Source organism: Parabacteroides sp. AF19-14 (assembly GCF_003635485.1).
GTDB lineage: Bacteria > Bacteroidota > Bacteroidia > Bacteroidales > Tannerellaceae > Parabacteroides > Parabacteroides distasonis.
Genome location: NZ_QTMJ01000001.1, coordinates 173,015 through 230,685, shown reverse-complemented (window position 1 = coordinate 230,685; position 57,671 = coordinate 173,015). Strand labels below are relative to the sequence as shown.

The 57,671-nt window shown below is 46.8% G+C and carries 40 protein-coding genes, 1 pseudogene and 1 CRISPR repeat array (2 of these 42 running past the window's edge); of the genes and pseudogenes, 19 read left to right on the top strand and 22 right to left on the bottom strand.

Annotated elements, in window-relative coordinates:
* A protein-coding gene (locus DWX33_RS00970) for a PD-(D/E)XK nuclease family protein (protein ID WP_122379690.1) crosses the window boundary here: on the top strand, nucleotides 1–1,363 show its 3' end. It extends 1,517 nt beyond the left edge of the window; the window shows 1,363 of its 2,880 coding nt (coding positions 1,518–2,880); its start codon lies off the left edge, out of view; the stop codon is at nucleotides 1,361–1,363.
* A 151-nt stretch (nucleotides 1,364–1,514) separates the two neighbouring features.
* Here the strand turns inward: DWX33_RS00970 and DWX33_RS00965 are convergent, their stop codons facing one another.
* The 8 genes from DWX33_RS00965 to cas3 all read right to left on the bottom strand — a co-directional run bounded on the left by DWX33_RS00965 (nucleotide 1,515) and on the right by cas3 (nucleotide 11,834).
* Nucleotides 1,515–1,991, bottom strand: coding sequence for a GAF domain-containing protein (locus DWX33_RS00965; protein WP_005862159.1), 477 nt, complete (start codon nucleotides 1,989–1,991; stop codon nucleotides 1,515–1,517).
* Between the two features lie 225 nt (nucleotides 1,992–2,216).
* Nucleotides 2,217–4,135: direct repeats of the CRISPR family, unit length 32 nt; unit sequence GTTTCAATCCACGCACCCACACGGGGTGCGAC.
* Between the two features lie 170 nt (nucleotides 4,136–4,305).
* Nucleotides 4,306–4,596, bottom strand: a complete 291-nt coding sequence (gene cas2, locus DWX33_RS00960) for a CRISPR-associated endonuclease Cas2 (RefSeq protein WP_005856765.1) — start codon at nucleotides 4,594–4,596, stop codon at nucleotides 4,306–4,308.
* Nucleotides 4,597–4,605: 9 nt separating this feature from the next.
* Nucleotides 4,606–5,628, bottom strand: coding sequence for a type I-C CRISPR-associated endonuclease Cas1c (gene cas1c, locus DWX33_RS00955; protein WP_005856767.1), 1,023 nt, complete (start codon nucleotides 5,626–5,628; stop codon nucleotides 4,606–4,608).
* A complete protein-coding gene (gene cas4 / locus DWX33_RS00950; protein ID WP_011966346.1) occupies nucleotides 5,625–6,290 on the bottom strand; it encodes a CRISPR-associated protein Cas4 in 666 nt (221 codons plus the stop codon). Before cas4 ends, cas1c begins: the two co-directional genes overlap by 4 nt.
* An 11-nt stretch (nucleotides 6,291–6,301) precedes the next feature.
* Nucleotides 6,302–7,180 carry a type I-C CRISPR-associated protein Cas7/Csd2 gene (cas7c, locus tag DWX33_RS00945; RefSeq protein WP_122145536.1) on the bottom strand — a complete coding sequence of 293 codons (879 nt, stop codon included), beginning with the start codon at nucleotides 7,178–7,180 and terminating at the stop codon, nucleotides 6,302–6,304.
* A gap of 26 nt (nucleotides 7,181–7,206) precedes the next feature.
* Entirely contained in the window at nucleotides 7,207–8,916 is a 1,710-nt protein-coding gene (gene cas8c, locus DWX33_RS00940; RefSeq protein WP_122379689.1) for a type I-C CRISPR-associated protein Cas8c/Csd1, read from the bottom strand.
* Complete coding sequence (cas5c, locus tag DWX33_RS00935) at nucleotides 8,913–9,593, bottom strand: type I-C CRISPR-associated protein Cas5c (protein WP_011966343.1); 681 nt, start codon at nucleotides 9,591–9,593, stop codon at nucleotides 8,913–8,915. The genes cas8c and cas5c overlap by 4 nt, the downstream gene beginning before the upstream one ends.
* Before the next feature lie 15 nt (nucleotides 9,594–9,608).
* Nucleotides 9,609–11,834 (bottom strand): CRISPR-associated helicase Cas3', encoded by a 2,226-nt coding sequence (cas3, locus tag DWX33_RS00930; protein ID WP_122379688.1) that lies wholly within the window; start codon nucleotides 11,832–11,834, stop codon nucleotides 9,609–9,611.
* Nucleotides 11,835–11,901: 67 nt separating this feature from the next.
* On the opposite strand from cas3, the gene DWX33_RS00925 reads away from it, so the two are divergent.
* The 5 genes from DWX33_RS00925 to DWX33_RS00905 are packed head-to-tail and all read left to right on the top strand — an operon-like array spanning nucleotide 11,902 to nucleotide 16,769.
* Nucleotides 11,902–13,251, top strand: a complete 1,350-nt coding sequence (locus tag DWX33_RS00925) for an MATE family efflux transporter (RefSeq protein ID WP_122379687.1) — start codon at nucleotides 11,902–11,904, stop codon at nucleotides 13,249–13,251.
* Nucleotides 13,241–14,269 carry an agmatine deiminase family protein gene (locus tag DWX33_RS00920; RefSeq protein ID WP_122379686.1) on the top strand — a complete coding sequence of 343 codons (1,029 nt, stop codon included), beginning with the start codon at nucleotides 13,241–13,243 and terminating at the stop codon, nucleotides 14,267–14,269. Before DWX33_RS00925 ends, DWX33_RS00920 begins: the two co-directional genes overlap by 11 nt.
* A gap of 19 nt (nucleotides 14,270–14,288) precedes the next feature.
* A complete protein-coding gene (locus DWX33_RS00915) occupies nucleotides 14,289–15,164 on the top strand; it encodes a carbon-nitrogen hydrolase (protein ID WP_005862165.1) in 876 nt (291 codons plus the stop codon).
* The gene (locus tag DWX33_RS00910) at nucleotides 15,164–16,171 is read left to right on the top strand and encodes an aminodeoxychorismate synthase component I (protein WP_005862167.1); all 1,008 of its coding nucleotides are present in this window, start codon (nucleotides 15,164–15,166) and stop codon (nucleotides 16,169–16,171) included. The genes DWX33_RS00915 and DWX33_RS00910 overlap by 1 nt, the downstream gene beginning before the upstream one ends.
* A complete protein-coding gene (locus tag DWX33_RS00905) occupies nucleotides 16,155–16,769 on the top strand; it encodes an aminotransferase class IV family protein (RefSeq protein ID WP_005862170.1) in 615 nt (204 codons plus the stop codon). The genes DWX33_RS00910 and DWX33_RS00905 overlap by 17 nt, the downstream gene beginning before the upstream one ends.
* Nucleotides 16,770–16,870: 101 nt before the next feature.
* Here DWX33_RS00905 and DWX33_RS00900 read toward each other — a convergent pair whose 3' ends face one another.
* From DWX33_RS00900 to recQ, 11 genes are all read right to left on the bottom strand, one after another.
* A complete protein-coding gene (locus DWX33_RS00900) occupies nucleotides 16,871–18,712 on the bottom strand; it encodes a hypothetical protein (protein WP_057326276.1) in 1,842 nt (613 codons plus the stop codon).
* Between the two features lie 18 nt (nucleotides 18,713–18,730).
* Nucleotides 18,731–20,866, bottom strand: coding sequence for a DUF5686 family protein (locus tag DWX33_RS00895; protein ID WP_122379685.1), 2,136 nt, complete (start codon nucleotides 20,864–20,866; stop codon nucleotides 18,731–18,733).
* A 4-nt stretch (nucleotides 20,867–20,870) separates the two neighbouring features.
* On the bottom strand, nucleotides 20,871–22,364 hold the full coding sequence (gene preA, locus DWX33_RS00890) for an NAD-dependent dihydropyrimidine dehydrogenase subunit PreA (protein WP_122379684.1): 1,494 nt from the start codon (nucleotides 22,362–22,364) through the stop codon (nucleotides 20,871–20,873).
* 13 nt (nucleotides 22,365–22,377) lie between these two features.
* Nucleotides 22,378–24,894: a hypothetical protein gene (locus tag DWX33_RS00885; protein WP_122379683.1), complete on the bottom strand. Its 2,517-nt coding sequence runs from the start codon at nucleotides 24,892–24,894 to the stop codon at nucleotides 22,378–22,380.
* Nucleotides 24,895–24,915: 21 nt separating this feature from the next.
* Nucleotides 24,916–25,770 (bottom strand): hypothetical protein, encoded by an 855-nt coding sequence (locus DWX33_RS00880; RefSeq protein WP_122379682.1) that lies wholly within the window; start codon nucleotides 25,768–25,770, stop codon nucleotides 24,916–24,918.
* Between the two features lie 8 nt (nucleotides 25,771–25,778).
* Entirely contained in the window at nucleotides 25,779–26,168 is a 390-nt protein-coding gene (locus tag DWX33_RS00875; protein WP_005862182.1) for a helix-turn-helix domain-containing protein, read from the bottom strand.
* Between the two features lie 180 nt (nucleotides 26,169–26,348).
* Nucleotides 26,349–27,953, bottom strand: coding sequence for a helix-turn-helix domain-containing protein (locus DWX33_RS00870; protein WP_122379681.1), 1,605 nt, complete (start codon nucleotides 27,951–27,953; stop codon nucleotides 26,349–26,351).
* A gap of 4 nt (nucleotides 27,954–27,957) precedes the next feature.
* A complete protein-coding gene (locus DWX33_RS00865) occupies nucleotides 27,958–30,447 on the bottom strand; it encodes a TonB-dependent receptor (RefSeq protein WP_122379680.1) in 2,490 nt (829 codons plus the stop codon).
* Nucleotides 30,448–30,461: 14 nt separating this feature from the next.
* Nucleotides 30,462–31,979 (bottom strand): DUF6850 family outer membrane beta-barrel protein, encoded by a 1,518-nt coding sequence (locus DWX33_RS00860; protein WP_122379679.1) that lies wholly within the window; start codon nucleotides 31,977–31,979, stop codon nucleotides 30,462–30,464.
* A gap of 6 nt (nucleotides 31,980–31,985) precedes the next feature.
* A complete protein-coding gene (locus DWX33_RS00855; RefSeq protein WP_005862191.1) occupies nucleotides 31,986–33,164 on the bottom strand; it encodes a DUF4876 domain-containing protein in 1,179 nt (392 codons plus the stop codon).
* A 94-nt stretch (nucleotides 33,165–33,258) separates the two neighbouring features.
* Nucleotides 33,259–35,094: a DNA helicase RecQ gene (gene recQ, locus DWX33_RS00850; RefSeq protein WP_121961038.1), complete on the bottom strand. Its 1,836-nt coding sequence runs from the start codon at nucleotides 35,092–35,094 to the stop codon at nucleotides 33,259–33,261.
* A gap of 108 nt (nucleotides 35,095–35,202) precedes the next feature.
* On the opposite strand from recQ, the gene DWX33_RS00845 reads away from it, so the two are divergent.
* From DWX33_RS00845 to DWX33_RS00800, 10 genes and pseudogenes are all read left to right on the top strand, one after another.
* Entirely contained in the window at nucleotides 35,203–36,468 is a 1,266-nt protein-coding gene (locus tag DWX33_RS00845; RefSeq protein ID WP_121961039.1) for a DEAD/DEAH box helicase, read from the top strand.
* 273 nt (nucleotides 36,469–36,741) lie between these two features.
* Nucleotides 36,742–37,344: an RNA polymerase sigma-70 factor gene (locus tag DWX33_RS00840; protein WP_122379678.1), complete on the top strand. Its 603-nt coding sequence runs from the start codon at nucleotides 36,742–36,744 to the stop codon at nucleotides 37,342–37,344.
* 81 nt (nucleotides 37,345–37,425) lie between these two features.
* Complete coding sequence (locus DWX33_RS00835) at nucleotides 37,426–38,448, top strand: FecR family protein (protein WP_008778340.1); 1,023 nt, start codon at nucleotides 37,426–37,428, stop codon at nucleotides 38,446–38,448.
* A 77-nt stretch (nucleotides 38,449–38,525) separates the two neighbouring features.
* Nucleotides 38,526–41,828, top strand: a complete 3,303-nt coding sequence (locus tag DWX33_RS00830) for a SusC/RagA family TonB-linked outer membrane protein (protein ID WP_122379677.1) — start codon at nucleotides 38,526–38,528, stop codon at nucleotides 41,826–41,828.
* Nucleotides 41,829–41,842: 14 nt separating this feature from the next.
* On the top strand, nucleotides 41,843–43,534 hold the full coding sequence (locus DWX33_RS00825) for a RagB/SusD family nutrient uptake outer membrane protein (RefSeq protein WP_122379676.1): 1,692 nt from the start codon (nucleotides 41,843–41,845) through the stop codon (nucleotides 43,532–43,534).
* A 6-nt stretch (nucleotides 43,535–43,540) separates the two neighbouring features.
* Nucleotides 43,541–45,067, top strand: a pseudogene (locus tag DWX33_RS00820) (arylsulfatase).
* 100 nt (nucleotides 45,068–45,167) lie between these two features.
* Nucleotides 45,168–46,568, top strand: a complete 1,401-nt coding sequence (locus tag DWX33_RS00815; protein ID WP_122369440.1) for a Gfo/Idh/MocA family protein — start codon at nucleotides 45,168–45,170, stop codon at nucleotides 46,566–46,568.
* A gap of 145 nt (nucleotides 46,569–46,713) precedes the next feature.
* Entirely contained in the window at nucleotides 46,714–47,970 is a 1,257-nt protein-coding gene (locus tag DWX33_RS00810) for a Gfo/Idh/MocA family oxidoreductase (protein ID WP_005856828.1), read from the top strand.
* A 12-nt stretch (nucleotides 47,971–47,982) separates the two neighbouring features.
* Nucleotides 47,983–51,450, top strand: coding sequence for a DUF1080 domain-containing protein (locus DWX33_RS00805; protein ID WP_122379675.1), 3,468 nt, complete (start codon nucleotides 47,983–47,985; stop codon nucleotides 51,448–51,450).
* 138 nt (nucleotides 51,451–51,588) lie between these two features.
* Complete coding sequence (locus DWX33_RS00800) at nucleotides 51,589–53,487, top strand: PAS domain-containing sensor histidine kinase (RefSeq protein WP_022192157.1); 1,899 nt, start codon at nucleotides 51,589–51,591, stop codon at nucleotides 53,485–53,487.
* On the opposite strand, the gene upp is transcribed toward DWX33_RS00800, so the two are convergent.
* From upp to DWX33_RS00785, 3 genes are all read right to left on the bottom strand, one after another.
* Complete coding sequence (upp, locus tag DWX33_RS00795; RefSeq protein ID WP_022192158.1) at nucleotides 53,430–54,083, bottom strand: uracil phosphoribosyltransferase; 654 nt, start codon at nucleotides 54,081–54,083, stop codon at nucleotides 53,430–53,432. The genes DWX33_RS00800 and upp overlap by 58 nt on opposite strands.
* Nucleotides 54,084–54,236: 153 nt before the next feature.
* Nucleotides 54,237–54,521, bottom strand: coding sequence for an HU family DNA-binding protein (locus DWX33_RS00790; protein WP_005856836.1), 285 nt, complete (start codon nucleotides 54,519–54,521; stop codon nucleotides 54,237–54,239).
* Between the two features lie 182 nt (nucleotides 54,522–54,703).
* Nucleotides 54,704–55,540, bottom strand: coding sequence for a hypothetical protein (locus DWX33_RS00785; RefSeq protein WP_022192159.1), 837 nt, complete (start codon nucleotides 55,538–55,540; stop codon nucleotides 54,704–54,706).
* 100 nt (nucleotides 55,541–55,640) lie between these two features.
* Here DWX33_RS00785 and murB point away from each other — a divergent pair, with 100 nt between their 5' ends.
* The 3 genes from murB to DWX33_RS00770 all read left to right on the top strand — a co-directional run.
* Nucleotides 55,641–56,654, top strand: a complete 1,014-nt coding sequence (gene murB, locus DWX33_RS00780; RefSeq protein ID WP_022192160.1) for a UDP-N-acetylmuramate dehydrogenase — start codon at nucleotides 55,641–55,643, stop codon at nucleotides 56,652–56,654.
* The gene (locus DWX33_RS00775) at nucleotides 56,654–57,409 is read left to right on the top strand and encodes an MBL fold metallo-hydrolase (RefSeq protein WP_005862219.1); all 756 of its coding nucleotides are present in this window, start codon (nucleotides 56,654–56,656) and stop codon (nucleotides 57,407–57,409) included. The genes murB and DWX33_RS00775 overlap by 1 nt, the downstream gene beginning before the upstream one ends.
* 117 nt (nucleotides 57,410–57,526) lie before the next feature.
* On the top strand, nucleotides 57,527–57,671 hold the start of the coding sequence (locus DWX33_RS00770) for an SLBB domain-containing protein (protein ID WP_048927322.1). It continues 2,234 nt past the right edge of the window; the window shows 145 of its 2,379 coding nt (coding positions 1–145); it begins with the start codon at nucleotides 57,527–57,529; the stop codon falls past the right edge of the window.

Sequence of the window (57,671 nt, the reverse complement as noted above, 5' to 3'; positions counted from 1 at the left end):
CCTATTGAAGCGGGTAACCGATACGATCACGATCCCTTTCCACGGCGAGCCGCTTTCCGGTCTCCAGATTATGGGTGTGCTCGAGACCCGTGCCTTGGATTTCGACCGTCTGATTATCTTATCCATGAACGAGGGTATTTTCCCGCAGCGGAAAGCGGCGAACTCCTTTATCCCTTATAACCTACGCAGGGGTTTCGGGTTGCCTACCTACGAGCATCAAGATAGCGTATGGGCCTACCATTTCTATCGTTTGATAGAGCGTGCCAGCCACGTGAGCCTTTTATACGATACCCGCAGCAACGGATTGCAGACGGGAGAGGTAAGTCGCTTTGTCCACCAGCTGCATTATCATTATGAGGTGCCGATGCGAGATAAATTGGTGGTCTATAACGTATCTTCCTCCAAAACCCCGCCATTGGCCGTGCCGAAAAGGGAGGATGTCATGCGCCGTTTAGACGCTTACCGGAAAGGGGGGAGCAAGGCGATCTCGGCGAGCGCTATCAATACGTATCTGGATTGCCCGTTGAAATTCTATTTTTCCGTCGTGGAAGGCATTCGAGAGGAAGAGGAGGTGAGCGAGACGATCGAGAGCGATGTATTTGGAAGTATCTTGCATAAGGTGATGGAGGAACTTTACAAGCCGTTCCAAGGGAAGATGGTTACCGTGGATTTGCTGAAAGCGATCCGTAAGGATACGGCCTTGCTTACCGGAGCTATCGCCCGGGCTTTCGCCAGCGAGTTTTTCAAGACAGAGGTGGTTCGCTCCCTTACCGGACAAAACTACCTGATCGGCGAGATGATCCGCAAATACGTGGAGAAGATCTTGGAGCGTGACGGCAAGCTGACCCCTTTCGTTTACATCGAGTCCGAGCGTAAGATAAACGGCTTGATCAGCCTTTCCGACCATTCCGAGATCCGGTTGAAAGGCTTTATCGATCGTGTGGACGAGGTTCGCGACGCTATCCGTATCATCGATTACAAGAGCGGTAGCGGAACTACGACTTTCAGTAGTATCGAGAGCCTATTCAACAAGGAGGAGAAAGATCGTGCGAAAGCCGTGATGCAGGTATTCATGTATTGCTGGATGTACGCTCATCTCACCGAGAACAAGGGAAAGACGATACAACCGGGCATTTATTACGTCCGTTCCCTCTTCTCCGATCCGTTCGACCCATCTGTCTACCATCGTATCGAACGGGGGAAGTCGGAGAAGGTAGAGGATTTCTCCGGTTATGCCCAAGCGTTCGAGGAGGGGTTGCGGGGCTGCTTGGACGAGATCTTCAATCCAGAAATTCCCTTTACGCAAACCCCTACGGGGAAGGCTTGCTCTTATTGTCCGTTCAAGGGTATTTGCGGTAAGTAGCATTTGTCCCGGTACTTCTGGGAGAGTACCGGAGTACTCCTTGTAAAGTACTGTGGTATTTCTCCGGATAGTACTGGAGTACTCCTTACAAAGTACTGCGGTACCTCTTAGGCAGTACTACAGTACTTCTTGCGAAGTACTGAGGCGAGGCTTACTGATGAGGAAGCAATTCCACTATCTTTTCCAAAAAGATCTGATCAGTCTCATCGAAACTATCCGGTTGATCACTGTCTATATCAAGGACAGCGATTACCTTATCCGCCCATATCACGGGAACTACGATCTCAGAGCGTGACGCCGAGCTACAAGCGATATGTCCCGGGAAAGCGTCTACGTCCGGTACGATGATCGTACGGGTCTCCTTCCAGGCCGTGCCGCAGACCCCTTTTCCGTATTTGATTCGTGTACAGGCGATAGGGCCTTGAAAAGGCGCTAATACCAACTGATTGTCTATGACCCGGTAGAAACCTACCCAAAAGAAACCGAAAGTCTGCTTGAGTGCTGCGGCGATGTTCGCCATGTTAGCGATTAGGTCGGTCTCGTTACCTACCAATGAGGCGATTTGCGGGAGCAATGTCTCATACATCTCCTGTTTATCACCGTTTTTAATCCGTAGTTCCTCTGCCATATTTAAACTATTATAAGGTTGCGAATATACGAAACTTGTTTACATATGAATGATTTTTGCAGAAATAACTAAGCGAAATTATATGTCAGAGTCAGTGACTTTAAAAAGTTATTTTTACGAAGTACTAATCCCTTCGTCGCAGAAGAACACTTCAAGTCCCATAGAAGATATACTTCATCACGTAAGTAAGTATATCTTTTATGAAAAAGCTTGCGCTTTACAAATGTTTCAATCCACGCACCCACACGGGGTGCGACCGGCAACAACGGGGCTAACGGATTACCGGCTCAATTGTTTCAATCCACGCACCCACACGGGGTGCGACCCGCTTATCAAGACTTGATCATACCCGACTCTGAGTTTCAATCCACGCACCCACACGGGGTGCGACAATCCGGAACGTGTCGCCGTAAATAATGTACGTCGGGTTTCAATCCACGCACCCACACGGGGTGCGACTTGCTCAAATTGCCAATCTGTTTAATGAGTTGTTCGGTTTCAATCCACGCACCCACACGGGGTGCGACTGACGAAAACGCTGTTATCGGTAAAAAAACTGGTGTTTCAATCCACGCACCCACACGGGGTGCGACCCAAAGATACAACACTAAGATCATTATCCCTTATAGGGTTTCAATCCACGCACCCACACGGGGTGCGACCGTTACCATTACGGATTACCCCACTACAAACGGGGAGTTTCAATCCACGCACCCACACGGGGTGCGACATCGTAATTGCCATTCTCATCTGCTACGAACATCATGTTTCAATCCACGCACCCACACGGGGTGCGACAATAGATATTCTGGTTTAGCGATCTCCGTACATAAGTTTCAATCCACGCACCCACACGGGGTGCGACCGACCGGGCATATCATACACCCAGTAATCCGGTTGTTTCAATCCACGCACCCACACGGGGTGCGACTCCCTCCTGTATTATGACATCCCCATCCTTATCCGTGTTTCAATCCACGCACCCACACGGGGTGCGACTGCGATATAGGATCACTCCCACTGTATAGGAATTGAGTTTCAATCCACGCACCCACACGGGGTGCGACAAATGGCTCTGTTACATCATTAGCCCATGAGAACTGTTTCAATCCACGCACCCACACGGGGTGCGACGATATAGAGTAACATGGAAATAACAGAGAGATTGAGTTTCAATCCACGCACCCACACGGGGTGCGACATCTAACATTGGACGCACGCCTTGATCGTGCGGCTGTTTCAATCCACGCACCCACACGGGGTGCGACGATCTTGAAAATCTATTCAAAGATCCCCGATTTGTTTCAATCCACGCACCCACACGGGGTGCGACTTCCACGGAGATATACGATGAGGCAACCTTTACAGAAGTTTCAATCCACGCACCCACACGGGGTGCGACATGCTTCGATGAGTTTATAGTTACCAAGCAAAAAAGTTTCAATCCACGCACCCACACGGGGTGCGACTGTTTAAGGGCGGGGATGAACCGGTAGGTATCATGGTTTCAATCCACGCACCCACACGGGGTGCGACCAGACTGTTGTTTGACACAAATATATAATCTCAAAGTTTCAATCCACGCACCCACACGGGGTGCGACTGCCCTCAAGAAATCCAGCGTGTCGGACTCCAAGATGTTTCAATCCACGCACCCACACGGGGTGCGACGTGTAATAATTTTTCTCGATATAGTTCCTCTCCATGTTTCAATCCACGCACCCACACGGGGTGCGACATACGGTGGTGGATGGTTGTCATCCCTTCCGGCGGTGTTTCAATCCACGCACCCACACGGGGTGCGACCTCGTCCGCTCGTCCACCCGGTCCACCGGGTTCTCGTTTCAATCCACGCACCCACACGGGGTGCGACTCTGATAATCAACATATTGTATAAATTGGGAATTATGTTTCAATCCACGCACCCACACGGGGTGCGACGACACGTTGAGGCTGGAGGATGGACAATCCTTGAGGTTTCAATCCACGCACCCACACGGGGTGCGACCCGCCCACATCCACGAAACGCTCACTGATATACCCGCATTCAATCCACGCACCCACACGGGGTGCGACTTCCACATCCTCCACCCCATTACGGGTAACCTTGGACATTCAATCCACGCACCCACACGGGGTGCGACCCCTGTATAAAGTTACATATTATAAGTCAATAAATTAGACCTATTAATATGCGAATTCTCATTTTTATTTCAGCTTAATGGCTGCAATCGCCTTAAAGACGGGTTAATCTGCTAATTATTAAGGGGTGCGAAAATACTACTTTTTTCGTAATACTCTACATTCGCATAAATTATATGATAAGAGCATTATTAACTTTGTAAGCAGTTTCAACACCTATCACTTTTACCCTTTTATTCTCGTTTTTATTGAGAATATAAAATCTAACGCTATCAAGAGACATATCAATAATACGCTTGATTCGTTCAATCAAGAGACAATATTGTGCTTCTGTCACCTCACACTCAAAGACAGAATTCTGTACCCTTTGGCCATAATCTATGCAAGCCTTAGCCACATGTCGTAGGCGGCGAGCTCCTTCTTTGCTCGTAGTATCCACATCATAAGTCACAAGAATATGCATAATCGTAAATCATTTTATTAGAAATACCGGATAATTATCAATATCTTGCCTGATATATCTTGCCATCAACATGGCCTGTACATAAGGCAGAAGCCCTATCTCTATTTTTTCATTAAGATAAGGATGGATTATCACCTCCCTTTTCCTTGCCTGCCATGCGGAAATAAATGTCTTTTTCCCTTTATCCGTCATAACAACCCCATTATCACCTTGAAACAAAAAATCCTTGGATGTTATCTGTCTTTTATTAATCAACGACAAGACAAAACGATCACCAAGATAGGCTCGCAATTCTTCCATCATATCCAATGCTAAGGATGTACGTCCCGGACGAAGTGTATGGAGAAATCCTACGTATGGATCAAGGCCAACTGTTTCGAGTGCGGCAGATGTATCATTAGCAATCAAAGTATAAGCAAAAGACAACATGGCATTCACTGCATCTTTAGGAGGACGGCGATTCCGGCCATGAAACGGGAAATCAGCCTTCTGATTAAGTATCAAAACAGGCAACACTTCAAAATAGGCATTTGAAGCCATGCCTTCATACCCTATTAGGGTCGTCTTATCTTGGGTCGCCAAAGCTTCACGCTTGGCATGTTCCAACACTTGTACCGCCCGATTAATGTTTTCATTCTCTCCATAATCACGAATATATCTCTTTAATATATTACGATAGTTTTGAATCTTACCACCAATCATCAGTCGTGCCACATGTAATGACCAGGATTCATCATCCGACAATTGATATTGTCTCTTGCGTAACAGTACATTCCCTTTCGTTGCGCTCTGTACCCTGCTGATAAATCTGCCATGAGGAGATAGGAATGTAAGTGATATGCTATTGTCACTGCACAATTTCATCACGCCCGGACTTGCGCCCATATATCCGAACGTCACAATGCCTTCTATGTTTATCGCAGGAATACGGAACACTTCCTCTTGCTTGACTGATACTACGACATTCTGCCCATCCTTACTCAGATAGGCTTCAGGTGTCGTCACATACAAAGTATTCAACAATTTTCTCATGTATATAAGTGTTTATTGAGGTAAGTATCTACCGTGGTACAATTCTTGGCTATCGTCGGCATACAGATTTCTTTCAATGAGCATTTGTCGCAATGTCGTTCATATTTTGCTTTTGGGATAACAGCCTTACTGAATATTTCATGCATATCCCTGGCGCATTGTCTGACGATATTGCGCAACTCATCTGTTATAGCCACCTCTATCCGATGACGAAGTTCTCCATAAAAGAACACACCGTAGGGTATATGGATTGCGTACATTTCTTCAAGACACATTGTTTGTGCCGCCAACTGCACTTCATCCACTTCATCCTTTTTGGGTCTGCCATGCTTATACTCCACAGCCACCGGTCGCCAACGTCCTGGATATTTAGGATGCAAGATCGTATCTTCCAAAGATGGAGAAGGTAGCAACTCTATGGCATCGGAAATGCCATAGAGCCCCAACTCACGCGAAGCGATATTCACTGCACGCAATGTTATTTGATCTCCACATTTCTGTCTATAGAACGGGTCATCCACATGTTTATGCAGAATCTGTCCCTCTATGGTGAGACGGTTATCATCCCATTGCTGCTCAATGTGAATCAAAGCCCATTGCCGGGGACAGAACCTGAAGTGCTGAATCCCCGACAACATGAGCATATCGTCTTCGCTATACATTGTCTTTTGTTTTATATCAGTTCCTCTACAGTAACATTTGATGGGACATGTTCCTTGTCTATCGTGACATGGTAATCACCGAATGAACGTGGTGCTCCATCGCACACCTTCTCTACCTTAACCAAGTCAAATAGTTTGTTGGCAGGGGCATTACCCAATACAGAATCATGTTTGAAAACAATCAATTTCTGTGCACTCATCAATCCGCGTGCAGCCGAACGATCCATATCGAACATGTTCTTCAGGGCTTCCCAGAACAGCGCAAGGTCTTCTTCTGAAAAGCCTGTTTGTTGGGCAAGGTTGGCAGAAATGAAGCCGTGACAGATGTAGAGACCGTAAGGTACGGTAAATTTCCGTCCTTGTATTCCTACCTGCGATTCATATGTTTTTTCTTCATCACGAGCTGCGCATACAGTTAATGCATGCTCTTCAGAAACAACCATATCTTTTGAACGGGCAAACGTCATCTGAACCGCTCCTCTTACTTGTCCAGCATTCGCTCCTGTTGAAAGGACAGCGCCAAAGGTCCTAACATCAAAGAAACGTTTACACATAGCTTCTCTACCTGTAGATACTTTATCAGCAGGGGCTTTTCCCTTTTCAAGTTTTATACCAAGGTCTTCATACGTCTTACGAATTTCTCCGTTAATAAAAACCTCTTCGCCCGAAAATTCCTTGGATTTAACAAGTATATCGTTACCAACTTGTCCGGATTTTGCTACTTGCACATAATTGCGTACTTTGCGTTTAAGGCAAACATCTGTAACAAGCCCCATACCTGTTTCGGCATCCACACGAGGAAGATTACCTGCATCTGGGTCTCCATTCGGGTTACCGTCCTGTACATCAAAGATGTAAATGAAATCGATTCTGTTTTTAATTTCTGACATAACTATATGTTTTTAATTGTTTGTTATTACTCTTCTGTTTCTTTGTATTCTCTATGATTTTTCTGATGATAATAACCGAGGAAAAATCGTCCTTGATCATTCAGATCTAATGTGTTTGGAAAATCGTGTATTAAGGCTATAATCTCTTTCTTTTGATTATCAAAAAAATTAGCAAGCCCTTTCTTATCTTTTAATAATTTACTATAATGACTATTTGACAATTTAAGAATTGTCGAGAATACAGCTGATGGAGTTGCTGAAGCAGCGTTCATATAACTTGAACGAATAGTATCTTGTTTATTTGCTGCATATTGGAGGTTTTCTAATACAGCAAACAGCCTTCCACAAAGATACCCTTGATTTTGATTTTCTTTGTCTAACATAATATCGAGTTTTTTATTGTTGTTATTATCATTTAATCGATTAAGATAAGCCTTGATGATGGCTGCACGACCAATGTTGACTGATTGTTCAGCACGTGTGCGGCGAATGCAAGCCTGAAACAGAGAAGCCGGATACGGAAGTCCTTGGAAGATGCTTTTCACTACAGCATCTGGAAGATTGGGCGTAGCATCGCTTGACTTCCCTCCAAGAGTAACATTTCCGAGGATGGAATGTAATCCTACATACGGTTTCTTGTCTTTACGTGTATCAACAATCTCCATATCTGCGAAATGTTTACTGATTAAGCCGGCAAACTCACGCAATGGCAATTCATTCCAATACACCACCGCTATTCGGGCTGAATTGGGAGCCAAACCTAATATAAAGAATTTGTCATCTTTGTTTGCGAACAATACTCCGTTATAGATAGACTTGAATGTACGTCGCACCAATTCTATGCTCATGTTAGGATCATCGTTTTCTTCTGTACGCCCCAACAAAGCAAACAAACTATCTTCAGATTTCTTTGCAGCCTCACTATCAGAAGAAGCCCAAAACAGGTATGTGCGTGAACCTACCATAAATTTATTATGCGAATCAGAACGCAATAAATGATTCAATGCTGTAGTATAAGCAAATTCAGCCTCTTCAGATATAGGAGCATTATGCCCCTTTGACTTACCATACGAATCATATCCGGAATTGACTTGAAAAGCGACAAGTTTAGCTGTAGCCTGACTTCCCGGAATCATTGTAGCGGTTGTAACCTCTACGGTTTTTGAATGTTTGCCTATTACTAAACAAAGACCTCCACCAACATCATTACCACCCGATTCTAAGTTTATTAGTTTGCGCTTAGAAGCCACTATTTCCGTATCTCCTTCTATAAGAAAAGAGAAAGTGGAATATTTTTTATTGAGATTCTTGTTTATATCATCCCAAAGAGAATCATTCTGCATGGCTTCAACTATATCTGAAGGCTCTTGTTGATAAAACGCATAAACAGCCTGCATGGTTTCATTATCTGAAAACATGTCGTATATTTCTTCAACCTTCGCTTTGAATGTATCAAAATACTTGCGCATGCTTTCCATGTCCCCTTTGTCGGAATAACCAAATACATATTGGCTATTGTCGTACAAATAGTTTGCAACAGGGGCACTTGAACGACCTACACTCTTCTTAACAAGAAACTGTTGCGCAGACTTTTTGTCTATACGCCTGTCTTCAAAACGTAAGAAATTACCACACTTATCAATAACGATGATAAAACCTATTTCCTTTAACTCCATTCCCATAATGGGTAAATTACCACTCCGATGGTAATAATCATACAATGCTTTTAGTATCATCTCAGCACCTCCTCGCTATCTTTATCTGGTACGACAATCACACCTTGCTCCATTCTTACACGATAAAACATGGCATTAGGTTTCTGTACATTCCCTTCAAAATCCATATCATAAAGCATGATACCCAAATCCCTATCTTCAGCCAAAGGAGGGGCAAGTTGTTCCGTATTATCAATATACTTCCAATTTGCAGCAAACTCACGGCAACCAAGATACGGCTGGGTGAAACATTGTCCTTGCGATGCTCTGCGTTCAAACATCTGATAATATTTCATCGGATTCTCATCATCACTTGGCTGATGTTTGATAAAAGCCTCCTTTGGTCGATCTTTTACCGGAATAAAAACCAGCTTTGCGTGAATACGATAGCGCACACCTTGCAAAAGCAAAGAATTCTTCTGTTGTCGTTTATCTTCAATAAAGATTGAGGACTTACCCGCCAATGCTCCTACCTCATTTCTCCTGATGGTAGTCCACTTGATAGGATTAAGAACTTCTATTTTCGTCACTTGCCAACGCATGGCATAGCGTTTGAAAAGTATTGCTTCAAAAATGGCACGTGCCGCAGAAGGTGTAATAACATCATAGCTCACACGCTCTACTTTCAATTCAGGGCGACTGAAACAAGCCCAGTCACCCCATACTTCCAAGCAATATTCTTTATCTGTATAGTCCATATTATTCATTTATTTTTATATCATTAATAGCTCTTCCATCCAATGGTTGTCAAGGCTAAGACCCGTATTTTTGTCATACTGTACCCTGTCTGTCAACACATAGATACCCTCTAATACTTCTTCAATAGCACCATAGCTGACCAACTTGTCAAAATCGGAACTATGAACGCCTACTGTAAATTTAGCCAGTTGCTTCATCAAGGGATAGGTACAGCCAGATTCTTTCAGTTTTTCCACAAGCTCCATGCTGTTCCCCCAATTTACAATGATATTCATACAATCATCATCAATCAATCTGAACTTCTTTGATGCCGTTTCAAAACATAACTCATTAGGGTTATAAAGATAATGTTTCATATCCTTATCGTCAAACGTGTTTTTCCTGCAATACAACTGATAAAAATACTCTGTCATCGTAGAAGGGTCAAACCAATCACTATTTGCAGGCAAATTCAATCGTGCATTGTTTGCAGCCTTCATTGCCCCAAATGGAATACGTTTCTCTGCGGCGAGACTGAACACAAATGTGGTACCAACAGTATTTCTTCCTTCACGGTTACAACGCCCCGCTGCCTGTAAAATAGAGTCAAGACCTGATTCTTGCCGAAATACAACAGGGAAATCTATATCCACCCCTGCCTCTACAAGTTGGGTAGCTATTACTCTGACAATCGGATGTGATTTATCTTTCAGCAATACCTTGACCTTCCGTATGGTTTCACTGATATGGGCGGGACACATCATTCTCGATAGATGGAGCTTTATTCCTTCATTTGGTAAACGGTCATACAGTTCCTTGGCATCTTTTCGGGTGTTTACGATACACAATACCTTATTGTATATAGCAACTTTGGCGGCAATCTCATCGTATGTCTTTCCTGTGTTGTCTATTACTAACTTCACACGACGGAGCTTGTCATGCAGGGCAAACTCATTCGGTATGATTTCAGTAATATGGTCTATTCCCTGAAAATTGGCCTTAGGATTAGTTCCTTCTATCAGTCCGCTAAGTACCGGCTGACTGGCAGTGGTAAACAGTACCGACACTCCGAATATTTTCTGATATGCTTTAAGTGCATCCACTATCGGCTGTAAGAAATCAGTCGGCAATGTCTGCGCTTCATCCAAAATAAGAACTGAATTCACGATATTGTGCAATTTACGGCAATCGGACGGTTTGTTGCTAAACATTGACTCAAACAGCTGAACATTGGTCGTAACGATAATCGGATAATCCCAGTTTTCCGTGGCCAGCTTTGCCTTCTCACGTACCTCTTCATTCTTTATCTCATCAGGATTAAAGTTACTATGATGCTCCAGTACGTGCTCTTCGCCGAAGATTTCTTTCAAGAGGCCTGCCGTTTGCACAATAATACTAGTGTATGGGATGGCAATGATAATACGATTCATACCGTGATTTACAGCATGCTTCATGGCCCACAACAACGATGAAAGAGTCTTTCCGCCTCCCGTTGGTACCGTAAGGCTATAGAATCCTTTCTCTTCAGAAGAAGCTTTACGGCATCGTTCCTGTACTTTCTTGCGAATGTGGTTCACTTCTGTATCGGGTGCATACAATTGCAGTTCACGTAAATGCGCCTCCAATTTTGGCAATAAGTCAGTGAGTGTAGACGAGCATCCCCGTTTTTCCCACGATTCTACATCCATAAATTGCTCTGTATTGAGTCTGTCGGCATCCACAAGACAGGAAAAAAGCATGCGGGAAAGGTGATGAAAATGCTTCATGTCCACCTTAAGTTTAGAAAAAGGAGATTCAAGAAGTTCTTTTCTCAACTGGGGTATATTCAGAGCTATGTCCCCTTTGTTTATCTCTTCGGGAAGTTGCCTTTTCTCTATGACGCTCTCCGCATCTACATAATCATGTAGGCCTGTATGATGAGAGATTATCTGGTTGGCAAGAAGATTGAATACACTCTTCCCCATAAGGTTCGTTACCAATATTCCACCTACAAACGCATGATGATGCTCTCCATACGATTTTTCGTCAGTCACAGGTAGACCGCTTGTCGTACGGATATATTGCTGAAATGCATCACGCTCTTTTCCTTTGTCGTGAAGCATTCCAAGCGTATGCCCCCAAGATGGAAGTCCGAACAGTCCAGAAAAGGAGGTTGCCATTTCTGCAACACCCCTTTGATGTTCATCGTTGGTTTGTATTATCCATTTTCCATTTTCTTTGTTTTGGTATAAATGGGATATCAACTGTTTCTCTGTTTCCATTTGATTAGATTCATAAGGTTCCTTACAAAAGTAGGAAAATAAATCGAAATATCCGTATCTTCGCGGCATGACAAAACAAAATTCTCCATTGGTATTAGGGACCGAGCCTATCGGTAAATTACTTACGCAATATGCGATTCCTGCGATTATCGCAATGACAGCTTCTTCTTTATATAATATGGCCGATAGCATTTTTATTGGCCATGGAGTGGGGGCGTTAGCGATTTCCGGCCTAGCCTTGACCTTTCCGTTGATGAACTTGGCGGCCGCCTTCGGTTCGTTGGTGGGAGTCGGCGCCTCTACGTTGGTTGCCGTGAAGCTGGGACAGAAAGATTATGAGGGGGCGAATAAGGTGTTGGGGAATGTGTTGATCTTGAATGTGGTTTTGGGTGTCGCTTTCACGATCGCTTTCTTGTTCTTGCTTGATCCCGTGCTGTACTTTTTCGGCGCTAGTGAGAACACGATCTCATATGCCCGTGATTATATGCGGATTATTCTGTATGGCAATGTGGTTACGCATATGTATCTGGGATTAAATGCGGTCTTGCGCTCCTCGGGCTTCCCGAAGATGGCGATGTATGCTACGTTGGCGTCGGTCGTTATCAATTGCGCCTTGAATCCGTTGTTTATCTTTGGGTTTGGATGGGGTATAAAGGGGTCGGCTTGGACGACGGTGATCTCGCAGGTGATCTCGCTTACCGGGCAGTTGATTCATTTCTCGGGACCGAAACAACTCCTTCATTTCAAGAGAGGTATTTATAGGCTGCGCTCGGAGATCGTGAAAGGTATCTTGTCGATCGGTTTATCTCCGTTCTTGATGAACCTTTGTTCCTGCTTGATCGTGATCCTTATCAACCGGGGATTGAAAGAGCATGGGGGAGATATGGCGATTGGCGCTTATGGTATCGTGAACCGTATCGCTTTTCTTTTCGTAATGATTATCATGGGATTTAATCAGGGTATGCAACCGATAGCCGGTTATAATTATGGTGCCCGGCTCTATTCCCGGGTGACGGACGTGACCCGGCTGACGATGCGCTGGGCGGTAGGAGTGGCTACGCTGGGGTTCTTGCTTTGCCAGTTGGTGCCGTCGTGGATCGTCCATATGTTTACGAGTGACGGGGAGTTGATCAGTGCCGCCTCTTATGGCCTGCATATCGTCTTCGCCGTATTCCCGATCGTGGGCTTCCAGATGGTGGCGACTAACTTCTTCCTTTCCATCGGTATGTCTAAGAAAGCGATCTTTCTCTCCTTGACCCGGCAGATGCTTTTCTTGATACCCTGTTTAATCATCCTCCCCCCGTTATTCGGAACTCTCGGTGTCTGGATCAGTATGCCTATCGCCGACACGGTGGCGGCGATCGTGACGGCGATCGTGCTTGTGAAACAATTTAAACAATTCAAATATGGAACATAACGTGATATTACCTGCGGAATGGTATCCGCAAAGTGCCGTGCAGCTTACGTGGCCGCATGAGAATACGGATTGGGCCCCGATATTGGACGAGGTGATTCCTTGCTTCGTGGCTATCGCCAAGGAAGTGATCAAGCGAGAGAAGTTATTGATTGTTTGTCCGGACGAGACCGCCGTACGTGAACAATTGGGTGAGGTTGATTACGACCGTGTCATTTTCCGTGAGATGGATACGAACGATACGTGGGCACGGGATCACGGGGGAATTTCCGTCTTCGATGAGGGAACGCCCATGCTTTATGATTTCGTGTTCAATGGCTGGGGAATGAAGTTCGTCGCCAATCATGATAATTTGATTACCCGTAATCTTTGTCATATGAAGACCTTCTCCGACGAGGTGGTGCCCGCTAATATGCAACCTTTCGTGCTGGAAGGCGGTAGTATCGAATCGGATGGGAAAGGTACGTTGATGACTACCGTTGAGTGTCTGGCATCCGTAAACCGTAATGAGTATTTGCAACAAGAGGAATTGGAACGTTATTTGAAAGACATATTTGGCTTGGATCGTATCCTTTGGATTACCAGCGGTTATTTAGCCGGGGACGATACGGATAGCCACGTGGATACGCTCGCCCGTTTTTGTAGCGAGGATACGATCGCTTATGTCCGCTGCGAGGATGAGGAAGACGAGCATTATGAGGAACTGAAGGCGATGGAGGAGGAGATCAAGGAGTTTACTAGGGCGAATGGTGAGCCTTATCGTCTGATTCCACTTCCGATGGCCGATAAGGTGGAATGGGAAGGGGAGCGCTTGCCCGCTACCTACGCTAATTTCTTGATCATGAATGGGGCCGTATTGGTTCCGTTCTATGACTCACCGAAGGATGAGATCGCTAAAGCGGCTTTGCGGGAGGCGTTCCCGGACCGTGAGATCATAGGCATCAACTGCCTTCCGCTTATCAAGCAACACGGTTCCCTGCATTGTGTAACGATGCAGTATCCAGAAGGCTTTATCGAATAACAACTACAACCAATTAAATATGAAAGTAGGATTAATACAACAAAAGAATACCGCTGATAGAGCGGCGAATATAGAGAAGCTAAAGGTAAATATCCGTAAAGCTGCCCGGGAGGGAGCGGAATTGGTCGTCTTGCAAGAACTGCATAACGGCCTGTATTTCTGCCAGACGGAAGATACGAGTATGTTCGACTTGGCAGAGACGATCCCCGGCCCATCGACGGAAATCTTCGGTGCCTTGGCGAAAGAATTGGGTATTGTCTTGGTGCTTTCCCTTTTCGAGAAGCGTGCCCCGGGCCTGTACCATAACACGGCCGTCGTCTTGGAGAAAGACGGTACGATCGCCGGAAAATACCGCAAGATGCATATCCCGGATGACCCCGCTTATTACGAGAAATTCTATTTTACCCCCGGTGATTTAGGCTTTGAGCCTATCGATACCTCTGTGGGGCGTCTTGGTGTGTTGGTTTGCTGGGATCAATGGTATCCGGAAGCAGCCCGTTTGATGGCTATGCGTGGTGCCGAGATGTTGATCTATCCGACTGCTATCGGCTGGGAAAGTAGCGATACGCAGGAAGAGAAGGACCGTCAGCTGGGTGCGTGGGTGACCATACAGCGGGGACATGCCGTGGCGAACGGACTCCCGGTCATTTCCGTAAATCGTACCGGGCATGAGCCGGACCCTTCGGGACAAACGGGCGGTATCCGGTTTTGGGGAAACAGTTTTGTGGCCGGTCCCCAAGGTGAGCTATTAACCGTATTCCCGAATGACGAGGAGGAGGTACGTGTGATAGAGATCGACAAGACTCGCGGTGAGAACGTGCGTCGTTGGTGGCCTTTCTTCCGGGATCGCCGTATCGATGCGTTTGGTGGTTTGACAGAACGATTTTTAGTATAATGACCGAATACACGCAAGAAGAGGCCGTCTTCCGCATGAACGAAATGGGGAAAGCGGGACGGCCTTTCCTTTTTATCATTGATTATAAACGAGAGCGGATCTACGTGGAGAGGCCGGAAGAGATCGCTCCCTCCGAGTTATTGTACGATTTGAACGGCTTTACGAATACAAATCATGAATGTAACTTGCGGGATTCCTCTCATCTTATATCCGGAGAACCTGTTGAATGGCAACCCTCGTATGTTTCTTTCGAGGAGTATGCCCATTCATTCGAGACCGTTTCCCGGCATATCCATGCGGGTAATTCTTATTTGGTAAACTTGACATGCGCTACTCCGGTATATACGAACCTCTCCTTGAAAGATATCTTTTACCATTCCAAGGCGATGTATAAGCTTTGGATGCGGGATCGTTTCGTGGTATTCTCGCCGGAGATATTCGTGCGGACGCGGGATGGTCTCATCTATTCGTATCCCATGAAAGGTACGATCGACGCTACGCTGCCCGATGCCCGGAGACGTATCCTTGATGATCCCAAGGAAGCGGCGGAGCATGCCACGATCGTGGATTTGATCCGGAATGACTTGAGTATCGTAGCCTCCGAGGTTTGTGTTCCCCGGTATCGTTATATCGATGAATTGCGTACGCATAACGGAAGTTTGTTGCAGGTCAGCTCTGAGATAAGAGGCCGGTTGCCGGAGGGATGGAACGGCCATGTCGGGGAGATTTTGTTCAGCCTCTTGCCTGCCGGCTCCATCACGGGCGCTCCCAAGAAAAAGACCTTGGAGATCATCGCCGAGGCGGAAACCTATGAGCGGGGCTTCTATACGGGGGTGATGGGGTATTTTGACGGCCAAGATTTAGACAGCGCCGTGATGATCCGTTTTATGGAACAAGTCTCTCCCCGTTCGTTTATTTTCAAGAGCGGTGGGGGAATCACCTCTAAAAGTGAGGTGAGATCGGAGTATAACGAGATGAAACAAAAAGTATATGTGCCCATCTATTGAGACCTTATCTGGGAGTCCGTTTGTGGAGACGATCCGTATCGAGAAGGGACGGATACATAACCTTCCGTACCATAATGCCCGGATGAACCGTACCCGCAGGGAGCTATTCGGAGCGAGAGAAGAAATTGATCTCGCGGGTTATATTCATCCGGGGCCTCATCAAGAACGTACCAAATGCCGGGTGGAATATACCCGCGAGGTCTTAAAGGTAGAATACGTTCCTTACCGTATGCGTCCGGTTCATTCCTTGCGATTGGTTACATGCGATGAGATCGATTATTCCTATAAGAGTACGGATCGTCAATGCCTAAATGATTTATTCGCCCAACGAGCGGGACATGACGATATCTTGATAATCCGTGACGGTTTGCTGACCGATACTTCCATTTGTAATGTCGCCCTTTGGAATGGCACCTCTTGGATCACTCCCGCACGCCCTTTGTTATGTGGTACGATGCGTGCTTACTTATTGGATAAAGGCTTGGTACAGGCCGAGGATATCCCGGTAGAGGATCTGCCTAAGTATACCCGGATCCGTCTGTTTAACGCCTTGATCGAGTTCGGTGAAATCGATGAGATCACACGAATATACGTATGACCCTACGCGAGTATCGGCGTGGCCCTGTGCCTATATAGGTAAGGGGTTACGCCGATATCCGTGTGGCCTCTTACCTATATAGGCATGAATCAAGGTGTTTCCTAGAACAATATATCCACCTCCATATTGCTGATCCATTCTACCGGACGGCCGGCCACCTTATTGCAAGTGACGGCGAATTTCAAGGGGAGGATAATTCCCAACGGGATGCGTAACCATCCCGGCATATTGAAATTATGGACACCGATCAGGGAACCTAGCTGGATACCGACCGAGGGAGCTACCAAGAAACGGGTCTCGTCATTACGGCGGTCTATACCCATCTCGAAATAACTATACAGGCCGAGGAAACGTTTCGGGGAAACGAATATATCCATGTTATAATTGGCGCCCGCCTTCACGTTCCAGTTCTTGATCGTGTAGGAGGAGGAAGGGGCGTGCATATAATAACCGGAGATCGTAGGGGATACCCAATGAGCGATGTCGCCCGGCTCCATGATCATGCCTTTCCCTTTCCCGAACTTATGCCAATTGATCATGCTGACGTTCAAGCGACCGCCATACGTCATGACACCGTCCCGGTTGCTATGGATCGGCGTACCGATCAGGAACATGAAGGAGTTGGCTACCCTCGACCGGATAAAGTTGCGGGTAAAAGGCTCTTGTACGATCAGCTGTAGCTCATCCTTACGGTCGGCGACGGAAGCTTCCAAGGGGACGTCATCCAGATCCGTCCCGAAGGGGATCGGGAAATCCTTGATTACCGGGAAACGATCGTAGACGAACTGGGGCAGGTCGTCTCGTTCGGAAGGGATCTCGTTCAAGATATTCTCGCCTGATCCTTCCAAAGCATTCTGGTAAGCTTTCCAGACTTCTACGATAGACTCGCAGGTGGCGGTCACGACTTGGTAGAATACTTTCGTCTCCCGCTCGTAGCTATCGCCTTTCTCCAAGGAATAAGGGTGCTTCTCCGTGACCCGGATATGCCGGTAATCATCGGCCTCGTTGTACTCCATCCTGTTTTGGTTCAGACGTTTATCGCCGTAAGCACTCCATGTCTCGCCTTTTAGGTTAGCGGTCTGTACGGGGATGGTATTGTAGAAATCGTGCAAGCTCTTATTGTTGGATACGGCGGAGGCGGAGAAGCCCCTACGTACCATTTGGTGTCCGGAGGCGAAGGAGTCTTGTAGGAAATGCTCGGCAAAAGCCTCGTACATCGTGGCGTAGAACATAAGGTTGCTCGCCATTTGCGTATCTCCTTTACACATCTCTTTGCCTGCCTCTTGTGCTAGATAGATGGCGAAGATGTGGATGCAGAAATACTTGCTCATGGAGGGCAACTGATTTAATTTATCGAAGACCTTGTTTACTTCCGAGGGGCGTTGAAGGCGGCGGATCAGCTCGGGGTCGATCATCTTCAGATGCTCGTTCAATCCCTTGCCATAGGCGTAGAAGTGGGAGAGATCCTTGATCGCCAGGATACCGTAAGCCAGATTGATGTCGAGCAGCTCCTTGCTGTTGGCTCCGGTGAGGAACTCGTTCATGGCTTGTGTCTCCAAAGCCAGCGTACGGTTCGTCTTGGAGAAATGGGTCTGCAGGCCTGTCTCCAAGAGCATGGGATTTTCCACATGGTCGCCGGCCAATCCGCAAAGCGTACCGTAGGTTACGATATTCGGCAACTGCGTCAGCTCATTCATGGCGTAGGCGTTCGAGCCGGGCATATGCGACATGTTGAGGATCTGCAGCAAGGCGCTATCGGCGACGGCCTCGTTGGGGAAGATCCCGTTTTCCACCAGATAACGCGGGAGAAGGCTCATGGCACGGTCGCCGATCTTACGATGCTCGGCGAAATCCCATGCGAAGGCCGAACTTGTTATTGCGCTGATACCCATAAGTAGGCATCCGCGGTGAAGAAGTTGTTTAATAGTGTTTCTCTTGTTCATATCTATACTTGTTTATAATTATCTGAATAACTCAAGCGCGAACTTCAATCCGACGCTTTGATACTTGAACTTCTCGAAGCCTAGGAAAAGCGCTATATGAAAAAGGTCGCTACCGATACCATACCCGAGCTCGCTGTAATTCGGCAATACGGGAGTCCATAGCTGGCTGAGGTAGAAACGTTCGGACACGAGGTATTTATGCGCCTTGGGATTGGGCTTGAGGAATCGCAATAGAATGAATGGGCTCTCGTACATGAGGTGCCCTTGAATATATTTGTCGGAGGCATTGCACCAATCCCCACCTAGATTATGAAAGATCCCGCCAAACCGGTCGCCCCAAGGCTCGGGGAAATAACGTTTGGCGAAATAGCTGAAATCGGCGAAGTACATGTTATGCTGGTTAAAAAAGAGTCCACCGCTTAGATTGTAACTCAGTCGTTCGGATAAGCCCAGCCGTACGGTCTGGTTCATGCCGGCCTCCATCCGCCAATAATTTCCCGTACAGCCGAGCAGGTCCGGTATGCTTCGTGCCAGCTCGATCCGGAAGGTCGGGTAATGGGAATGCAGGTACTCTTTCCGGTAACCGTCCATCCAGTAATATTGCCGGGGCGTGTAGGTAAGGCCGATAACCGGGGTGAACTCATTATGATCCTTAAGATCCAATCCGGTATCCTTGTTCTTTTTCATGGGCGTACGATGGTGGTATGCGAGTCCGGCCGAGAGCCGGAAGCCGTTCATCAGTTCTATCTGGTTCATCAGCTTGGCATAGTAGTGCTGGAAATACTTCAAGTTGAGATCTTCGAAACGGATTGGGGTATCTTTTAGGATCTCGTTGATCTGGTGGATCACTTCGGAGGAATAGCTTTGGTTGTCATTGGCTATCGTGAGGTTGAGGATACCTTGACGCTCGGGGTGATACTCCCAGTCGGTTGTTAGCCGTAGGCGTAGCTCTTTCTCCTTGAATAGGAAACCGATCTCGGGGTGGAAGCGTAGCTGACGGTCATGCTCGAATGTCTTACTGATACGTGCTTCTTGCTTATAGGTGATCCCGTTGCTTCCGAAAGATAGCTGGAACGGGTTGAGAAGGCCGGAATACTTCACACGAGTACTCTTGTAATCCCTGTTGACCGTGCTGGTGAGCCGCTCGCCGAGTTGGAGGTAGCGAGTGAGAGCGCTGCTGTCCGCTTCCGTCCTCACCACGTTCGTTCCGGTGGTGTACAAGGCTTTCTCGTCGGTAGTGAGCGGCTTGTCCCTCCGGCTGTTCCAATAAGCGCTGTCTTGGGTAAAGGAGAGTGTGTCGGAGGTGATCGTATAGTATTGGGTTTGATCGAGCGAGTATAATTTCCTGCTCTCATGGTCTTCCTCTACCCAAGAGATCGATTTATAGCGGAAAGCGGCGTGGATGTCGCTCTCTATCCGGTTGCCTAGGGCATGGTAGCAGACTTGCAGGTCAGCCTCTTCCGGGAGGATGAAATGCTTCTCGTCACGGTTGAAACGTATGCTTAGGTTGAACTCGGAGAAAGAGGAGTGCCCTTGTATCTCGATACGGTCGATGGTCCAGAGTTCGTCGGTTACGTACAGGTTTCCGGATAGTAGTTTCTGGCTCCATTGGCGAGGGGTGAAACGGATGTTATACACAGGGATGCCGGAGATCGTGTCTGTGCCTTCCTGCCGAAACGTGTAATATTTGAAAGCATCGGGCGAGAGTGGCATGATGATTCCCTTATTGTAGATCGTGGGGGAGTAGACGTTCAAGTTGACGAATGAGGCTATCTCCTTGTAATGTCTTCCGGCGGCGAGATGGCTGCTGTTGATGGCTACGATCTTGTTGCGATAATGGTTGGGAGCGTCGTAGCGGGTGAGGCCGCTCATCTCGAAGAGAGCATCGCAGGGATGACGCTCTATCGGGAAGACCAGATAGGCGTATCGTAGCAGCTTGTTCTTCCGGGGAACGTGCGTACGGCCTTTCACGTAGGTCTCCGCTTCATAGCTCTCGAGGACGTGCTCGTAGATGGGGGCTTGATGGATTACCTGCCGCATGATGGAGTCGGCTCGTGTGACGGGTGTCTTCTCTTGTGCCCGCAGGTCTGAATGGACTAGCGGGCACAGAAGAAGTATGGATAGTAGAATAAGGTGTCCCGTCTCGATCCTCATCCTGTCAATGTATGGCGAAGGTTGGGCATACTAATGCGCAAAGATGGCAGCCGACACATTTTTGCTCGTCTATCACCGGTTTGCGCATAGAGGTGAAACGGATAGCTTGATGTCCACCGTCGTTACAGGAAACGAAACAGCGTCCGCAGCCGAGGCATAGGCTGTTATCTACTGTCGGGCGGTGTATCTGCGTACGTTCCAGTTTCTCGGGGGGTACGATGTTCGGTAAAGCGATACCTATGAGGTCGGATAGGGTTTTATATCCGTTCTCTTGCATGAACAGTCGTAACCCTTCGCATAGATCGTCGATGATCCGGAAGCCGTATTGCATCACGGCGGTACATATCTGTAGGTTCGTGCAGCCTAGTAGCAGGAAATCGAGGGCATCCCGCCAAGTCTCTATACCGCCTATCCCGCTGATAGGCATCTTGCCGGCAGAAGGATCGCTCGCCAGCTCATGTATGAACCGGAGAGCGATAGGGCGCACGGCTTTCCCCGAATAGCCGGACACGCTGCTCAGTCCGCAGACAACGGGCCGGGCCGTAAGTGCTTTCTCATCGATACGGGTGATACATTTGATGGTGTTGATGGCGGCTATCCCGGTGGCTCCTCCTTCGTGGGCGGCGAGCGCCACGGGTGTCATCTGCCCGATATTCGGTGTCATCTTCGCTAGTATCGGCAGATGGGTACCCCGGCGTGTGGCGGCGGTGAACCGGCGTACCAGTTCCGGGTTTTGTCCTACGTCGCTGCCCATCCCTTCTTGCGTCATTTGTGGGCAAGAGAAGTTGCACTCAATGATATCGGCCCCGGCCTGCGTGGAGTATTGGGCGAGCCGTGTCCACTCATCGTCTGTCCGTCCCATGATGGAGGAGATGATTAATTTGTCCGGATAGCGTTGCTTGAGGCGATATAGGGTGTCGAAATTCTCTTCGACAGAGGCTTCCGACAATTGTTCCATGTTCTTGAATCCGATGAAAGGTAAGCCATCCACCTCCATTTGGTCGAAGCGGGGGGATACCTCATGGCTCGGATAGAATGATATCGTCTTGAAGCAGATACCGGCCCAACCGGCTTCGAGGGCACGGGCGCACATCTCGTAATTATGGGCTACGGGTGAGGAAGCCAGTATAAAGGGGTTGGCGCAGCGGACACCACAAAAGTCGATCGCCAAGTCTGGAAGCGAAATAGGGGGAGGATTATTCGCCGGGTTTGGCATATCTTGTAATTGCCGTACGATCTGGGTGATGGATATCGCTCGTTCGGTTCGTCCGCGGAGGCAGGCCTTCTCGCAAGGATGCCCGTCACAATCCCGGCAGGCTTCCATCTGGTAGGCCCGGAGGATAGCTCCCGCTAGGTTGTCCATTTTACAGGCCCGCAGCAAGCGGCCCGGATCTAGTCCGGGCTTGCATGCCTTTGTGCAGACAGGGTCATCGCACATATAACAGCGATTCGATTCTTCTGTTAGGAGGCGTTTTCTCTGGAGGAGGTTTGTCTTCATGGCTTCTAACTGTTTATCTTGCTACTTTCTGTATTTTCCGGTAACGCTCGGTCACTACCTCTACGGTATATAGGTGACCGGGTAGGCTGAAGATAGCTTTTCCAGATACCGCTTGCTGGTGACCGGCCAACGTGCCGTTCATGCTGTAGACGTTGACGGTGGCTCCCGGCAGGCAGTCTACCGTAAGCATGCCGTTGAGGAAGCGGATAGACAGGGGTTCGTCGGCCGTTACCACCTCATTTCCGGTGGTGCTCACGTCACCTCGTACATAGGTGATGTTGTTGATGTCCCACGCCAATACGAAGGGTTTGTCGCTGTTTACCATGAAGGGAAAGGTGTCGGTGCCGAAGCTAATCTTCCGTTCGAGTAGCTTGGGGTAGTACTGGTCACGGAGCGTGTTCGACTTCTCGGCAGTGAGCAGATAGAGGGTGGATGAGAAGGACTCGGCTGTCTCTTCCGGCCTGACGTGCTTGTCCGTGCGTCGTATCTTCGAATAGGATGCGCTGATACCCTGCGAGGTTGTCGCCGTGGTCTGGTCTGTCCATTCCCAAGAACTTTGGTTCTCCAGTTGGAAGAAGGGGAATTTCAAATCCATAAGGCTGATGGCACCTTTGGTCTGACTGTCGGAGATTGTACCGCTGGTTTCCAGCGTCATGTTGATCCGTTCGGAGTTGAGGCTGAAGTTGACGGACTTGCTGACATTTGGCTCGCTGGCGGTCATGGTGAGGATCTCACGGGCCTCCCAGTCTCCAAGTTTGCTTGGATTGTCTATGCGGAAAGGCTCTAGGTCGAGAGGCACTTCTACTTGTTTGATACTCTGCCGTGTCATGTAAGTATAGCTGAATATGGGCATTCGTACACTCTGTCTCCGGGTGGGGGAGAGGTATTCTAGGTCGCAACGGGTCAGAATGGGTACAGAGTAGAGGGCGATGGCCCGGTAGTCTGCTGTGTCGTTTGCTTCGAAGGTAACGGTGATGGACTCGGACTGGCTTGTTACTTCCTCGTGTTGTTTCTGGAAGGAGTATCCGCCGCCGAATGCTGCCGTGAGTTTATCCGTATGCGGTCCGAAGGAGCATTTTAGGTCACTTTTATAGAGTCGGCTCACGGAGTTGCTGGTGCCCGATCCCATGGTGAAGGCAAGGCTTGAGGCTACGCCGAGGTCGCCGAACCACTCGTTATTATCCACTACCGTTGGAGGTGGTCCTTCGATGATGCCGACGAGGCGCACGAGATTGCGTAGCTCGCTGTTGCCGAACAGGGCCTTCTCGTCGTTGAAGGAACTGCGTCTCTCCACGATCTCGTTGGAGCGGATGGAGGCGATGTAGGCGTGCTTGTACCAATGGTATGGAGTCTGGTTACCTCGCAGCAGGTAGATATATTGCTTGTAGTAGAGCCCTCCGCCGGGAGCTGTCTCGGTGGTAGGATCTGCCGCGGTGGCTACGACCGTGTAGCCGTAGGGCAGGTCGGTGTAGATGGGTGCGTCGGTGGCGAAGCTGTTGCTACCGGGGTAGAATTTCTTTAGGAAGTGTTCGCCCGTTCCCTTGCCATCATAGGTACAGTAGCTGAAGATCAGGGGATTTGAGGAAGCTTTGTAGCCGCTGGTATTGTCGGCTGCGTAGCCTTCTATATCGGCTTGGATGAGCTTGAGCGAGAAGGTCTTCGAGCGTCCTATGTCGTGATGCGCGTATTCTTCCCAGTTGGAGGGCCATATGTTATCCTTGCCATACTCGCCGCTGTAGCTGAATGCCTCGAAGGTACCGCTCTTGAGTCGGCCTATGATGAGTTTCTCCACGTTCTTTTTCTCGGTGTCGTCGTAGCCGTACCACGAGGTGGCGTCCCAGTGGTCGTCGGGATCGTATTCCATTGATATGCCTGTTGAGCCTTTTAGCTCGATATTATCGTGTCCGGCGTTGCGCACGGTGCCGCACCAGTCCCAGCCGCTGTTCAGCTCGGGGTCGCCGTATTGGTAGACTTGCAGTTTCTTGTTGGTGCGGCGGTGTAGGATGACGCAGATCTTGTCACGGTAGATGGTGGCGGCGAAGTTGGCGTAAGTTTTCCCGTCATCGAGCATACGAGTTTTCTTGTATTCTCCCTTTTTCATATCCACCTCGCCGATCCATATCTGGCCATTGGTATTATTCTTCCAGAGCACGTAGAAGCGATTGCGGTATACGATGATCTCGGCATCTTGGTATACGCCGAAATCATTGAGAAAGATCATTTTCTTACCGGTGTCGCCAACGGTGGATTGTTCCATTGTCCGGGTCTCGCCGTTCACCTCGAAAGCGATGAGGCGTATGGATGAGGGGCCGTTATTATCTATGTAGACCCCGTAGAGCTTCCCTTGGTAGTATTGTGCGTCGGTGAAGCAGTAATAGGCACCTCCGTCTTTATCCATATTGTGGAATTCTTTCACCTTATACAGTTCGGGATGTTGGCTTATCTGTGCCTTGACGATGGTGGTAGAGGCACAGATAAGCAAAAATATGGCGATCAGCCGTATCGCTTGTGCTTTGAGTGTCGTTCTCATGTATATATCTGTTTAAGAGGTTTAGAAACTGATATTGAATTGTAACTGTACGGACTGCCTGTTGCCGAAGCTTCCGTTTACTCCGAGCGAGATGTTGTCAGCGAGGAAATAGTTCACCCCAGCCAAAGCGTACAGCTTGTGACGGGCGTGGAAAGTCTCGTCGATACGAACGGTATAGTCCTCGCCGGCATATGTCTTGGTGAACTCGTACCGGTCTTTCATCGTGTAGTCCTTGTAGAGGATGCCGGCATAGGGCACGAAATTCCCCAGTGCGTATCCGGCCACCACGGGCACGGCCCACTCTAGGTAACGGCGGTTGAGGCTGAGGTCTCGCAAGGGGATGGTCTTGCCTTGGTAATACACCTCGGTGGTCATGTTATCGCTGTTGGCATAGCGCACGCCGGGTTGGGTAGACATGAAAAAGCGGTCGGTGAAGGCATGGCCGTAACCTAGCCCTCCGCTGTAGATGGGTACCATGTTCTTGCTGAAGATGGTACTGCTTAGGTCGTCATCATCTCGGAAAGTCTCCTCGTGGGTGAAGTTGGTGGTGCCAATACCTGCCCATAGGCTGAGATTATCCCATATACGGTAGGAGAGACGCAGGGAAATACTGTTCATGATGAGTCGGTGACTTACCGACTGATTGTCCTCGTCGATTTGTTCGGATGTCCAATTCTCCGGGTTTCCCATCTGCCCATCTTCATCCACGCCAAATGACGTGGTGGAGAGCCAAGGGGTACTGGTATCGTGACTTCCGTTGATCTGTAAGTTGAAACGTTTTTCCCCCGTAGGATATTTGTCTAAGGGGATCAATATATCCGCCTTGGCTTGATAGACAGTAAAAACGGATAAGAGTAGGAGTGTAAAATGTCTCATATCGCTATTTATTTAGTTGAATCATTTACGTTGTTATAATATAGGTTGGCGAAGTACTCGATGGGAGTGTTGCCCGTCACCTCCTTGAATTGGCGGTAGAAAGAGGTACGGGAGGTAAACCCAGCCGTCTTGTATAACTCCTGCGGCTCTTGTGTGAGGCACTTGGAAAATTCCCGTATGAGGTACTCTACCCGATAGATAGCCAGCCAGCGACTGAAGTTCATACCCGTCTGATTGTTCAAGGTAGAGGATAGCCGGGTACGGTTCGTGCAAGCGAGGTTGGCCAACTGGCACAAATTGAACTGTGGATCGAGATAAGGCTTCTTATCCTCCATGATTTGTAAGATGCGGGCATATAGCCTGCGTTCGATTAGGGATGGCTTTTGCTTTTCTTCCATATTGGTACTGTCTTAAGTAACCCGCATAAGAGGGACTTGCGAGGTCAAATATAGACAGTCCCATTTGGTAAATCAAGGGATGAGAAAAGATGCGAACGTATTGAAACTTGATCCGAACGATCTGGTACACCAAAGGCCGTAAAGCCCCTGCATCAAAGGCTAGACACGTACTTTAACAGATTATTTGCCGGTCTCTTTTCGTACGTTTCTGTATTGGTTGGGCGTAAGTCCGGTGACTTGCCGGAACTGCCGGAAGAAGGAGGTTCGGGAGGTGAAGCCTGATTCGGAGGCTAGTGCGGTGATGTCGCTGTCGGGACGTAGGGCGACGAGCGAAAGGAGGTGGTGTACCCTGTATTCAGCCAGCCAACGACTGAAGTTCATTCCCGTCTGCCTATTGAGGGTGGTGGATAGTTGTGTTCGGTTAGTACCCACTAGACGGGAGAGGGTCACAAGGTCGAGATTAGGATTTAAGAAAGGCTTTTGCTCTTTCATAACTGATAGGATTCGTTGATATAGGAGATTATCAGCTTTTGTTGTGACCTCGGTGTTTGCCTCTGAATGATCTGGTAGCTTTATTTGTGGCCGGGAGATTAGCAGAAGTGGATCGTGTATTAGCAACCAAGCTGCATGATGGCTTATCAATAAATCGAATAACTGGCGTAGGCGACGGCGATGATTTCTCCACCAAAGATATCCTCCGGTTAGGATAGCCATGAGTAAAATAATGATTCCGGTTAGGATATACTGGATGAGCCGTGCCTGTTCCGCCTCCACCTTCTGACTTTTTAAGCGGGTGGATAATAGTTCGTTTTGCAGGCTTTCGCTGATCATCTTTCTGCGTATGTTCATTTGCTCTTGGGCATAATGGGATTGTAGGGAGTCTGCCCGATTTGCCTGTTGGATGGCTTCCGATTGATTTCCGGTCGCATAATGGCATTCGGACAACATACGTGCCACACGCACCTTATATTCCTCGATATTGTCTTTGTTCCTCAAGAGAGGCGTGGCGACATTATTGAATGAGACTCTGTCTAATTCCTCCAATACGGATAGTGCCTCTTTGTTTTTTCCATGTTTCCGGAGAGAGACGGCGTATTCCATGAAGAGTTGATATTGCAGATAGCTGATCGTGTGTATTTGGTGTTTCGCCTGAAAGTGGCGGATATCGGTAATGCATCGTTGGGTCCATTCCTCCGCTTCGGCGGTCTTTCCCGTACGGCTTAATGCTATAGCTTTTACTAAGTGAGGAGAGCTTATCACTTTATATTTCAAGTTCACCAATGCTGAATCCGCATAGATGAGTGCTTGGGGATATAATCCACATTCAAGACAAGCGTTAGCCGCCGTGATATACCAGTTTTGGGGATTTATATATGCATATTTTCGTGCCTCGTTTATCCATCGCTCGCATTCTGCGGGTTGGCGTGTCTGTGCGTGAAGAAATGCCATACGCAGGTGATTCATGAGAAGGTGCTTGTCTTTTATGCGGATGGCATAAGGTTTCATGCGGTCGAGTAGCATTCTCGCATGGGCCGTATCCTGTAATCTGCAATAGCGGGTGTATATGATTTGGCGGGTTGCCAGCAAAAGCGAGTCATTCCCTATTTCTTGGGCATGGGTTTCTATCTCTTCGCATAGCTGGTCGTTCAAGGGACCGCTCAACAAAGAATAATCATTCAGTTGCGCTATTTGCTGATCCAATTGCTGCTTGGGTGGAAGAAGAGAGTGGGAGTCGCAGGCGTAAAGGACTGACAGTAGGAATATGTAAAGTATGCTTGTTTTCATGATGTCATAGTTTTATTTGTAATTCCAGACCGAAAAAAGGCTGGGTATTTTGTTGAAGGTAAGATCTCGTGCTGGCCGAATAGCGAGTGGGGCGTAAATCGGCGAGGTTGTTGGCAAAGAATGCCAGCGTGATGTGCTCTCCGAAAGCTTTGTTTACCCGGATATTCAGCATACCATATGGTTTATAAGAGTTTGGCAGGAATCGTTCCGGCGCGGTGGTGGAGAGTAAAGGCGCGAAGGCTGGATCCTCTTTCTGTGTCTCGGTGAACGGATGTATGATTCCGTCTGTTCCACACCAATATAGGGGCCATACATTCTCGCCAGTGCTACCGTTGTAGAGCGTACGATATTTATAGAGCCATATCATTTGCCACGTAAGGGTAGTGACCAGTCCGATTCTGGGGATGCGGGTGATGAAACGGAAGTTCGTGGAGATGATCTCCGAACGACTTTCATTTCCCGGTCCGCCTTGCTTGTCGTAAAAACCTACGTAGGGGTATTCTGTTTTATCTGTGTACTGGATCGGCCAGATCCCGTTAAGGGCCGTATTCTTTTCTCGTACACATAACCAGATCCCGTCTATGATTAGGGAGGTACGCAAGGGTGAGAAAGTCCCGAGGTCCGCTACCATCTCGATCCCATGTTTCTTCCTATGGAGTGTATTGACTGGTACAGATACCGGCGTGTAACTATATTTCTCTTGATAAGGGACAGCCTTACCGTTCACCCATACCTGTCCATTTTTGTATTCAGGACGAAGTTGGGCGGTTGATAGATAATCATATTCCCGATAGCTGAACGGAATATATTGCGCCGAGGAGGAAAAGCCATCCGTTTGTTTCTCGAAAAAAGCGGTCATGTCTAGTCGGATGGCCGGAGTCTTCCCTATAAGGCCAACCTCTATCTTTCGATTTACGGTAGGTTTTAATTTCATATTTTGTTCCATTCCGGGGGCATGTGTCGTGAGAATACCAAGGGTGTTTCCACTTTCATTGCTATCATTATAATAGAAAGAGACCTTATCATTATAAATAGCTTCCGGGTAGAGTTTATCCAATGTCGGCATGAAACTGATCCATCCGAGCCCACCTTTTAAACTCAATGTATAGCCGGAGGGAGAGGAGAAGAGAGACCATAAGAGATTCAGGCGAGGTTCTGTCTGATAGATTAAGGCATAATCCCGGCTTTTCAATCCTTGATTTCTTAATCCGGCTTCTACATGGAGGTTGGAAGTCCGGTATGTGGCCTCAATGAAGCCACCGAACGTATGCAAGGACGGGATTTCCCGGAATGAGCGGGGACGGATAGATGTAGAAGGAGGCCTCTGCCGATCGAAATCCCTGCCTCGCCCTTCGTTACCCTCACTACGGTATGAGAATCCGGCTACTAAGCTGATATCCCTCCCTTGTCGTAGAGGGAATAAGGTAGACGCCAGCATCTCGGTTTCTACATAAAAAGGTCGGCTTTCATTGACTAATGTGTACATGTAGTTTGAGGATAAAATACGGGCTTCCCATTCGCCGCTCTCTTTCTGGTCTGTATAAAGCTGGCTAGAGGCATTGTTGACCTGACTCTTTGTTTGTTTGCTTTTTTGAAGGGAACCGTCTATTCTCAGAGACAGCTTCTTGAGCCAACGTCGGTCGGGTTGCCATTCCCCTTGTATGGAAAATCGCTGATCCAATCGTTGTCTTTGTGTATGATTCTGCTCGTTGACGAATTGCTTTTCCTTTCCTATGCGAGAGGTGTAAGTAAGGCTTAATTCTAGTTTTTTCCCTGCGGGCAACCAATGGTAAAGGTTTGCCAAGCGTATGCCGCCGGTATGGAAATCGCCTTGGCTGGTATAGTCCGCTAACAGGTTGAGCGTATGGCCTTGTGGGGAGATACAGAAGCCTTTTCCAAGCATATATTGTTTCAGTTTCGGATTGTAACGTATGCTGGTGGAGAGAGGCATTCTACCTTGATGAGTCTTGAGTAATAATACGCTATTTGTTAAGTTTCCGTACCGGGCAGAAGGTATTCCCCGGATGATTTCCGCCTCTTTCACTTGGTTGAGAGATAGAAAACGGGCATCGTATCCTTCGTAAGGCTCGTTGATGCCGGCGTTGAAATGAAGAGGAGAACCGTCTATCCATATTTGGGCACCCATAGCCGCGTCCTTATGAAACTGGTTTACCCCGTTCTTTAAAGAAACCTCCCGCACTGAGAAATATTGTGCGTCTGTCACCCCAGAATTATTGGTGAGACCTCCCGGTAATAATTGTGTCAGATCAGCGATCGTGATCGGTTGCGTGTGTTCTAATGTTGATGCAGGAAGCAAGGAAACCGTACCCGGAGTCTTAGACTCGATGGCTGTTACCAAAATGTTGGGTAAATAAAAGGACAGAGTATCCGGTTGCTTTTGCCCGTGAAGGTAATTGCCCGGATGAAGTGATGACAATAAGAGAAATATCGTCACGATCTTTATTGGTGTTTTGTACAAAGTTGAGTAACGCATAGTATTAAGACCTATTATAGCCAGATGACAATACTGAGATTTCCGCCCCCTCCGAGGGGCGATTGAGGACTTGTCGTTTGTTCGAGACTACCTATTAAACGAAATCCCGCTGATAAGGCGGAATGAATGGGATGCCGATATTCCATTTCCGCACCGATACCCAGACGGGTTGCCGTGCGAGCAATAAAATCCTCGTTCACTTTTTGCATGTTCTGCTCTAGCTTGATTTCTGCAGAGCCATTCTCATCCTTCTGCGTTTCCTTCTCCCATTTGATCTCGGTGCCATAGCCCGACACGATATACACGGACGGGCGGATACTTAGCTTGTTTTCTTTAGGTAGGCGGATTTGTCGAAGAAACGCGATCTCTCCGTGGAAGAGTCCTGTATATTGTTTGACCGTAAAAGGATATATGTAGAAATCATTTTCCAAACGATTCCATCCGACAGTCATTTGCCATGTGGATACCTTTTCGCCCGAAGTATCATTCTTTGTCGCCTCGTAACTTAGTTGGGTAGATAACATCCGTTGCCTTGCTAGGCGATAGGTGGCGAATGTAGTCCATATGGCAGACGAGCTTGTGGTGGGATTCCGTTGTAATATGCGGTTGGCCGTAGTTTGGTTGAATCGGGCTGTGGGCGACCAGATATGCGTCCACGATTTATTCGTTCGGGTAAAACGACCTTGGTAACTGATTTGATGCAGCCGTTCTTCCCAGCCTCTCAAGTTGCCGGAGTTATTTGGATTGTCCGCTAATTGCTGGGTCTCGTAGGAGAGATCATGGAAAAGACTCCAATGCTCTTTTAGGGTTTCCGTTTGCAAGGAAACACCTAGGCGTTTTCCTTGGCTGCGAAACAGGAAACTTCCCGATAATTCTTGCATCGGAAGCCAATACCCCAGAGGAAATGTATAAAGTTTATCTTTACTATCCGTATCATACGTTAATTCCTCTGTTCGATGGGTATAATGGATCGAGGCTCCAAAACGTCTGCGTACTTGTTCGTAAACGACACCTCCTGATATCCGGATTAAGTGTGCCATCCCATGGTAGATATGGTAAGAGGAGCGATCTTCGTTGCTTGTAGCTGTATAGTCTCCATCTATCCCGACCTTGATTTTCGGGGATAAGACGTAAGCCGCTTGTCCGTAGATCCTGTATTTCTCGATGCGTTGTGGCTCTCCCAAGGAATCGCCGGCCGTAATCAGATAGTCCGGTTGCGATAATAAATTCCATTTTCTCCCTTCCAGTAGGCTTTGCGACCAATCGATACCACCCGCCAGCCAAAGCAGACCCAGCTTTCGGTTACCGGATACATAAGCCCTATAGGTCTGTGTTTGATCCGGCTGGTCGCTGGCAGGTAAGGCGGCTTGATGGATCAAATAACTTAAACCAGCTTCCATAGCGCTGTCCTTAGGCACATAGCTGATGCTGACAGGATTGGCGGATAAAGCCCATGCGCTCTCTTGTTGAGCCCATGACCGTGAGGCATAGACAGATAGTGATATCATATATAGAATGATAGTGATCTTCATAGAGGCTTACCGTTTTAAGGAAGGTGGACTTTTCTCGAAATCCTCGGCGGTGTTATTGGAATCTTTCCAGCGGAAGCGTTTCCCCTCTTGCTCATATTTCCGACGCATTGCCAGGCCGGAGCCGCCGGACGTGGCTATACCCGGACTCACATCCATAGAAGATGGGATACGTGTGTAAGCTACCGTAGAGGTTGAAGAGACGAAATTTGCGATATCCAGCACCCAATCAGCGGGTATATGGAGGTATTTTAGCGTATTGAAACTCTCAGGTTCTTTTTGGATGTGATCCGGATTGGCGATCCATTCTCTTAAGTCCGTTTTGGGACGGAACAAGAGGATCGTCGGGCCGTTCATGGAAAACAGATAGGAGAAACCGGTGCCACGCCATACCAAGTTTAGAGGTTTTACACCGGCGGAGATTTGGCTTCCGGTCAAGATAGGATCCCAAAAAGCCCATTCCACGCTGGATAAATCGAGCGAGGCCGGAACTCCCACTTCGCTATTGGTATGGTTTATGGCGTTAATCGCTATCGTTTGTCGCTCCCCCGGTTGAATGGGATATTCGGCTCCCGTTCCCGGAAACTCCCAGCACATCATGAATAAAGGTATTTCTTTCATATCGGTATGGAGCATCCATCCGGAAGGCTTTGTCACGCTTACGGGTCCTGCTTGTGCGATACATAGGCCATCTAGGAAAATCAAGTCATCGGAGTTATTGACCAACGTGAGGTATTGATCTTTGTTATAGACATTTTTCCCGTCAGGCCAGAGACAACCGCTGAAATAAATCTCGCTAATCAGCAGACGGCCTCGTTCGGACACTTCCAAAGGTATTTCCACGGATCGTTCTTCTCCATTGGCCTCGAACTGGATATTGGAGAGGCTACCACTCAATATATAATCCCTGTTGCCAGTCGTGGTTTCCTGATTTGCGGAGATTGCGCATATGCCAGCGGTTAGTTCAAATAGAGCTAGTCCATTTGTGTCGGTGGTCGTGGTGTAGACACAGCCTATACTTTGATTGATTAGTGTGACCGGGATATTCGCCAAGGAGATATCTGCGTATCCGGAAGGTTTCTTCAATTGGATATGGATACTCCCCGTTTTGAAATACTCATTCTCGCATCCTGCCAGAAAACACAGACAGAGCAGGTGGGTGAGGAGAGAAAGATGTTTGTCTATCATGAATATGGGGCATTGTGCTTAATAACTGTAGACAAATATATGTGATTTTTTTATATTTCCATTTAGGAGCTAAAAACATTAACATGTGTTCTTCTTATTTCGGTAGCTTCAGCACGAACCGGATCAAGGCCACGAACACCTTCCCGTACCGGTCCAGCTTGATTTGCCCCACGCCCCGGATGTCGCTGAACTGGTCCAAGGTGACCGGTTTCTTCTCCACCATGTCTTCCAAGGAATCGTCGGAGAAGATGATATAAGCCGGCGTATGCTCTCGCTCGGCAATTTGCTTGCGAAGCTGGCGGAGGGAGTCCAGCAAGGTCTCGTCTGTGGAGGCGGACCGGATCGGCCGGATCGGCTGGGCCTTGAAGGAGGATTTCCGCTCGCCTCTCCGGACGGGGCGTGTCAGCTCATCCGGTTCCCGATAGATGACGAGCTGGGCCTTTTGCTCCCCGTACAGGACACGCCTGCCTAACGGGGTCATCCGCAAGACACGCTCGGCGGCGTAGTCGATCTCCATGTACCCGAGTTGGATCATCTGGTAAATGTACTCCTTCCATTCCTTATAAGAGAGGTCCCGTCCGGCGCCGTACGTCTTTAGCTTATCGTATCCTCTCTCCAAGAGTTCCGCCCGACCGGAGGCACGTAATATGTCGATCAGCATTTGCATGCCTACATGCTCGCCGGTCCGGATGACGGCGCTCAGCGCTTTTTGTATCAAGACACTGCCATCGAAGCGTTGCGGAGGGTTCTTGCACACGTCGCAGTTGCCGCAATCATGGTCCGCTTCCTCGCCGAAGTAACTGAGCAGGACACGGCGGCGGCACATATCGGACTCGCAATACTGTCTCATCCGGTTTAGCTTCTCCAAGTTCACCTCGCTTTGGCCACTCTCCTCGGCGAAACGGCGAAGTACGATCAAGTCGCTCAAGGAATAGAACAGGAGGGTATCGCTTTTCATCCCGTCCCTTCCGGCACGGCCGATCTCTTGGTAGTAATTCTCGATACTCCCCGGCATGCTGTAATGCACGACCCAACGGACATTACTCTTGTCGATACCCATCCCGAAAGCTACCGTGGCGCACACCACGTCCACCCGGTCGTTGATGAAATCGTTCTGGGCCTGTTCCCGTTGGGCGGGCAGGAGGCCGGCGTGGTAGGCGATCGCCTTGATATTATACATCGCCAACTCATCGGCCAGCTCGGTCGTATCGTTGCGGCGCATGCAATAGATGATACCGCTCTGCTCCCGGTGCCCCCGGATGAAATGGACGATGGCGGCGATCTTTTCTTTCTTGTTAAGCCCCCGGCGTACCGTGAGGGAGATGTTCGGGCGGTCGAATGACGATATGAACGTCTGGGGCGTGCGAAGTCGTAACTGCTCTAGGATATCCTTCCGGGTGATTTTATCGGCGGTAGCGGTCAGGGCCACGACCGGGACTTTTGGGAAACGTTCCTTCAAGATCGCCAGTTGCGTGTATTCCGGACGGAAGTCATGTCCCCAATGCGATACGCAATGCGCCTCGTCGATAGCGATGAGCGAGATGTCCAGCCGGGGCAGGAACCAGTCCGCCTCCATCTTGATCCGTTCCGGGGAGATATACAATAATTTGATCTTGCCCTGCACGCAAAGTTGCTTCACCTGTTGTTGCTCCTCTTCCGGCATCATACTGTTCAACGCCGCCGCCGGGATGCCGTTGGCGATCAACCCCTCTACTTGATCCTTCATCAAGGCGATCAAGGGGGACACCACCAAAGCCGTACCCGGCAGATAGATAGCCGGTAGCTGGAAACAGATCGACTTGCCTCCACCCGTGGGCATCAGCACCAACGAGTCCTCTTTCTGTAAGATACGCTGTATGATGTCCGCCTGCAAGGGACGGAAGGAGGTATATCCGAAGAACTTCTTCAGTAGTAGTAATAATTCTTTCATATCGCTTTACGGGCATAAAAAGCGCAAAGATAGTTTATATCATAAAGTTTTACTACCTTTGCCCGCATTATTTACATAACGAGCCGTGATGGCTCACCCTATTTTAGAATGACATTTGAAGATTTAGATTTGATAGAGCCGATATGTAAGGCTCTCGTGCAAGAAGGTTATACGACTCCAACACCTATACAATCAGAAGCGATTCCCATCGTTTCGCAAGGTTATGATTTATTGGGTTGCGCCCAGACAGGAACCGGTAAGACGGCGGCGTTCTCCATCCCGATTATCCAGCGGTTATATCTCCAGAAGAAGAAAGGTTACAAACGGGGTATCAAGGCATTGATCCTTACGCCTACCCGTGAGCTTGCCATCCAGATCGGAGAGAGCTTTGCCGCTTACGGCCGTTTCGCCGGATTACGCCATACGGTGATATTCGGCGGGGTGGGACAGAAGCCCCAGACGGAAGCCTTGGAAAGAGGCATCGATATATTAATCGCTACGCCGGGACGTCTGCTGGACTTGATCGGACAAGGATTCATCCACTTGGATACCTTGGAGTATTTCGTCTTAGACGAGGCGGACCGTATGTTGGACATGGGCTTTATCCATGACATCAAGCGTATTTTACCGCTATTGCCCAAGAAACGCCAGTCCTTGTTCTTCTCCGCTACCATGCCCCCTGAGATCGAGCGCTTGGCAGGTACGATCTTGAGCGAGCCGCAAAAGGTGGAAGTAACCCCGGTCTCATCGACCGTGGATGCGATCGACCAATCCGTTTATTTCGTCGAGAAGGCCGAGAAGATCAACTTGCTGAAAAGCTTGTTGGAGAACCCGGAACTGGAATCCGTATTGATCTTTACCCGTACGAAACACGGGGCGGACAAGGTGGCCCGTGTCTTGTCGAAAGCGGAGATAGGGGCGGAGGCGATCCATGGCAACAAGAGCCAGACCGCTCGCCAGCGTGCCTTGACGAATTTCAAGGATCATACGACCCGTGTGCTGATCGCTACGGATATCGCCGCCCGTGGAATCGACGTGGATCATCTGACGCACGTCATTAACTATGAGCTTCCTAACGTACCCGAGACTTATGTACATCGGATCGGGCGTACGGGTCGTGCGGGCCGTGAAGGTGTGGCTTTCTCTTTCTGCGACGCCGAGGAGGTACCTTTGTTGAAAGATATCCAGAAACTGATCGGCAAGGAAGTCCCCGTAGCTGGTGGCCATATGTATGAGACCAAGGAGGTGAAAGCCGCCGTAGCCGAGAAGAAAGAAGCGATCAAGCAAGAGTCGAAACGCCGTAATATGTTCGGAAGCAAACGTGACGGCAGTTACTGGCGTAACAAGAAGCGTGCCGCCAATTCCTCTAAGTAATCTAAGTTATTGTATTGCAATGACGTATAGTGCCAGTCCTTTCCATAGCATTGGCACAGTCGTGCCACGCTGCTGGCATAGCCGTGCCACAACGATGGCAAGGGCGTGCCATAAGGGTGGCACAGCTATGCCACCCGGTTCGTCACCTAAGTATCCAAACAGTCCGCTTTAGCGAGCTGTTTGGCGCTATTACCCTATACTTTCTTTTAAAATGAGGTAATCTCTGGAATATTTCATTATTTTTGTGATTCAATTGTGAGTGAAACTTAAGGGTTGACGTTTGTGCTGATTGTAAAGGAGGACATAATATCTCGGATCAATAATGGCGATGCCAAAGCATTTGAACAATTATATACGACCTTCTACGTGTACTTGTGCGCCGTAGCGACTAAATATGTCTATAATTCGGAGGCGGCACGTGAGATCGTTAATGATGTTTTTATGAATGTATGGAATCACCATTCGGCGTTAATACATCCGGTAAACGCTTATTTAATTCGCTCGGTACGTAATTATTGCCTGAATTATTTAAGAGATAAACGCCAGCAAGAAGTCCCTTTATCAGATGTACAAGAAAACTTATTGTCGATACAAGAGTTGCAGATAGACGCCGATCCCCATCCGTTGGCTTATCTGGAGAATAAGGAATTCGAGGAGAAAATCTATCGTGCCGTGGATTCCTTGCCCGCTAAATGCCGGGATATCTTCGTGCAATATCTTTACCATAACAAGACCTATGAGGAAATAGCGATAATAAATCATATCAGTTCCAGTACGGTACGAGTACAGATCAAGATCGGTTTGGCGAAGTTGCGTGAACTTTTAGGTGATCTTTACCCTCTTTTCTTACTTATATTTAATTTTTTCGAAAAATAATTGGAATCTCCTTAAACGGAATCTCTAAAACATGTGTATATAATAGAAACCGGATTGAAAACCGGCTCCTTTGTTAATATCATGGAAATAGAGAATAAACACATAGAAGATTTAATTTATAGCTACCTCATGGGAGATATATCCGAGGAGGGGCGAAATGAATTACTACAATGGTTGGAAACGGATGACGCTCATAAACAACGCCTTTCCGAGATGGCGGATTGTTGGGCGACGGCGCATGTACCTTTGTTTGCCTCTGATATGAAAGCCGATTTCCAAAAACATTTCGGGGCACTTATCGATCCCGCTATTCCTTCTGAAAAGAATCATTGGCTAAATTTTCGGTTTTTAGGAAAAGTTGCCGCCTCGGTCTTGATCGTGGTATCGGTGGGGACTGCCTCTTATTATATAGGTACGAGACATAATCAGCCGAAATCTGCCGCCTTGGCTTATTTTGAGACGACAACTCCTATGGGAGCCCAAACGAAAGTCGTTTTGCCGGATCAATCCGTGGTTTGGGTCAACGCGGGTTCCACGTTGAGATATGGCAGTGATTTCAATACGAACGGACGTAGCGTACAATTGGATGGTGAGGCTTACTTCGAGATTACCCGGGATTCCCTTAAGCCTTTTATCGTAAAATCAAAGAGATTGGATATCAAGGTTCTAGGAACTAGCTTTAACGTAAAGGCTTACGGAATGGATGAAACGACCGATGTCACTCTGGTGTCGGGAAAAGTAAACGTGAGCTTGCGGGATGAGGTTGCCCATGCGGGCGATGTGACCTTGACTCCAAACCGGAAACTAAGCTTTAATAAGCAGACCAATAAGGTAAGAGTCAGTGAGGTGGATGCCAAGGATGCTCTCTCTTGGATGGACGGTAGCCTGAAATTCTCCGAACAACCTTTCATGAGTATCGCCAAGGATTTGGAACGTAAGTTCAACGTGCGTATCCGCGTCGAGAGCGATCCTTTGAGAAAGGAAATCTTCTCCGGCAGCTTTACGAAAGATTATTCGTTGGATAAGATCCTTCGTGAGGTGGACGTGGATCATAAATATGTGTGGACTCGTTCGGGAGATGAGATTATTATAAAAGATAAATAAAAATACAAACCTTAATCCTAAGGTGTAAGTGTGGAAAATAGTATAAACGAGAAAATTATTTATTAAATCTAACTTTAATGGAAATGAACTATTTCAAGAAGACCGGTAAGATGATGGTAGCCGCATGTATGCTTGCGGGACTGCCGTTTATTCCCGGTACGGTTTCAGCGTCCGAACTTCAGACACAAATGATGTCTGTTCAAATGGAAAGTACGACATTAAAAGAACTTTTCGATTTGATCGAGGAAAAATTCAATTACACGTTCCTTATCCGTAACAATGACATCAATCTGAATGAGCGTATCTCAATCGACATGTCGAACCGTTCGGTCGAGGAGATTTTGACGACGGCGCTGAAAAATCAGCATGCTGATTTTGTTGTAAACAACAATAGGATTGTTGTTTACAAGTCATCTTCTAATCCAAATGAATTGAGAAACACGGAGAGAATGGTGGCGCAGCAGACGATTACGATTTCAGGTACCATTGTTGACGCGGTGACGGGTGAGCCGGTAATCGGCGCGAACGTGCTTGTGAAAGGCACTACGAACGGTACCAGTACCGATTTCGATGGAAAGTTTAGTTTGGAAGCTCCGGCCGGAGCTACTTTAGTCGTTTCTTACATCGGTTATGTGAACCACGAGGTTAAGGCGACTAGCGCTCCGATGACTATCCGTATCAAGGAAGACACTCAGAACCTTGAGGAGGTGGTTGTTGTTGGTTACGGTGTGCAAAAAAAGGAAAGCTTGACGGGTGCCATGCAGGTGGTGAGCAACGAGAAATTGTTGGATGCCACTAGCCCTACGGTCGAGAACTTATTGTCTGGTAAGGCTCCGGGCGTACAGGTTACTTCGGGTGGTGGTCAGCCGGGCGCTGCCGGTAAGGTGGTGATCCGTGGTAAGTCTACGGTAAACGGTAGCACGGACCCTCTTTGGATCGTGGATGGCGTAATCGTAGGTACGGATGCGGGTAGCTTGAACCCGGCTGATATCGAGTCTATGTCTATCTTGAAGGATGCCGCTTCAACCGCTATCTATGGTTCTCAAGGAGCGAACGGTGTTATCGTGGTGACTACGAAGAAAGGTAAGATCGGAAAAGCTACGATCAACGCTTCCGTAAAGATGGGTGTGAACCAGTTGCACCGTGGAAACATGAATATGATGAACGGCGAGGAATTATATGATTATTATAAATCTTTCGCTAATCAAGACGCCCTTCCGAGTTATTTTACGGAGGATTTGCGTAACCGTAACTTCGACTGGTGGAAAGAGGGTACGCATCTGGGCTTCGCTCAAGATTACAATGTTTCTGTTTCCGGAGGTTCCGAGAAGATCAAGACTTATACTTCCGTTGGCTACTACGATGAGGATGGTGCCGTGAAAGGATATGACTACAAGCGTTATAACTTACGTTTCAATGTGGATTACCAAGCGACGGATTGGTTGACTATCAAACCTAAAGTATGGGCTACCCGTAGCGACGTGATGGACCAGCAACAAGATCTAGGCGCTATCATGTACGTTAACTTTCCTTGGGACTCTCCTTATGACGAGAATGGTGATCTGATCCAGCAATACAGACCTACTACTTGGATCAATAGCGACGCTACCAACTACTTGTATGATCTACAATGGAATTATGAGAAGAAGACTTCCTACGAGTTTATGGGTAACTTTGACTTTGATATCAAGTTTACCGATTGGTTGACTTTCGCATCCGTAAATAACTATAAATATAATAGTATCCTTTTTAAGAGCTATCAGGATCCCCGTTCTAAAAAGGGAGAGGCTGATAATGGATTATTGCAAGATAAGACCACCGCTTCTTATAGGGTATATAGCAACCAGTTGCTTCGTTTTAATAAGGTATTCGACAAGCACTCTATCAATGCGATCCTAGCTTACGAGTGGAATACTTTCACGCAGGAGATTAAAGACCAGACAGCGGCTAGTTTCGCTCCGGGCTTCTCTGTGGCCGATGTCGCTACTACTCCTAAGACGATAAAGGGAGAGCAAAAGGAATGGGCTGTACAATCTTATTTGTTCAATGCCAACTATGCGTATGATAATCGTTATTTGTTGTCTTTCTCATTCCGTCGGGATGGTGCCTCTAACTTTGGTACGGACGCTAAATATGGTAATTTCTTCTCCGTCAGCGGTGGTTGGAATATCCATCAGGAGGAATTCTTCAAGGCTAAGGATTGGGTACAACAGTTGAAGTTACGTGCAAGTTATGGTTCCGTAGGTAACCGTCCGACCGAATTATATTCTCAATATACGGTGTACGCCATGTCTACGGGATATAATGGTGATCCGGGTGCGGTGATCGAACAGAAGGAAAACAAGAACCTGACTTGGGAGAAGACTTATACGGCAGGTGTAGGTATCGACGCTATCTTGTTTGATCGTTTGACTATCAACTTGGATTATTATAATAAGAAAACAACTGATTTGCTTTACAAAGTGCCTCTGCCTGGTGTAACGGGTATTGTTGGTATCTATCGTAATGTGGGTGCCGTCAAGAATAATGGTTTCGAGGTCTCGATGAACGTGGACATCTTGAAAGGGGGCGATTGGAGTTGGAGCGTCGCAGCTAACTTAGGTCTGAACCGTAATAAGATCACTGAGTTATATGGTGGCAAGAGCGAGATCATCACTTCTAACGCCGGTTCAAGTTATGCCATTTCGATGGATAAGATATTGACTCCGGGACAAGACGTGGATACTTGGTATGGTACCGAATGGGCAGGCGTAGATCCGGAGACAGGTTCTCCGTTATGGTATACCACGAATGAGAATGGGGAACGTGTAACGACCTCGAATTATAGCGATGCCTCTAAGCACCAGACTATAATAGGTAAGTTAAGCCCCGATTTCTACGGAGGTTTCTCAACCGACGTATCTTGGAAAAATATTGATCTCTCCGCTGTCTTTGGTTATTCCGTAGGAGGTGATATTTACAACTATGACCGATCGATGTATGATAGTGACGGCGCTTACGTAAATTATAACCAGATGAATCTGAAAGAGGGTTGGAATCGTTGGGAAAAACCGGGCGATATCGCTACCCATCCCAAGGCGGAATATGGCAATAAGAGTCAATCCAGCAAGGGATCTTCCCGTTATCTGGAGGACGCTAGCTACTTACGCTTACGCAGCTTGACGTTAGGCTATACATTACCTTGGAAGATTCAGTATGTAGATAATATCCGTCTTTCTTTCTCGGGTGAGAACTTGTTTGTCCTTTCCGGTTTCTCCGGAGTTGACCCGGAACTTCCGGCTGAGGTTGGCAATAAATACAAGGCAGGCTCGGTTGGTGTGGCGATCTCTCCGTACCCACAAGCTCGTAAATTCATGTTTGGTCTAAATGTTACATTTTAATTAAAGGAATCATAATGAAAAAAATCGCTATAGTGGCTCTTGCGGCAGCGGCCACGTTCATAACAAGCTGTGATATCGAACGTCTACCTTACGATAAGTACACGGAAGACAAGATCATGGAGGACAAAGATGCCGCGGTGGATGTTTTGCTAAACGGTTGTTACGCAAAACTGAAAAAGGCATCCGAACACTTGCATTATTGTGGTGAGTTCCCGGGGGATAACGTTTGTAAGGATAAACCGACAACCAATCCGTTCGGTACTTATTTTACCTATCAGCATACGGTAAATAATGGTGGTCTTACTACGGTTTGGAACAGTGCCTATAATATCATCTCACAGACTAGTTCTTTGATGAAGATGATTAATGAGGGCGAGTCTGCTGAGTTGGATCAGAAGTTGGGCGAGGCTTATTATATGCGCGGCATGATGTACTTCTATCTTTGCCGTGTGTTTGGCCGTCCTTATTATCAGGAACCGGAGAAGAATCTGGGCTTGCCGATCGTAAACGGTATGCCTGAGGATATGGATAATCTGGATCTTCCGGATCGTTCGTCCGTGAAGGATACGTATGATCAAGCTCTGTCTGACTTGAAAAAGGCGGAAGAGCTGATGACAACGTTTAAATCTACCGCTTATGCCTCAAAATATGCGGCTCAAGCTTTATTGGCGAAGGTCTATATGTATATGAGTGGCACGTTTGAGAATCCGAATAAGGAATATGCCCAATTATCTTATGATTATGCGAATACGGTAATCGAGAGTGGCCAGTTCTCTATGTTGGACCGTGCTAACTTTATGCGTTATAATGAGTTCGCTCCGGATGCCGCTTCACAGACAGAGACTATTTTCGCCGTGAAGTTTATAGCCTCAGACTGGGAAGATTGGGGTGATCCGCTAGGAAGTATGTACGCTGAGATCGATGGTCAAGGCTGGGGTGAGGTTTACGCCAGCGCTAAGTATATGGATTTGTTGCATGAGACAGGAAAAGGAACCGATGCACGTGAGGCGTTTATCCATCCGCAATATAAGGAAGACGCCAATGGAAATCAGATCCCCGCTTTCCGTTTTGTAGCTAACTTATATACGGACGGCAAGATTTCCGGTTACGTATATCGTCAAGGTGAGACCAAGGAAGTAGGAGGTAAGTTAATCGCTACGGTAGATGGTGAAGAATATACATTAACTCCGGTAGATGTGGACAATAAGCGTTATTCTATTAGCTATAAGGGAGAAACGTATGAGGGAGATTATGACTACTTTATGTTGGAAAGTCAAGGTAACCCGAAATTCTATAGCTATAAGTGCTCTAAGCAAGATGGCTATCCTCACCTTTATTCTCCGGTTATCTCTCGCTTAGGTGAGTTATACCTGATTCGCGCCGAGGCTAGCGCTAAATTAGGAAACTATACAAAAGCATTAGCCGATTTGAATACCGTTCGTACCCGTTCCTTACCTAACGCCGGATATAAATCTTTGGATGCGACAAACGCTCATGAGCTTATCATGAAAGAACGTCAGTTGGAATTAGCTTATGAGGCTGACCGTGGTTTTGATGTATATCGTGTAGGCGATGCGATGAAACGTCATTACCCGGGATTCCATGACGGCGTGCCTGAATATCCTGCTACCAGCCCGTTGGCTATCCAGTATATTCCGCAGTCTGAGATTAACGCTTATCCGGGTACATTAACTCAGAATCCGTAATAAGCGATGAATAAGTATTGTATAATGAGTGTGTTGGCAGGGTTTTCCTTGCCAACAACTTTAATAGCTCAATCAGCTCCCCGGCAACCTAACGTGGTGATCATCGTAGCTGATGATCTCGGGTATGGTGATCTAAGCTGTTACGGGGCTCATCGCATACAGACTCCGGGAATGGATCGTATCGCAAATGAAGGCATACGCTTTACGCAAGGTTATTGTACGGCGGCTACTTCTACCCCCAGCCGGTATTCCTTGCTTACCGGATTATATCCTTGGACAAATAGGGAAGCCAAAATACTTCCCGGCAATGCGGCTCTGATTATCAATACTCAACAGGTTACCTTGCCGAAGGTGATGAAGCAAGCGGGCTATGTCACCGGCTCGGTCGGCAAATGGCATCTGGGATTAGGTGACGGGGCGGTAGACTGGAACAAGCTGGTTTATCCCGGAGCGAAAGAGATCGGTTACGACTATTCTTTTATCCAAGCTGCTACCAATGACCGGGTTCCCTGTATCTTTATCGAGAATGGGAGAGGTGTAAACCTCGATCCGAACGATCCTCTCTATGTCAGTTATAAGGAGAATTTCCCCGGGGAACCGACTGGGAGGGATAATCCTGAATTACTGAGAATGCTCCCGAGTGTCGGGCATGCCGGCGCTATCGTAAACGGTGTACCTCGAATTGGTTTCCAGAAAGGAGGCAAAACCGCCCAATGGAAAGATGAGGATATGGCAGAGTTGTTCCTTGAGAAGGCGAAAGGTTTTATGAAAGAGAATAAGGATAAACCTTTCTTCCTGTACTATGGCTTGCATCAACCGCATGTACCTCGTGTACCGAACGAGAGATTTGCGGGTAAGTCGGGGATGGGACCTCGTGGAGATGTTATCTTGGAAGCGGATTGGTGCGTGACCGAATTCTTGAAGGAAATGGATAAGTTGGGGCTAACGGAAAATACATTAGTTATTTTCACTAGCGATAATGGACCGGTTCTGGATGACGGTTATCAAGATCAAGCCGTGGAATTGGTTGGGGATCATAAGATGGCCGGACCGCTTCGTGGAGGAAAGACGAGCTTGTATGATGGTGGGACCTGTATCCCGTTCATGCTTCGTTGGCCTGCGTAAGTTAAGCCGGGCGTTGTGTCGGATGCCTTGGTTTGCCAGATGGATTTGTTAGCCTCGCTGTCGGCGTTGATCGGACAGACCTATTCTGATAAGGTAGATAGCCAAAACACCTTGCCTGTCTTTCTAGGAAAAGGTGGTAATGGGCGAAAGGAACTTGTCTTGGAAGGTTATTTCAATTATGCGCTACGTGATGGTGATTGGGTCATGATCCCACCGTATCCGGATACCTATGGCGACGCGGAGGAGGCTGCCTTTGCCGGAAATAGTAACTGTTATCAATTATATAATGTAAAGGAAGACATCGGTCAGCAAGTTAATTTGGCGGAAAAAGAACCTAAAAGACTTCGACAGATGATGATGACCTTCGAGAGGCTAAAAAGGGAAACCGGAAAGATAACGAACTTTTAGTCTTGGACTCTTTATTTTTCAAAATACTCAATAACGTTTTGATTGAAAAAATATTTTTTTAATTTTGTATCCTCAAAACACAAACTAATTTATAAAATATATGGAAAACACTCGTCGTTCATTCCTTAAGAAAGTATCTGCCGCTGGTATTGGTGCCGCAGGCTTGGCAATGGCCGGAAACGCCGGAGCTACAACAACTGCCGCTGAACCCCAAAAGAAAAAAACAGCTGGTAAAGATGATGGTAAATTACGTTTCGGTTTCATCGGAACGGGTTCTAGATGCCATGAGCATATTAATAATGTATTGGCGATCCCCGGTAATAAGATCGTAGCGATTTGCGATATCCAACAGGGGCCGATCGATAGAACCTTGAAACATATCGCTAAATTTAATGTGCCCGCTCCGAAGGTTTATAAGGGAGGTGAGCGTGAATTTGAGAAAATGTTGAACAACGAGGAATTTGATTGCGTGATTATCGCTAGTCCTTGGGAATGGCACGTTCCGATGTCTGTCGCCGCTATGAAGGCTGGTGTTCCTTATGTAGGCGTGGAGGTTTCCGCCGCTAATACGATCGAGGAATGTTGGGATTTGGTAAACGTTTCGGAAGCTACCGGAAGCCATTTGAATATCATGGAGAACGTATGTTATCGTCGTGACTGTATGGCTGCGTTGAATATGGTTCGCCAAGGTTTGTTCGGCGAGATATTGCATGGTACTTGTGGTTATGAGCATGACTTGCGTGAGGTGAAATTCAATGATGGAACTCATTACAACTATGTACCGGGCAGTGGTGATCTTCGTATGGGCCCGACGGCTTTCGCCGAGGCTCAATGGCGTACGAACCATTCCGTACATCGTAATGGCGATATCTATCCGACTCACGGTATCGGACCGATAGCAAATTGCATGGATATCAACCGTGGTAACCGCTTCCTTTCTTTATCCGCTATGGCTACTCAATCTCGTGGATTGCATAAGTTTATCGTGGATAATGGAGGTGAGAATCATCCGTTGGCGAAGGTCAACTTCAATTTGGGAGATATCGTGACTTCTATGATTAAGTGTTCTAATGGACAAACGATCATCGTAACCCATGATACGAATTCTCCTCGTCCTTATTCATTAGGTTTCCGTGTTCAAGGAACTGAGGGTTTATGGATGAATGATGGCGATCATGTATATGTACAAGGAAAGTCTAAGCCTCATCGTTGGGATGATTCCGATGAATGGTTCAAGAAATATGATCATAAATTGTGGGCTTCTTTAGAGTCTCAAGCTGCTGAGGCCGGACACGGTGGTATGGACTTTATCATGATGTACGACTTGATCGACGCTATCCGTAATAAAAAACCGGCTCCAATGGATTGCTATGACGCTGCCGCTTGGAGCGCTATCTCCGGCTTGTCAGAGATGTCAATCGCTCGTGGCGGTGCTTTGGTAGACTTCCCGGATTTCACCCGTGGGCAATGGATTCACCGTCAACCGCAATTCGCTTTGTAATAAATTTTCATAAAATACTAGGGAAGGATGTCTTTGTTAAAGGCATCCTTTTCTTTTTTATATACATTTTTCTTGTCTCTTCGAGTATTATGATTATTTTTGTCACTCAAGTTAATCTATTCTATCTAAATTTTAAATTCGTACTATGAAGACAAACAGAAGAGACTTCCTGAAGACTCTTGGAGGAATCGCGGCATTTACGATTGTACCGCGCCACGTGTTGGGTAATGGATTCATCGCTCCAAGTGATCAATTGACAAAAGGAATTATCGGTACAGGTGGTATGGGCCGTGGACATGTGGACTATGCCGGGACTCGTCTTGTCGCCGTGTGTGACGTCGATAAGAATCATCTGGAGCTAGGTAAACAGTTGGTAAAGGATAAGATTGCCGCATACCATGATTTTCGTGATTTGATTTTGGATCCTAATGTAGATATCGTTCATATAGCTACGCCTCCTCACTGGCATGGTATCATGTCTGTCGAGGCCGCTAAAGCAGGAAAAGATATTTGGTGTGAGAAGCCTATGACCCGTACGATCGGGGAGGGTAAACGGGTAATGGAAGCGATGAAGCAATACGGACGTATGTTCCGCTTGAACACTTGGTTCCGTTTCGCAGACCCGTTCTATGGATTGGGTACTCCCGTGAAACCTTTGAAGAAACTGGTTCAAAGTGGTATGTTGGGCTGGCCGCTAAAGGTAACGATCAGCAAGCATACCGGTTTCGACTGGAAGTTCTATTGGGTTGGTAAAGAATATCTGGAACCGCAATCGGTGCCTAGTGAGCTGGATTATGATTTCTGGTTGGGGCCGGCTCCTTACAAACCTTATAACCCGCATCGTGTGCATCAGACATTCCGTGGATACTGGGATTATGACGGAGGTGGTTTAGGGGATATGGGACAGCATTATATTGACCCTGTACAATATTTTTTAGGAAAAGATAATACCAGCCCGGTTAAGGTAGAGGTGGATGCTCCGCAACAACATCCGGACGCCGTGGGTACTTGGCGCTCGATTACGTATACCTATGAGGATGGTTGCCAGATCGTACTTTGGGGAGGTGATTACGGGGATCCGAACACACCTTATATTTCCGGACCGAACGGGAATGTTTATAAGAATTTCGTATGTGATATCCCGGATTGGGAGAAAAAGTTATCCGATTATCCCGAACCTGAGCCACAGGTTACCGACTTTATCGAGTGCGTAAAGACTCGTCAGCCTTTTGCCTTGAATGAGCGTAATGGCTTCCGTTCCGCTACGATCGTGAACATGGGTGCCGTAGCCCTTCGTTTGAATCGTACGCTTCACTTTGATCCCGTAAAACTGGAATTTATTAATGATGAGGCCGCTAATCGTTTGTTGGATCAGCCGATGAGAGCGCCTTGGAATATTTAAACACATACACATATGAAAAAAGTATATATATCAATTGCCAGCTTATTGTTGTGCGGTAGCATGTTAATGGCTCAAAGCCCGGCTAATCGTACATCGAAGACGATCGTTGCCGATGTACTGGCACAGATGCCGGCGGAGCAACAAGCTGAATATAACAAATTAATTAATGACCTAAGCTCCACTGGCGAGGAAGGGGTCTTGATGTTGATTAACAAGATTAACGCTCCGGGAAAAGGCAGTAACTCGAACGTGGATTATGCGTTGAGCGGATTGACTCACTACGTGATGGCGAAAGGTGAGGAAAATGCCCGTCTAGCAACAGCCAACGCATATTTGAAAGCCTTGGATAAGGTGAGCGACCGGGAGACAAAGGCTTTTATTATCCGGCAGCTTCAATTACTGGGAAAAGATGAGTGTGTGGATACGCTGGCTAGCTATTTGAACGATGAGAGCCTAAGCGGTCCTGCTGCCCGTGCGTTATCCGCAATCCGTACCGATAACGCTAAGAAGGTTTTGGTGGCTTCCTTGATGCGTCGTTCCGGTACTCCGAAGACGCAAAAAAATATTATCCGTGCGATCGCTGACGTGCAAATCGCTGATGCGGAAAATGTATTGAAAGTGATGCTTAGTTCCAGCGATGAGAATATGCAGAAAGAGGTTCTTTATGCGTTGAGTCGTGTAGGTTCTAAAGCTTCTCTAGGCGATTTAGCCGCCGCTGCCGAGAAAGCCGGTTATAAAATGGAAAAGACCGGGGCGAATGAGGCGTATATCGCTTTGATAAAACGTGTCCTTGAGCAAGGCGATACCAAAGATGCGGAGAAAGCAGCGAATGATTTATTGAAGAAGTCTACGAAAGCAGGTATGACACAGACCCGTGAGGCCGCTCTTCAGATTCTATTGGCCGCTAAGCCGGAAGCTGCTACGAAGAATTTATTATCGGCTTTGAAAGATACGGATAAGGGATACCGTAATGCGGCTTTGAACTTCGCTTCGGGTTTCGCTGATCAAAATGTTTATATCGAGGTCATGAAACACATGTTAAAGGCGAAGCCGGAAGTCAAGGTGGATATCTTGAACTGGATAGGCCGTGAAAGCAAATGCCCGTCTAAACATGACATGATCAAGAATCTGGAACTTCGTTTTGATCTACCAGCGAGACAAGTTCTTTTGGACCAATTGAAAGATAAGGATTTCTATGTGCAACAGGCCGCTGTTTGGGCTTTGGTTAAAATCGGTGATAAGAGTGTCATTCCTGTGCTGGCGGATTTGTTGAAGAGCAATGACAAGCAAGTGATATTATTGGGTCAAGATGCTTTGATGGCATTTAACGGCGATATTGATCAAGCGGTCGCTAAAGTGATCCCGTCCGCTTCCGATGCCGGGAAAATCGCTGGTTTGGAGCTGTTGGCGATACGTATGGCCGACGCGAATCTAAATACGGTACTGGATCAGATTAAATCCGGCTCATCAGAGGTGAAGAAAGCCGCTTATACCGCATTGAAAGATGTAGTATCCGAGAAAGATTTCACTTTATTGTGCGGAATGTTGGAGACTGCGGAGGCTTCAGCTGTCGCTCCGCTTCAAGATGCGATCATTGCCGCTATCTCTAAACAACCGGCGGCAACTCAAGTATCTAACGTGAATCGCCGTATGATACAAGCGGGAGACAGCAAGAGATATCTTTATTATAAGGTCTTATCAGCGACTGGCGAGAAAGAGGCTTTGGCTACGATCGTGGAAGGATTGAATAAAGGGAATGGAGCGGCCAAGGATGCGGCTCTTGACGCTTTGTTGGCATGGAAGGGTATTGAGGCTGCCGATGAACTATTTAAGGTTTGCCAATCAGCCTCTTCCGATCAAGTATTCGACAGGGCGTTAAAGCGTTATGTGCAGTTGGTATCTAATCCGGCATTTACGAGAGAGAATCGTTTGTTGAGCTTGCGGAAAGTCATGGAGATCGCCCGGACGAGCGAGCAAAAGGCTCTTATTTTACGTCAGATCCAACGGGCGGATACCTTCTTGGCATTGATGTATGCGTCGGAATTCTTGGATTCAAGCGATGCGGCTGTTCGTTCTGCGGCTGTTTATGCGGTTTGGAATATCGCTCGTAACCATCCGGAATATAAGGGTGACAATGTGAAGGCAATCTTGAAACGTGTTTTGACCATGTTCGACGGGGAAGACGCTCGTTATGATATCGATGCCTTGAAGCAACATTTGGATGCGATGCCGGACGAGGTCGGATTTGTCTCTATCTTTAATGGTAAGGATTTAACGGGTTGGAAAGGTTTGGTCGAGAATCCGATCGCCCGCGCCAAAATGAAACCGGCTCAATTGGCGAAAGCGCAGGAGAAGGCAGATGAGAATATGCGTCGTGACTGGAAAGTAGAGAACGGCCTGTTAGTATTTGACGGTACTGGGTACGATAACCTATGTACGGAAAAGCAATATGGTGATTTCGAGATGTATGTGGATTGGATGTTGGATCCGAAAGGCCCTGAGGCTGATGCCGGTATTTATCTGCGTGGTACTCCTCAAGTCCAGATCTGGGATACTTCTCGGGTAAATGTCGGTGCGCAAGTAGGTTCCGGAGGCTTGTATAACAATCAGGTGAACGAGAGCAAGCCTTCGAAAGTGGCCGATAATAAACTAGGTGAATGGAATTCCTTCTATATTAAGATGGTTGGCGACCGTGTGACGGTTGTCTTGAACGGAGAAAAAGTGGTAGATAACGTGATTCTGGAAAACTATTGGGATCGCAAGCTTCCGATTTTCCCGGTAGAGCAAATCGAGATGCAAGCGCATGGTAGCAAGGTTTATTACCGTAATATCTACGTGAAGGAATTAGAGAAACAAGAACCGTTCCAATTGTCTCCTGAAGAGGAAAAAGAGGGTTTCAAGGTTTTGTTTGACGGAACGAATATGCATGAATGGACTGGAAATACGGTTGATTATATCTTGGAAGACGGCTGTATCTCTATGGTTCCAAGCAGTAGCTTCGGAGGTAATCTGTACACCAAGAAGGAATACGGAAACTTTATCTATCGTTTTGATTTCCAGTTAACCCCGGGAGCTAATAACGGTGTCGGTATCCGTACGCCGATGGAAGGAGACGCAGCATATGTAGGTATGGAAGTGCAGGTCTTGGATTGTGAACATCCTATTTACCAAGGAAACATCACTCCGCTGCAACATCATGGTTCCGTATACGGTATCATTCCCGCCCGTGAGGATCATCCGAAAGCGTTCAAGCCGGTTGGAGAATGGAATACGGAAGAGATCATGGCGGATGGCGATCATATCCGTGTGACGGTGAATGGAGTCGTAATCTTGGATGGAAATATTCGGGATGCCGTGAAGAATGGTACGCCGGATGGAAAGGAGCATCCGGGTTTGTTTAACAAAAAAGGTCATATAGGTTTCTTAGGACATGGTTCCCCTGTCAAATTCCGCAATATTCGTATCAAGGAATTGAAATAATTTATATCAGGCTTTGAATATATAAAGAGATTGTCTTGAGTGATTCGAGACAATCTCTTTTTTATTATAGGGGATTTATACTATTTAAATTATATCTTTGTGAAATCATAGTGTAATTTTATCGGAAGGGATATTTTTATGGAGGATATACAGACTCAATTGGATCAATGTAAATTGTTATTAGATAGAGCGGAAGTTGGCTTGTGGGAAGCCGATTTTGTTCAAAGAAGTTATATCTGTTCCGATTATTTAATGAGTATATTTGGGAAGAAGGGGAATAATCTCTCTTTTTTTGAATTTTACTATATAATCCGGGAAGACTTTAGGGATCTGATTACTACGGATTTTTTATCGATCCAATCTGTCGATACGTATGAGCAGATATTTCCGATAATAACACCGACTGGGGAAAAATGGGTACGCTCCAGATTATGTGAGCGTAAGTTGAATAATGGAGTGTGCGTAAAAGCGTTGGGCATATTACAGATTTTACCTAATTTCAAACTGAAAGAGGAAAAGATTAGTAAGATGATCGATCATAATGAGATGATTTTCCGAAAGCTGTATGTAAATTTACCTGTGGGGGTCGAGCTTTATGACAGGGACGGTTACTTGATTGACCTGAACGCAAAGGATATGGAGATATTCGGTATCCGGTCAAAGAAGGACGTTTTAGGAGTCAATATTTTTAGCAACCCGATTATGCCTAAAGATGTGATCAAGAAACTCAAGGAGAATAAATCCGTGAATTTCCGGCTGAATTATTCGTTTAAGAAGGTCGATGATTATTATAACACCTCGAAAGTAGGCGAGATGGATATCGTTACCAAGGCCAGTATTTTATATGACCAAAGAGGTGAACCTTCCAGCTATTTACTTATTAATTTGGATAATACGGAAAAGATGATCGCCTATAACCGTATTTCTGAGTTTGAGAATGTATTTACCTTGGTCAGCGTATACGCTAAAGTCGGTTATGCCCTTTATGACTTATATACCTTTGAGGGCTATGCCATTAAGCAATGGTATGAGAATATGGGAGAGAAGGATGGAACCCCCTTGTCCCAAATTATTGGGATTTATTCTTATATTCATCCGAACGACGCTGGATATATAAACTCATTCTTTGAGGAGGTGAAACAGGGTAAAGCGCATCATTTCCGTAGGGAAGTGCGTGTGAAGTCTGGTGACGGATGGAAATGGATTTGCGCCAATATCACCCGTAACCCTCAAAGCGTAGACCCGAATAAACCGGAGATGATCTGTATTAATTACGATATCACGGAGTTAAAGGACTCTCAATTGAAAAGGGAAAGGGCGGAAGAACTGGATCGTTTGAAGTCTGCCTTCCTAGCGAATATGAGTCATGAGATTCGTACGCCATTAAATGCCATTGTCGGTTTTTCTCAATTATTGGCGGAAACGGATGATCCCGAGGAGAGGCATGAGTTTGTGGAAATCATCGATAGCAATAATCGGATGTTGCTTCAATTGATCAGTGATATTCTAGACTTGGCAAAAATTGAATCCGGTACGATGGATTTCAAGTTCGCCGATATGAACGTAAAAGAGGTGATCAATGAGATCGTGACCTCATTCCGTATCAAGATGCCCGATAACGTAGCTCTGATCGCTCCCCAAGATTCACCGGAATGCCAAATCTATAGCGATCGTATGCGGCTGACGCAGGTAATATCCAATTTCCTTAACAACGCGATCAAGTATACGAGCGAAGGTTGTATCACCTTAGCTTACGAGATCATAGGTGATGAGATAAAATTCTCCGTGACTGATACGGGGGATGGCATGAGCCAAGAGATACAAGCCCATATCTTTGATCGTTTCTATAAAGGAAATACGTTTAAACAAGGTACGGGCTTGGGGCTATCTATTTGCGAGACCATCGTAAATAGGCTAGGTGGTCGGATCGGTGTAAATTCCGAGTTGGGCAAAGGCAGTACGTTTTGGTTTACGCATCCCTATTCCTTCTCGCCGAACGCTAAATCTCCTGCATCGCCTAATCCGGGAACGATATAAGAATGATCGTCGAGGTCATTATCTAATGCGGCGATCCAGATTGTAGTCTTGTCATCCGGCATTTTCTTCTGCAAGTATTCCAAGGCTTGTTTGCTTGAGATGATGGAGGCTACGTGTACATGGCCGGGTACTCCTTTGGTCAGCAGGGCCTCATACGCCAATTCCATAGAGCTTCCGGTGGCCAACATCGGGTCGGATATGATCAAGGTTTTACCTGTTAAGCGAGGAGAGGCGATATATTCGATATGAATATCAAAATTCAAACGGTCTTTATATTTGCGGTAAGCGGATACGAAAGCGTTCTCCGCATTATCCAGATACCGAAGGAAACCTTGGTGGAATGGAAGTCCGGCACGCAAGATCGTACTAATCACGATTCGATCGTCCGGCGTATTCATCGGGGCTATACCTAGCGGGGACTGGATGTCTTTCGTACTGTAATGAAATTCCTTACTGATCTCGTAAGCCATGATTTCTCCGATACGCTCAACATTACGACGGAAACGAAGGCTGTCTTTTTGTATATCTACATCTCTAAGTTCGGCTACGAACTTGTTTAATATGGAATTTGTGTCTCCAAGATTGACGATTCTCATGAGTCTTTTTTTTGAGCCCAAAAGTAATCATTTCCGGACACTAAAAATCATAAGTATGAAATTTTTCATTCATAGTTATAAATGAAAGATTTCATACTTATGGTTTTTTATCCCCTTACCGGGGATATTTTTACTACGTTTTCGGTGACTTTATTATTTCAGGTGGGCATTCATCGCCTCAAGGAGGAATTTACCCGGTTTGAATTTTACGGTCGTACGAGCGGGGATCATTACCGGAGTACCTGTTTTAGGATTTCTGGCAAGACGCTGTGTTTGCGGTCTTGGGATCAGTGTTCCAAATCCGACAAGTACGATTTCCTCATTTTCGGACATACGCTCAGTTACGATCTCGATGTAAGCATCCAATACTTTCTTTGCTTCTTGCTTTTGTAACCCGGTCTTGTCTGCTAAAGCCTCTATAAGTTCTGCTTTGTTCATAAATGCAAATTTTTTAAATTGTTAAACACTACAAATGTACACTTTGAAGCTGGTTTTATAGTTACGTTTTGCAAAGATACATTTGCATTTGAGTTTCTTATTAAACAAGGCCTACAGATGTTTGTTACATTTTTAAGAACAAAAAATGTTAATAATGTGTCAGTTTGCGAATTTCGAAACATTTATTGAATCTTGATATACCCGATTCGTGTGTACTTGATAGTACGGGATTCTATATGTTTTAAGACCTTAGCGGAAGTCAAAGTCAATTTTTCCCCTACTTGGAAAGCATGAGCGCCCGGTGGCAACGTTTGCGTGGTAAGACTACGATCTTTCGCTTTTATCCTCAATAAAAAGTAATTCCCGGCGATGTCCACGGCCGTGAGCAATTGATCTACATAGAAATATTCGGTACCACGGATAATCTGTGTCTTGTAAGAATCGTCTTCAATGCGGACTTTTGTGATTGTTAACTTTAAATCGCTCAATTTTTCTCCCGGTGTTCCTACAAAGCGGCTTACAGGCATTTTATATTTCTTACGGGTCTGTAGGTCGAGATAGATTTTACTGTAGGTCACCGCTAACTCTTTAAAACGCATCTCGCTTTTTACGTGAGGCTCATATTTATCGGCTATCCAAACGACGTAACGGGGATCGATCGTATAGATGTCATGCAAATGGTATCCTCTGTATTTACCGAAAGAAATAATATCGTCTCCATTATCGGGAGAGTCTTTGATATCTGTCGTTATAAATAAAGGTAGAAAGGAGTTGCTTACCATCTTAATCGCCTTATTCACCGAGCTGATGGCATTCAAGTCGAGATTCGCCAAATAGACCGTCGGATGATAAGTGGCCGAAGGCGTAAAGAACCAAAGCGTATAATATAAGGTCTTTGAGGTAGGCAAAAGAATGTAGTACCGCCCTTTGTCTGACGTTTTTCCTCGATTGAACGTGTTTAACTTGTCGAGGATCATCTTCTGTATTTCACCGGATAGGCCGGACGTGTTCTCATCCATACGATCAACTCTATATACAAATCTACTGAAAAAATCCGGAACTACATAATTTGCGGATGAGTTATTTATGACTACTTTTGCCCTAAAAATAAAATAGACGATGAGAATAGAGCAGAATTATTCGTTGGAGAAACACAATACGTTCCATCTCCCAGTAAAGACACGTTGGTTCATGGAGTATGAGACGGAGGAGGAGTTGCAACGAATCTTACATGATGAATACTTTCAGGAATGTTTATCCTTGCATATAGGAGGCGGGAGCAATCTATTGTTCATCAACGATTATAATGGCATTATCATCCATTCCCGAATCAAGGGGATTTCTATCTCGGCGGAAACGGACGAGTATGTATCGCTTCGTGTCGGGGCTGCGGAGATCTGGGATGATGTCGTGGCATACGCCGTATTGAAAGGTTGGGGAGGTATAGAGAATCTTTCTTTAATACCCGGTGAGGCGGGCGCTGCCGCTATCCAGAACATCGGGGCTTATGGTATGGAGATCAAGGATGTGATCGAGAGCGTGGAGGCTTATAACCAGTTGACATTCGAGAAACGGACTTTTACGAATACGGATTGTGAATATGGATATCGTAATAGTTATTTCAAGAATGAGCATCATGACCCCCACATCATAACTTATATTACGCTTCGACTATCCAAGAACCCTAGCTTTTCGGTTAATTATGGGAACTTAAAGGAGGAGTTGACGAAATATCCGGAAGTTACTTTGGAAACGATCCGTGAGGCTGTCATAACAATTCGCAGGCAGAAGCTTCCCGATCCGGAAGTATTAGGCAACGCAGGCAGTTTCTTTATGAACCCGATAATTACGGCAGAGCATTTTGAGAAATTGAAAAAGCAATTCCCGGAAATCCCGTCTTATCCCGCTTCGGAAGGAAAGATCAAGGTTCCGGCCGGTTGGTTGATCGAGCAATGTGGGTTTAAGGGTAAAAACCATGGGCCGGTAGGTGTTTACGAGAAACAAGCGTTGGTATTAGTGAATTTAGGAGATGCCCGGGGGCATGAGATCGCGTTGGTCGCGGAGAGCATTCGTACCGCCGTAAAAGATCGTTTCGGTATAGAGCTTATGCCTGAGGTTAAATATGTCGGATAATGAAAATCGTTTTTTTAGGAACAGGAACGTCTACGGGCAATCCTGAGATAGGTTGCCAATGTGAGGTATGTACTAGTAAAGACCCCCGTGATTGGCGTCTACGGGCTTCGATCTTGGTAGAGACGGAAGGGAAACGGATATTGATCGATTGTGGTCCGGACTTCCGTTGGCAAATGATAACCAATAAGATTTACTATTTTGACGCCGTTTTAGTAACTCATGAGCACTACGATCATGTAGGTGGCTTAGATGATCTACGTCCTTTTGGCCGGTATAAAGATGTGGATATTTATGCGGAAGACAATGTCGTGGAGGCGATAAAGACTCGCATCCCTTATGTCTTCCGGGAGCATAAATATCCGGGAGTGCCTAATTTGGTTTTGCATACGATCGGGACGAAACCGTTTGAGGCCGCCGGTGTCATGATCACTCCGATCCGTGTAATGCACGCTAAGCTGCCGATCTTAGGTTTCCGTATCGGCAATATGGCTTACTTGACCGACCTTAAATATCTTCCGGAAGAAGAGTACGCTAAGTTGGAAAACCTTGATGTATTGGTTATTGATGCCCTTCGGAAAGGAGAGCATCAATCGCATGAGAGTCTGGAGGAAGCCTTAGCGAATATATCCCGTATCCAGCCCAAGGAGGCCTATTTAATCCATATGAGTCATCGCATAGGGTTGCATGCGGTCATTGAAAAAGAGTTGCCTCCGCATGTACATTACTCATATGATGGATTAACGGTGACTTTTTAAGTCATATATTGAAAAGATTCTTTATCTTTGCCAGCTGAAAATCTAGAGAATAGCTGCTTTTTTAAGTTAGTCGCTTATAGCAGGAGTGGTATATAATAAAAAACAATAATAGACTGTATGAATTTATCGTTTAAGAACGTACTATGCGTATGTTGCTTATTGCTGTCGGGATCTGTGTATGCACAGGTTCCGCAAGACTTGATTGACAAGGCGAAAGCCGCTGGAATGTCGGATACGCAGATCCAGCAGGAATTAGCCAAGC

Bases quoted from the DNA above. Each gene is read 5' to 3' on its own strand.
- DWX33_RS00965 (WP_005862159.1), bottom strand. From the start codon at position 1,991: ATGGCAGAGGAACTACGGATTAAAAACGGTGATAAACAGGAGATGTAT.
- cas2 (WP_005856765.1), bottom strand. From the start codon at position 4,596: ATGCATATTCTTGTGACTTATGATGTGGATACTACGAGCAAAGAAGGA.
- cas1c (WP_005856767.1), bottom strand. From the start codon at position 5,628: ATGAGAAAATTGTTGAATACTTTGTATGTGACGACACCTGAAGCCTAT.
- cas4 (WP_011966346.1), bottom strand. From the start codon at position 6,290: ATGTATAGCGAAGACGATATGCTCATGTTGTCGGGGATTCAGCACTTC.
- cas7c (WP_122145536.1), bottom strand. From the start codon at position 7,180: ATGTCAGAAATTAAAAACAGAATCGATTTCATTTACATCTTTGATGTA.
- cas8c (WP_122379689.1), bottom strand. From the start codon at position 8,916: ATGATACTAAAAGCATTGTATGATTATTACCATCGGAGTGGTAATTTA.
- cas5c (WP_011966343.1), bottom strand. From the start codon at position 9,593: ATGGACTATACAGATAAAGAATATTGCTTGGAAGTATGGGGTGACTGG.
- cas3 (WP_122379688.1), bottom strand. From the start codon at position 11,834: ATGGAAACAGAGAAACAGTTGATATCCCATTTATACCAAAACAAAGAA.
- DWX33_RS00925 (WP_122379687.1), top strand. From the start codon at position 11,902: ATGACAAAACAAAATTCTCCATTGGTATTAGGGACCGAGCCTATCGGT.
- DWX33_RS00920 (WP_122379686.1), top strand. From the start codon at position 13,241: ATGGAACATAACGTGATATTACCTGCGGAATGGTATCCGCAAAGTGCC.
- DWX33_RS00915 (WP_005862165.1), top strand. From the start codon at position 14,289: ATGAAAGTAGGATTAATACAACAAAAGAATACCGCTGATAGAGCGGCG.
- DWX33_RS00910 (WP_005862167.1), top strand. From the start codon at position 15,164: ATGACCGAATACACGCAAGAAGAGGCCGTCTTCCGCATGAACGAAATG.
- DWX33_RS00905 (WP_005862170.1), top strand. From the start codon at position 16,155: ATGTGCCCATCTATTGAGACCTTATCTGGGAGTCCGTTTGTGGAGACG.
- DWX33_RS00900 (WP_057326276.1), bottom strand. From the start codon at position 18,712: ATGAACAAGAGAAACACTATTAAACAACTTCTTCACCGCGGATGCCTA.
- DWX33_RS00895 (WP_122379685.1), bottom strand. From the start codon at position 20,866: ATGAGGATCGAGACGGGACACCTTATTCTACTATCCATACTTCTTCTG.
- preA (WP_122379684.1), bottom strand. From the start codon at position 22,364: ATGAAGACAAACCTCCTCCAGAGAAAACGCCTCCTAACAGAAGAATCG.
- DWX33_RS00885 (WP_122379683.1), bottom strand. From the start codon at position 24,894: ATGAGAACGACACTCAAAGCACAAGCGATACGGCTGATCGCCATATTT.
- DWX33_RS00880 (WP_122379682.1), bottom strand. From the start codon at position 25,770: ATGAGACATTTTACACTCCTACTCTTATCCGTTTTTACTGTCTATCAA.
- DWX33_RS00875 (WP_005862182.1), bottom strand. From the start codon at position 26,168: ATGGAAGAAAAGCAAAAGCCATCCCTAATCGAACGCAGGCTATATGCC.
- DWX33_RS00870 (WP_122379681.1), bottom strand. From the start codon at position 27,953: ATGAAAACAAGCATACTTTACATATTCCTACTGTCAGTCCTTTACGCC.
- DWX33_RS00865 (WP_122379680.1), bottom strand. From the start codon at position 30,447: ATGCGTTACTCAACTTTGTACAAAACACCAATAAAGATCGTGACGATA.
- DWX33_RS00860 (WP_122379679.1), bottom strand. From the start codon at position 31,979: ATGAAGATCACTATCATTCTATATATGATATCACTATCTGTCTATGCC.
- DWX33_RS00855 (WP_005862191.1), bottom strand. From the start codon at position 33,164: ATGATAGACAAACATCTTTCTCTCCTCACCCACCTGCTCTGTCTGTGT.
- recQ (WP_121961038.1), bottom strand. From the start codon at position 35,094: ATGAAAGAATTATTACTACTACTGAAGAAGTTCTTCGGATATACCTCC.
- DWX33_RS00845 (WP_121961039.1), top strand. From the start codon at position 35,203: ATGACATTTGAAGATTTAGATTTGATAGAGCCGATATGTAAGGCTCTC.
- DWX33_RS00835 (WP_008778340.1), top strand. From the start codon at position 37,426: ATGGAAATAGAGAATAAACACATAGAAGATTTAATTTATAGCTACCTC.
- DWX33_RS00830 (WP_122379677.1), top strand. From the start codon at position 38,526: ATGGAAATGAACTATTTCAAGAAGACCGGTAAGATGATGGTAGCCGCA.
- DWX33_RS00825 (WP_122379676.1), top strand. From the start codon at position 41,843: ATGAAAAAAATCGCTATAGTGGCTCTTGCGGCAGCGGCCACGTTCATA.
- DWX33_RS00815 (WP_122369440.1), top strand. From the start codon at position 45,168: ATGGAAAACACTCGTCGTTCATTCCTTAAGAAAGTATCTGCCGCTGGT.
- DWX33_RS00810 (WP_005856828.1), top strand. From the start codon at position 46,714: ATGAAGACAAACAGAAGAGACTTCCTGAAGACTCTTGGAGGAATCGCG.
- DWX33_RS00805 (WP_122379675.1), top strand. From the start codon at position 47,983: ATGAAAAAAGTATATATATCAATTGCCAGCTTATTGTTGTGCGGTAGC.
- DWX33_RS00800 (WP_022192157.1), top strand. From the start codon at position 51,589: ATGGAGGATATACAGACTCAATTGGATCAATGTAAATTGTTATTAGAT.
- upp (WP_022192158.1), bottom strand. From the start codon at position 54,083: ATGAGAATCGTCAATCTTGGAGACACAAATTCCATATTAAACAAGTTC.
- DWX33_RS00790 (WP_005856836.1), bottom strand. From the start codon at position 54,521: ATGAACAAAGCAGAACTTATAGAGGCTTTAGCAGACAAGACCGGGTTA.
- DWX33_RS00785 (WP_022192159.1), bottom strand. From the start codon at position 55,540: ATGGATGAGAACACGTCCGGCCTATCCGGTGAAATACAGAAGATGATC.
- murB (WP_022192160.1), top strand. From the start codon at position 55,641: ATGAGAATAGAGCAGAATTATTCGTTGGAGAAACACAATACGTTCCAT.
- DWX33_RS00775 (WP_005862219.1), top strand. From the start codon at position 56,654: ATGAAAATCGTTTTTTTAGGAACAGGAACGTCTACGGGCAATCCTGAG.